The sequence below is a fragment of the Ercella succinigenes genome (assembly GCF_900002895.1).
On sequence record NZ_CDHP01000048.1, the window covers coordinates 1 to 57,671 of the forward strand.

Here is a 57,671-nt window from a genome sequence, read left to right on the forward strand (position 1 = left end):
TGCTTTGCCGGAAGCCTATCGCAAACGACTGAGAACCAGTAACAGCATAGAACGACTCAACGAAGAGCTACGTCGTAGGGAACGCGTTATACGGATATTCCCCAATGATGACAGTCTTATCCGACTGATGGGAGCAGTTCTGATGGAGCACCATGAAAAATGGTTGACCGGCAAAAAGTATTTCATAATGGATCGCTACTTTGATGAGAGAGAAACAGCAAGAAAAGAAGCGTTAGCAGAACGAGCAGCATACCTGCATGTTGTCACCTGATTCATGCAGATACCGGAAGACAATTTACACCAACTTTTTGGACTTGACTTAAAAAAACAGTAAAGATATAATATTATATTAACTTTGACTATGTATATATCGCAACTTTTTTTGTTTTTATGTTAAAATGCATCCTATGATAACTAAAACATTGACCAATGCAATTATTAATATGGGAGTGGGCAGGAAGAATCAGGAAGATGCCTGTCTTGTTTTTGATGAAATTTTGCAAAGTAATGATGTTGAAGCAGTAAAGCATCAGGAGAATGTTTTGAAGCAGGAACAAACTTTGCAAGCTGACTCAAATTCCGCAACACAGACTGAGACTATTGCTGTTAAGCCTGATCAGATAGAACGTAAAGGCCGAGGAGATTTGCCGGTACAGCTCTTTGCCGTTGCTGACGGAATGGGCGGTAAAGGTATAGGGGATATTGCATCTAACACGGTGTTACAATCTTTAAGATATGATATTGAGAAATATTCCTTGTCACCAGATTATGATGAAATAGATTTTGCCGATCTTGCGGATATGGTTAGTGAGAATGCAGATCATGCAGTCCGAAGTCGATTGTCCGCCTTCCAGGGATTACCTGTAGGAACAACATTATCATGGCTAATGATAAAAAATGATGAAGCATACACTTTTAGCATAGGCAACAGCAGAATATATTTGTTCCGTGATGATAAACTGTATCGGATAACTCATGATCATCAACTTCCTGCATCTGAGGGTGGGAGATTAGAATTGTTTTACGGCTATAGAAGGCAGGAAGGACGACTTATTCCCGACAATCTGAATAAACTTTCTTTGAAAAAAGATGATATTTTGATGCTGACAACAGATGGTCTAACCAAATTTGTTCAGGATTCTAAAATAGAAGAGATCATGAATCAGCCGGATGCTTTTGCCGGCAAGGCTCAAAGACTGTTAGATACAGCTACCGAGTCAGGCTGCAACGATAATACAGCACTTGTCGCGATAAAAATTCAAAGCTTTGAGGAATTAAAACCACCTCAGCAAACATCAGATCCGCAAAGTGCTCTTCAAAAAGACAAATCAGCTCTTTCTGTTTTAAGAAAATGGCGGCACGGTAAATAATTTGAAAAATTGTTATAATTATCTGTCTTTTTAAATGCCGCAATGATAAAATTCTATTGTCTGGAGGCGTTTAAAATGAATAAATTGTTATTAGTTATAGATTATCAAGTAGATTTTGTATCCGAAGAAGGAAACCTGACTGCAGGTAAAGCTGCTCAGGATATTGAACAGAAATTGATTGCTAAAGTAAAAGCTTATCAAGAAGCAGGGCAAGATGTTCTGTGTACCTTGGATACACACTCGGCAGAAGATTGGCAAGCACATCCTGAAGGTGGAAACTTTAATCTTCATTGTGAAGAGAACAGTACAGGTTGGCAATTATATGGTGGACTGGCAGATATGGCGCTGGAAACTATTACCAAGTCTTCATATATGCTTGATCAGACCGATATAGACTGGATTGTAAGACAATATGATTCGATAGAACTTGCTGGTGTTACAACGGATATCTGCGTTTTACAAAATGCAATAGGTTTATACAACCATGCGGCAAATATTGGTAAAAAGATTGAATTTACCTGCGATAAACAAGCTGTTGCCTCTTTTGATGCACAGGGTCATAAATATGCTCTGCAGTATATAAAAGAAAAATTAGGATTTATATTAATATGATTTCCAGTAGATTTAACTTAATTTAAATTGATGATATAATAGATTTAAGTAGTTTTATCAAAAGGATACACAAGAGTGTGTCCTTTTGAAATTGAAAGACATGGTAGAGTTTTATTTTGGATCAAGAGTCATAAAGTCTAGGAGGAATTGTTTTTGGAATTGTCTTTATCAAAAACAGGAGAATTTTTTAAGAAGTATAAGCATGCCTGGATCTTAAGCTATTTCTTTGTGTACATGGTATGGTTTTTACTTTTGGAGGAAAAAATAAAACCCAGATATTGGATGCACTCACCAATTGATGATTTCATTCCGTTTGTACCTATATTTATTATTCCCTATGCAATCTGGGTTTTCTATGTTGCCGGATTGGTTGTTTTTTTCCTGTTCACATCAAAAAATGATTATTATAAACTCTGCTCATACCTTTTTATAGGCATGTCTATCTGCCTTACCATTTATATGATTTTCCCAAATGGTCAGAAATTAAGACCGGATTTAAGTACTATGCCGGAAACTATTTGGATTCGTATGATTGCCAGGCTTTATGCATCAGATACACCGACTAATGTAGCCCCAAGTATACACACATATAATTCAATTGGAATTCATATAGCAATACTTATGTCAGAGCGTTTAAGAAAAATCAATTGGCTTAAAACAACTTCTTTTGTTCTGATGGTTCTTATTATTATGTCAACAGTATGTTTAAAACAGCATTCAATTGATGATGTTTTCTTCGCATTGCCATTAAATCTGATAATGTATCTCCTTGTCTATAAAGTAAAATGGCCTGAACTGATAAGAAGAATAAGCTATAACAAAAAAAGAAGTGAAGAAAAATTGTAATTTGAAGAACAAGAACGTATTTTTCAGTCAACGAGCCAAAGAATGACCGAGTTTGAGGTGAATGATGTTAAGATATCACTATACTGAAGGTAATGAATTCGGTATAAGACTAAGACAAGCAAGGAAAGCAGCAGGATTAACCCTGCAAAAATGTGCTGATCTGCTGAACGAAAAATATGGTATGACCATCAACAAAGGAAGTATATCAAAGTACGAAAATGGTGTGCATGAGCCTGGCGCCGGCATGATCCATTGTTTATGCGAAATTTTAGGGGTAAGTCGAAGTTTTTTATTGGGTAAAGAAGAAGTTGTAAAATATGATGCTGTCAAAGAACAGGAGAATATTATACAGTACAGAGTATATGATGAAAGCATGATTCCCAAATATCAGCCGCAAGATTTATTAATTATAAGTACACAGTACAAAAATATAAATGATTATAAAGATGGTATGTTTTGCCTGTTAATTACTCCAGAAAATAAAGCAGTCATTCGCAAACTGACAAAAAATGATCATAACTGGACTTTTGAAGCAGTCAACAAGAATTATTCGCCAATAATAGTACCTATATATGATAAATCTGATGTAAGAAGCCTATCTGGCTTTTCTATCAGAGGAATAGTAGTAGAAATGCGAAGAAAAGAACTCTTCGGAGAAACAGATGAAAATTAGGCGCGAAAAAGTAACTAAAGAAGTAATTGCAGCGAGCGAAAAAGTAACTAAAGTACTAAAGAAGTAATTGCAGCTAAAAGATAATAAAGATAATAATAAAGAAATTCGATTGTCTTCACAGAAATATTGCTTCATGATATAATAGTATGTCAGGCGATAATTATTATTCACAAAATATGAACTTATTGCCGATCAGCTCACATATGGGGGCGTACTGGTTTCGACGGGGTCGTTGAGGCCGGGGAAGCGGGTAGAGGATCCTCGTTGGCCTCTCAAAAAAACGAGGAAAAACAATAATTGCTAATAAAACAGCACTCGTAGCTGCGTAAGTATGCTACCGTCAGGCCATTCGATCTGCTGAATGGATAACTGGCGTCAGATAGCAGACCTCACCTGCGGGCAGGTTAAGCGGGACAACGAATTGAACTAAGCTTTGCATTCAATTTGTATTTATGAAGCTACCGGACTGTGCAGCCTGTCAGTAGGCTAATCAGAAGGGGAATACTCTAATTACTGACTGCACCCGGAGATGCTCTGGCGGATAGGGTTTCGGACAGGGGTTCGACTCCCCTCGCCTCCACCACTGAAAAGGTCTGAAGCTGTAAGGTTTCAGGCTTTTTGCTTTTTCGAGTGCAATACTTTTGCAATAGTTTCGTTTTCGGGAAACAGATTTCGCTATATCGAATTCTTTAGGTAAAAACCAATTGACTTTTCGACATAAATAAGTTAGATTGGATTTAAAGACTATGAGAAAGGGTGTGTCGAAAATGATTTTTAGAGAACAATATATGTCAAAAATTCGTCCATTCATGAATCAGCCTATTATCAAAGTCTTAACGGGCATACGTCGTTCAGGAAAATCTGTCATGTTAGAGCTTATTCAAAAAGAATTGATTCAACAAGACATTAATCAAGAATTTTTCATCTCAATCAATCTTGAAAGTAAGAAAAATCCATTTGATATTACAATTGAAGGAATCTATGAATATGTAAAAACAAAAGCCACTGAAATAAATCAAAAGGTTTATCTTTTTTTTGACGAGATACAAGAACTTGATGGTTGGGAAACGATGATTAACGCAATCATGATTGATTTTGATGCAGACATTTATATAACTGGTTCTAATGCTAAATTATTATCGGGTGAGCTTGCAACTTACTTGGCAGGCAGATATGTAGAAGTGAAAATTTATCCTTTCTCATATAAAGAAATACTTAACTTTTTTCCTCAAGAAAACAAATCAAAGGTATTTCAACTTTATCTCATTAGAGGAGGAATGCCATTTCTCTACCAGTTTCCAATGAATGATCGTAGTGCTATGCAGTATTTGAGTGATATTTATGATTCAATCATATTGAAAGATATTGCTACTCGGAATAAGGTAAGGGACATTGAACTGTTGAAGAGAATGATTCAGTTCTTTATAGCCAATATAGGCAATACATTTTCAGCTTCTAACATATCAAGATATCTAAAAAATGAACTACGAAGCGTTTCAACAGAAACCATTTATAATTATATAGACTACTGCAAAGCGGCCTGTTTTTTACATTTGGTACAAAGAGAAGATTTGATGGGGAAAAAGTTACTGCAGTTTCATGAAAAAATATATATAGCGGATCATGGCATTCGCGAAGCGGTATTTGGAAATAATATGCGCGATATCAATCAAACCCTAGAGAATATTGTATATATGGAATTGCTTGGTAGGGGTTATGATGTGCGTATAGGGAAAAATGGTAGCAACGAAGTAGATTTTGTTGCATTAATCGGAAATTCAAGAATATACATTCAGGTTTCGTATTTGCTCGCTTCAGATGAAACAGTGGAAAGAGAGTTTTCAGTTCTCGAATCGATACCAGATAACTACCCCAAATATGTTGTTTCAATGGATGAAATCGATAGAGGTAGAAATGGTATCAAGCATATGAATATAAGGGACTTTTTATTGATGGAGCAATTTTAAACAAAGGAAATACGTGATTGAAATTTTCTGGTTTTAGATAGGCTTTTAATCAGGTATTGAAATAGAAATATGAAAGAAGGATTGAAATAGCCCATGACTCATAAAAGAGTTGTGGGTTTTCTTGAATTTTGAATTAAGCAAAAGACATCGTTGTATTTTTGGTGGCCGAGTCTATTTCAATCCTTAGCTCAGACATCCTTTAGAAATAATGCATAAAAAGTAATTGATAATAATCCTAATTCGTACTATAATTAAAAGTACGAATTAGGATTACAGTTAAGGAGGAAAGATTTTATGACTAATAAAAATGATGCCATAAGAATTGGTAGGATTACTGCTACTCTTGATGGGGTTTATTGGAAAATAGCTAAATTGGCTGGAGTAAAGGAAAATTTATTTTGGCTTCTTTATGTATTAGATGATGGTGAGTTTCATACACAAAAACAGATAAGTGATGATTGGATGTTTCCAAAGACAACAATTAACACACTTATCAAAGAATGTGAAGAAGATGGATATATTAGACTAGAAGCGGTGCAAGGATGCAAACGTGATTTGCAAATCTGCTTAACAGAAAAAGGGCATGAATATGCAAAAGAGGTGCTGCAACCTATCTATCAAATAGAAAACAAAGCGTTGGAAAGCACATTGAGTAATGCTCCCACTTTTTTGGCAGATCTCGAGTTATTCACTAATGAACTATTTTCAGCTTTAGAAAGGTACAAAGAAGATGGGGAAAAATAAGTCTACTCTTTTAAAAATATTTTCTTTTTTAACTCCATACATAAATCATGTTTTTTTTATGTTAGTCTTCTTGTTTGTACAAGTTTTCGGGATGCTTTATATTCCAACACTGACTGCCGACATTGTCGATAACGGAATTATTCAAGGGGATTTGAATCATATTTGGAAAATCGGTGCATTGATGATTTTGGTTGCAGCACTTGTTGCCAGCGTTTCGATTTTAAGCACATACCTTTCTTCATCTATAGCGGCATCATTGGGTAGAGATATCCGTAATGCTTTATTTCGTAAAGTGCAGCATTTGTCAATAGATGAATTTAATCAATTTGGTACGGCCTCAATGATTACTCGAAACACAAGTGATATCACCCAGATACAGCAAGCGTTTTTATCATCCATTCAAATGTTGTTGCCTGCACCATTCATGGCCATTGCCGGTTTAATATTAGCATTTTCTGTAGATGTGATATTGGCTTTATCCATTATAGGAGCTATGGGAATTGTTATTCTACTGGCAATACTGATTAGTAAAAAGGCGATTCCACTCCTTGCAAAACAGCAAATACTCTTTGATGATATGAACAGCAAGGTACGTGAAAAAATCTCCGGTGTTAGAGTGATACGGGCATTTAACAGAATTGATCATGAAAAGGCACATATGGACGAAACTTTTTCCAATTATAGCAATACCGCGATAAAAATTAATAAGCTATTTGCTACTTTGATGCCTCTTATTACACTTGTAATGAATCTTAGTACATTGCTAATAGTATGGCTGGGTGATATACGAATAACAGCAGGATCCATGCAGTTAGGAGATATCATAGCAATCATAGGGTATGCTTCCATAATACTTACGTCTTTGATTATGGGAATCATGGGAATTATAGGACTTCCAAAAGCTAAAATAAGCAGCGATCGGATTACTGCTGTTCTAAATACAGATGAGGATGTCTCAAAAGAATTCCTGTTAAATGAGCAATGCAATAGCGACACGATCATTGAATTTAATCATGTAACATTTGGCTATGAAGACGCTGAAGAACCTGTATTACAAGATATTAGCTTTAAGGTTAAAAAGGGGCAAACAACAGCAATTATTGGCAGTACCGGCTCTGGTAAAACAACAATTGTTAATCTTATTATGGGTTTTTATAAATCGAATAAAGGTAATGTTCTCTATAAAGGAATAGATGTAAATTATTTATCCGAAGATTTGCTTAGAAAAAAAATAGGATATGTTCCGCAAAAGGCTTTTCTATTTAGCGGTACTATTTCAGACAATCTTAGGTATGGAAAGAAGGATGCAACGGCTGATGAAATGAATCATGCATGTCATATAGCACAAATAAGTGATTTTATTGACGGATTAAAGGATCGATTAGAGACACCTGTGTCACAGGCGGGCAATAATTTTTCCGGTGGACAAAAGCAGAGGTTGTCCATTGCAAGGGCTGTGATTAAAAAGCCTGATCTATATGTATTTGATGATAGCTTTTCAGCCCTAGACTTTAAGACCGACGCAAAACTTAGAGCCTTATTGAGTACTGAAACAAGAGACGCCGCAGTAATAATCGTGGCGCAAAGAGTCAATACAATAATGAGCGCAGATCAAATTATTGTGTTAGATCAGGGAACAATCGTAGGAATTGGTACACATCAAACCTTGCTTGCCGAATGTGAACCTTATCAACAAATCGTTGAATCCCAGTTAGGCAAGGAGGAATTGGCATGAGCAAAAAGCATTCAGCAATGAGCGTTGCGGAAGATAACGTAAAGGATGTTAAGAAAACCACATCCCGTTTATACAAAGATTTAATGGAACAAAAATGGAAACTAGCCCTAACCCTTATAGGCGTGGTGGTTAGTGCACTGTTGGGGATATTCTATCCTTTATTGCTTGCACAAGCTATCAACTTGATAGCAGATGGTATTCGAACCTCCTTATCAACAGCATCAGTATTTACAATCAACATAAACTCAATGGGTAATATTATATTTTCACTTATTGCCATATTTTTAGTTCGTGCATTATTCGGTTATATGCAGCATTATGTCTTAGCGAGTGTCGCACAAAATACTACCTTAATCATGAGACAACGAATCAGTGTGAAGTTAAACAAGTTGCCGCTTCGCTATTATGATACACATAAAAAAGGCGATATACTAAGCCGTGTAACCAGTGATTTGGAGAAAGTAGCAAATACATTACAAGATGGTGTGTCACAACTGCTTTCTTCACTTGTAGGGATGATCGGGGCGCTTGTTGTAATGTTTATGATTAGCCCATTTTTAGCCCTGATTGTTCTCGCAACTGTGTTTTTAAGTTTGGTGATTACCGCATTGTTTTCTAAGAAAACTCAATTTTATCATGCGGAAAATCAACGAGCATTAGGAGCAATGAATGCCCATATTGAGGAAGCATTCACAGGGAATATGGTTATTAAGGCATACAATATGCAAAGTGATACCATTCAAGAAACAGAAAAACAAAATGAAAATTTATGCAGAATGGAAAGAAAAGCACAATTTATTACCTATGTAATAAACCCGATTATCCAATTTATGAACCATTTAGGCTATGTTGTGATCGCGATCGGCGGAGCTGTATTGGTTCTTAGGGGCGGAATTTCGATCGGTTATATACAGGCTTTCCTGCAATATATAAATAAAGTATCAGAATCAGTATCGACTTTAGCTTATGTTTCAAACTCATTGCAAGGAGCGATTGCAGCAGCTGAACGTGTCTATCAAATACAGGATGAGTTAGAAGAAGTGCCTGACAAACATATAGAAAACTACTTATCTGAGGTAAAAGGAGATATACGCTTTGATAATGTGCGATTTGGTTATCAAGAAGATTCAATTTTAATGGATAAAATTAATATCGATGTCAAGGCTGGAAGTAAAATTGCAATTGTAGGTCCTACCGGAGCAGGCAAAACAACGCTTGTAAATTTATTGATGCGGTTTTATGAATTGCATAACGGAAAAATCACTATTGATGGCGTAGACATTACGGATATAAGCCGAAATGAACTGCGCTCTAGAATCGGTATGGTGCTACAGGATACGTGGTTATTTTCCGGAACAATCGCAGAAAACATAGCGTATGGAAAGAAAAATGCCGGTGAAAAAGAAATTGAACAGGCAGCCGAAGCTGCAAGAGTCGACCATTTTATACGTACACTACCCCTTGGCTATCAAACAAAATTAGATGATGAGGTTTCCAATATTTCTGTGGGTCAAAAACAATTATTGACTATCGCGAGAGTCATCCTTGCGAATCCGGATATTCTTATTTTAGATGAGGCTACTTCCAGTGTGGACACGCGCACTGAGGTGGAGATTCAAAAAGCAATGGCTACTCTCATGAAAAATAAAACCAGTTTTATCATTGCGCATAGGCTCTCCACTATTCGAGATGCCGATCACATCCTCGTCATGGATAAGGGTGACATTATTGAACAGGGAACTCATACAGAGTTATTAAGTGAAAATGGATTCTATGCTGACTTGTATCGGAGTCAATTTTCAACGAAAACTGCATATGATGGCGTCCTTAGCACGGTAAATTAATTCGGTTTCAATTGCCTTAGGAACCATGTTAGCAACGGGGGCTGTGCGTTTGTATCAAAAAAAATAGGTGAAAACAATATAATCGAAGCAAGACGAAGTTTTTCGTTAATAACGTTAGTAAGTCTAATAATGGGTGGGATACTCTTACTCGTTAGCATTTTATTCAAAGAACAGATTTTAAAAATGTTAGGTGCTGACGAAACAATATACACTTTGGTTGAAACATATGCAGACACAATATTTTTCATTGTACCTTTTGCCATCCTGGGAATATTATTTCAGATTTTTTTTATAACTGAAGGAAAACCACTATTAGGGATGTCGCTTTCTGTGATTGGTGGTGTAATGAATATCGTATTTGATTATATATTAATAGCTAAACTTAATATGGGGCTTCAAGGAGCTGCATTAGCAACGGGTATAGGGTATTTCTTTTCCTTTATCGTAGGATCAATCTATTTCTCAGTTGCTAGAAAAGGAACTCTGTATTTTGTTAAACCTAAATTTGTATGGAGTACTGTCAATAAATCAATTTCTAACGGTGCTTCGGAAATGGTTACGATGCTTTCGTCTAGTATCATAGTAGTTATGATGAACAATATTATGATTAGATTAGCAGGGGTAGATGGCGTATCAGCAATTACAATCATTTTGTATGCTCAAAGTCTACTATCTTCGGTATACGTTGGATATTCTGTTGGTATTGCACCAATAATTAGTTTTAACTATGGGAAAAATGAAGGTTTGATTGTATGACATATCGAAAGAAAGGGTTGAAATATGGATACTACAACAAAAAATTGGCTAACAAAAGAACAAATTATGGCTGTAGTGCAAAAGCATTTTAAAGGTGCAAAAATAACAAACATCCAAAGATTTAAAGAGGGTACGCTTAATACTGTATACTTAATTGAAGGGACTAATTCCTTAATCAATGGTGTCATTTTAAAAACAGCACCAGCAGCAGATACCGATATGCCAAATCTAGAAAAGGGTGGACTATATACAGAAGTCAATGTATATCAGTTATTGCAAGGCATAGATATTCCTATTCCTAAAATGTATGCTTATGATTTTTCCAGAAAGGATATTCCATATGATTATCTGTTTTTGGAACGAGTTAGAGGAAAGTCTTGGTCTAAACATTTGTTTGATTTTAAACTTATAAGAAAATCAGTTCCAAGGCTTATGAATCAGTTAGGTAAAATTAATGCAGTACTGCATGACGTTGAAGGGGGTTGGTTTGGATATATAAAAGATAATGCTTTTCACCGTTATGGCTTATGGAGTGATGCTTTTACAGCTATGATGCATGATTTGCTTGAAGAAGCAAACCAGCGTGGATATAGCCTTCCTTATAACGAGATTAGAGAGGCCGTAAAAACAAGAAGGGAGTTACTCGATGAGGTTAAAAAGCCTAAATTAGTGAATTTTGACATGTGGACTGGAAATATATATTTGGAAAGAAGTAAAAATAAATTAAACATTTCAGGCATTATTGATTTTGAAAGATTCTTTTTTGGTGATCCGTTAGCTACCTTTCCTTCCTTTGCCCTTACCAATCTAGAGAAAGAACCAGATTTTATATCTGGTTATAGTGAAGTAACTGGCAAACCTTTTAATCTCAGTGATGAGGATAGGTCAAGACTAATTATGTATAGGATCTATTCAGGCCTCATTGAAGTTGTGGGCACGTATCGTTACAATAAATTTATAGGTGTGTTATATAGATTTTATCTAAAATTAGAAATTAAGCATTTCTTGAAAATGTTATCAAAGCTCCCATTAAGATCGTCATGTTTAAAGACCCAAGAAGATAGGAGGTCTTTATAATTGCTAAGAGCGTATGTAATAGTTGGTACCAATAATTAACAGTAATTTATTGACCTAACATTCTTAAAACTTATTAAGGGTTCCTTTCTGCATTTTTGCTACGACAACTATTATGACATATAGGGGTACCAGACAAGAATTATAATAAAAAGCTTTAGAATGCCTGGCAATAGGTCTTTGCAGCCGTATTTGACTATAAGATTGTCTGGCACTTGGTGCCAGACAACGTTATCGATTTAAATCGTCAAATGTGCTGATATAAAAACATTTCAAAGGATTATTCTGATATCCTTGTCTGGTACTAAGTACCAGACAAGAATTATAATAAAAAGTCTGTATAAGCCTGCAAATAAAGCGTTTACAGACGTGAATTAAATTATATAGAGTGTCCTGCTTAAGCGATTTAATCATAAAATTTTCGCAGCATAGCCTGATTAATAGTAGTTTTCAAGTTATTATTATCTGAAATGGTTGGTTTAAGAAAAATGAATGGGGAAAAGTATTATTGAACCTGCTGTTATGTTGTCATGACTATTTTGTTGTTTTTTTGCTTTTTTGCAGATTTTATTTCGTTTCATGTGCAAATTTTGTTCTGCCGTTTAACATTTCATCAGTTTGCAAACCGTTTTAAAGGCAGTGCAACATCATAGAAGTTCTTAAGAGCCTAATTTGCTCTGTGATAAACATACGTCTTGTTACTGGTATCAAAAACATCAATGATTATGGCTTTAATCACTTTGTATTTATCAATCTCGGGACGATGCTTATAATAGTAATACCCAGATTTTGACAGTCTGGAAACTTCAAGTGGATCCTTTTGTGAATACTTTTTTCTTAACGCTTTGACTACTTGATATTTTTCTTGGTTTAATCCCTTGACTGAATTAAGGTGATAAGTTTTTTTGTGTATTCAAGCTCCATACTGATAGAACCATCTGGCGGGTAACATGTCATTTAGGCTGCCGCTGGTTAAATATGAATTGTACTTCATGGTAGCTTGACTATAGGACAACTCGTTTTCAATGATGCCTTTAACTAACTTTAATTTTAATCCGCCACTCCAAAGCCTACTCTTTTTCTTCCGATCTTTCATCGGAAACCTCCTGAATATGCTCATATTATTCTAAAGTACAGCTTTAGGGTATCACTTCAAAATTTTACGATACCAATTATATGTAATTTATAAAGTCGAATAAATGGCGCTTGTTTCAGCATCTACTATTCATCGTTGCATAAGACAACTAAAATCAAATAACACAGCAGATATCCATAAGATTAATGAAAGTATGGATCAAATTGAACAGGGAAAGTGGTTATTATGACTATAGGGGAGCTTAAATAGATTTTATTGTTTTAATATATTCATATTTTTGCTATTATTGTGATGGATAACAGCAATAAGTGGCAAATATTTTACGTATGCGGCTTTTTGTGTCACTAAAGTAAGATATCTTACACAGGCGACATAGCAAATTAATAGAAACCTATCAAGTTTCGCTAATTTGCGAAACTGCTGAGGGTGAAAAAGACAACGATATGAAATACAGAGAATAAATAGGACGGGGTTAATTAGGGAGGAATAACAAATGAAGAACTGCATTCGAAAGAGATGTTTACCGGTCATTTTAGCTTTGCTCTTGGCGACAACAACACTACTGGTATTTGCAGGCTCGACAGTGGCGGCATATACACCGCCAGCTCCCTTAACGGTAGTTTGGGAGGGAACAGATGAACAAAAAGCTAATTCCCATTTATATCAGGATTACATTACCAATGTGAAGATTTCTAAGTCCGGTACGGATTTGCTTAATAATAGTAGTGATGAATCAAAAAGTGGAGGTGCATGGCTTACCGATTATGGTAGAAATCCACAAATAGCCCTGACTGACCTTATAGTTGGACAAACATATGACATTTCTCTATCGGTTTATGGAATTGATTTGTCCTTTCACTATTTAGCTGTTTATATTGATTGGAATCATAATAACATCGCAGGTGAAGAGCCTATTGAACGAATAGCAAGCTGGTCTGGGTATTCTGGTACTGATACGAGCAGTACACAAACGGCAACATTCACAGTGCCGGAAGGTGCGACCAGCGGTATGGCATATATGCGTGTTATGTTGGATGCTGATAGTGACAATCCACCATCGGGAGACTACACTTGTGCTATAGAGCATGGCGAAATTGAAGACTATGTAATCAATGTTCAATCTAGTAACGACGCACCGGCTGCTTCCGATGTATCGATATCCGGCACCCCCACCTACGGCCAACAGCTAGCAGGTAGCTACACCTACAGTGACGCAGATGGTGACTTAGAAGGTGAAACCACATTCCAATGGTATCGCGCAGATAATTCTAGCGGAACTGGTGCGACAGCAATCAGCGGCGCATCGGGAACAACATATAATTTAACCGCAGAAGATATTGGTAAATATATCGGCTTCGAGGTCACACCGGTGGCGGCGGCAGGAATAAGTCCTGGTACTCCGGTCAGTGATTACACGACATCAGCTGTGCAGAAGGCAGACTGTGCTACGGCCACGGGTATCACACCAGCACTGTCAAGCAAAACGGACACCTCCGTGACGCTGAACTCTGTGGCGGGATACGAATATATATGCGTGACTAGCGGCGCGGATGTATTAACTGGTACATGGACGGACAGTAATATGTTCAGCGGCTTAGCAGCCAACACAGCCTATGATTTATATCAGAGGGTGAAGGAAACGTCAACGCACAAAGCGTCTGATATATCGGCAAAGCTTGAGGTGACTACGTATACCACGCCCACGGTTAGTTCTGTAAACGTTCCTCCTAACGGAGTTTATGGAACGGGACAGAACCTTGATTTCACGGTCACTTTTGGCGAAGCTGTTACGGTCAATACAGTCGGAGGAACGCCGATCATTCCCCTAACAATTGGTGCGACATCGGTTAACGCAACCTATGTTAGCGGCTCTGGCACAGCAGCCCTTGTCTTCCGCTATACGGTTGGGTCGGGCATGTTAGACAGCAATGGTATTTCCGTGGGAGGAACAATATCCTTGAATGGCGGCACGATAAAGAGTGCGAATAACATTGACGCTAGCTTAACACTGAACAACGTTGGCAACACGACAAATGTGCTTGTTGATGCGGTTGCTCCTATTGTAACATCGGTTAGTGTTCCCGCAAACGGAACTTACAAAGCTGGAAACAATTTGGACTTCACAGTTAATTTCAGTGAAGTTGTTACGGTCAATACAGGCGGAGGAACACCGCGCATTGCTCTGACTGTTGGTTCAACAACGGTTTATGCAAACTATATGAGTGGCTCTGGCACATCAGCTATTGTCTTCAGATATACGGTCGAGTCGGGCATGTTGGACAGTGATGGTATCTCCGTGGGAGGAATAATATCCTTGAACGGCGGTACGATAAAGGATGCTGCGGGCAATAACGTCATCTTACCGCTGAACAGCGTTGGAAGTACGGCGAGTGTGCTTGTTGATGCGGTTGCTCCTACTGTTACATCGGTTGGCACCCCAACAGATGGAACGTACACATCAGGGCAGAATTTGGACTTTACGGTTAATTTCAGTGAAGTTGTTACGGTCAATACAGGCGGAGGAACACCGTATCTGACACTGATGATCGGTTCATCCACTGTTCATGCTGTATACTTATCCGGCAGTGGAACCGCTGCGCTCACCTTCCGGTATACAGTCGTAATGGGTGACTTGGATACAAATGGCGTGGAACTCTTATCTAATATCGCAATAAATGGCGGAACGATAAAAGATACGGCAGGCAACAGTGCGACGTTGACATTTACCGGCAGCACCTTAATCGGTGTTTTAGTGAAAAAGACGCAGACAATCACGTTTGCAAATCCCGGCGCGCAGAGTTTTGGCACCAGCCCAACGCTATCAGCTACCGCAAGCTCAGGGCTGCCTGTCACGTTTACCAGCTCAACTACTGGCACTGGCACCATAACCAGTAATGGTGCTCTGACGTTTATCACAGCTGGAACAGTGACTATAAACGCCGAACAAGCAGGGAATGACGAGTACCTCCCTGCACCGACGATATCACATTCCTTTACTGTTAACCCTGTTGTTCCCGGTGCGCCGACAAATGTCGTAGCGACAGCAGGCGACACACAGGCAATGATCAGCTTTTCTCCTCCAGCTTTTAACGGCGGTGTGATGATCACCGGATACACCGTGACATGCAATCCCTCGGATGTCGCTCAGGTATCAGGTGCGGGAAGTCCGATTATAGTGACGGGGCTGACCAATGGGCAGGCATATACTTTCACGGTAACGGCGACGAACAGCGCGGGCACGGGTGCGGCATCTACTGCGTCCAACAGCGTGACACCCGCGGCGATTCAGACAATTACGTTTGTAAATCCCGGCGCACAGAATTTCGGCACCAACCCGACACTGACCGCGACAACGGATTCAGGGCTCACGGTATCTTTTTCCAGCGGGGATACTGACGTAGCGACAATCACTTCTGGTGGCAACCTAACATTCCATAAAGCGGGAACAGCAATTATTCACGCCGATCAAGCGGGAAACGCCTCATATCTTCCTGCCGCGAGGGTAACAAGAGCGTTTGCTGTTAACCCTGTTGTTCCCGGCGCACCGACAGGTGTCACAGCGATGGCGGGTGACGGTCAGGCTACCATCAACTTTACACCTCCATCTTTTACCGGTGGCACAATGATCACGGGTTATACAGTCACATCAAACCCAGGGGGCTTCACAGGTGTAAGCTCTGGAAGCCCAATCACAGTGTCGGGACTCACCAATGGACAGTCATATACGTTCACGGTAACGGCGACAAACAGTGCGGGCACGGGTGCCGCATCTGCTGCGTCCAGCAGCGTGACACCAGCTGCTGTGCCGACGATATCGGGCATATCTCCCGCAAGCGGTACTCTGACGGGCGGTATGAGCGTGACCATAATGGGGACTGGTTTTACAGATGCAACGGCAGTTAAATTCGGTAACACAAATGCGGCTTCGTTTACGGTTGATTCGGATACTCAGATTACAGCGACATCTCCTGCACATAGCTCTGGATCTGTGTATGTCACTGTGATCACACCTGGCGGCACAAGCGCAACAAGCGCGAGCAGTCTGTATACATTTGCAGACACCACTGCGCCCACATTAACTGCTGCCAGCGCAAGTGCGGTGACGTTATCCGATGTAACTTTGAATTTCACTTCCAACGAAGCGGGAACGTATTATTACCTTGTTTATGCGGCTGCGGACCCGGCTCCAAGCGCGGCAACAGTCAAAGCGCAGGGTATGGCAGTTGCCAAAGGTACCGGAGCGGCCACAGCATCAACTAATACAATAAGCGTGACCGGATTATCATCTTCCACTGAGTATAAGGCGTATGTAATCGTCGAGGATGTGGCAGGTAACATGTCGGCCGTGGCCGGGATTTCATTTATAACCAAAATTAAGCTATCAGCGCCGACGGGGCTTGCGTGGGATTCGACGGTTCTCGGAAAGGCAAAATGGAATGCGGTGACAAACTCGAGCAGTTACAGCGTAAGGCTGTATAAGAACGGCAACGCGCAGGGTAGCGCAATCAACGTAGCAGCCGGTACACTCTATTATGATTTTACCAGCGCAATCACTACACTGGGTACGGGGACATACATCTTCGAAGTGATGGCAAAGGGTGATGGAAGCAACACCTTCAACAGCAATGTGTCTGTGGTAAGCATTGGATACAGCTATGTAACGCCAACACCGACACCGACACCAACACCGAAGCCGACACCAACACCGGTACCAACACCGAAGCCGACACCAACACCGGTACCAACACCGAAGCCGACACCTACACCGGTACCAACACCGAAGCCGACACCTACACCGAAGCCGACACCTACACCGGTACCAACACCAAAGCCGACACCTACGCCGGTACCAACACCAATACCGACACCTACGCCGGTACCAACACCAATACCGACACCTACGCCGGCACCAACACCAATACCGACACCTACGCCGGTACCAACGCCAATACCGACACCTACGCCGGTACCAACGCCAACACCGACACCTACGCCGGCACCAATACCAATACCGACACCTACGCCGGTACCAACACCGACACCGACACTTACGCCTTCTCAGTCGACTGAGGGCAACACAAGGACGATTACAGGTACGTTGCTTGACTCAAACAGCAACCCAATGGCCGGATACGTGGTGGAACTGCATTCCGATCCGATTATTACAGTAACGGATGCAAATGGACTTTATGCATTCTACGATGTGGATTACACCAGCCATGAGTTGATCGTGAAAACGCCCGCAGGTAACAAAATTGCTGCGTTTGAGTTGGCCTTCTCAGAAGGGGAGGAATTTAGTACGGATATGACGGATAAGGGTGTGAACATTTTTTACACCAGAAGTACGGAAACGGTTAACATCGAGGTTAAGCTGATACCAGGTGAGAGCGGTGCAACGATATCGAAAGTTTCGAGCTCAGATGTGCCGCAGACAAGTGGTACACTTGGAAGCATTGGCTCAGCCCTTTTGTGGGTTGTCGGTAGTGTTGCAGTGTTGATACTGATTACTTTGTTTGTTATCATCTTGCTGAAGAAAAAGAAAGAAAACCAGAAAGAGTCTATATAAATAATTTCGAAGAGGGCAGTGAAAAGCGTAGTATTGCCCTCTTCTTTATGGTGTGCCACTTATAGAACTTTATTTGATTTCTTGGGTATGTAGCGACCACCCTGTGCACTTTTAACTTGGTGTCCGATTTAGCGTGAGATGGACAAGATGGGACAAAACGCAAATGCATGTTATATAAATTTAACCATATTTATATAGGTCTAATAGAAAGTTCAAGAAAATGGTATTCAATATAAGGTTCATTAAGAAATTAGTAATTAGAATTATACGAGGAGAAAATATATGAAAAAGCGGCTTAAAATAGCACTGATTACGATCATATCGCTTGTTATTATTTTGGTTGGTGCTTTTCTAGTATATGCTTCTGATTATTATAGAGCCGACGGTGTGGCGATTGCAGTCCTGCAAAGTGATGCAGTAACAAGAGTCGAAGACAACTTCATTATGTTATCTCCTACCGAACCTGGGAATACTGCTGTAATTTTTTATCCGGGAGCGAAGGTGGAGTATATTTCTTATTTGCCTTTGCTGGAAAAAATTACACAGAGTTCTAACGTAACTTGCATTCTCGTTAAAATGCCGTTCAATATGGCTATTTTCGATGCAAATGCCGCCGATAAGATTATTAGCCGATTTTCTGATATTGATAATTGGTATATAGCAGGTCATTCTATGGGTGGAGCAATGGCCAGCGACTATGCATCAAAGAACCAAGACAAAATAAAGGGACTTATATTGTTAGGTGCATATATATATGGAGATTACCCTGCTGAAAATGCTTTGACGGTTTACGGTTCATTTAATACAAGCGTAGAAGAGAAAATAAGCTATACCGAAAATATTGTCGTTATAGAGGGAGGAAACCATGCCCAGTTCGGCAATTACGGCAAACAAAAGGGTGATCCTGACGCCACGATTTCAAGCGAAGAACAGCAGAATATCGCTGTAGAAGCTGTCCGAGAATTTTTACAGAAAGGAAAGTATTAATTTGTGATATATTATTTTTCAGGCACAGGAAACTCAAAGTGGATTGCTGAGCAGCTTGCGACAAAAACGAATGATGTTGCGGTCAATATGATTGAGTGTTCCGTTCTCCCTTCGATTGACAATCAAACAATCGGTATTGTTTTTCCTATCTATGCTTGGGGAGCACCGGAACCGGTACTGGAGTTTGTAAAAAAACTTGCAGGTAAGCCTGCTTTTACTTTTGGAGTATGTTCTTGCGGGGCTGATGCTGGCTATGCAATGGAAAAATTAAGCAGTATATTTCCTTTGAACAGCTCATATTCTGTTGAAATGCCCAGTAATTATATTATATTAGCGGATGTGGAGAGCGACGAGAGCATAATCGCAAAGATCGCCAAAGCTAAAGAAAATCTTAAAATTATTGCGAATCAGATTATCACAAAGAAATCTATCAATAATGTAAACAAAGGGAAATTGCCTTGGGTTAAGTCCGCCCTTGCCAACTTCGGTTTTAACAAGTTTGCACGCAGTACCAAACCGTTTTATGTCACAGACAAATGTACTTCCTGTGGACTATGCGCTAAAATTTGTCCCGCAAAAACGATTAGAATTATTGATGGTAAACCAAGTTGGAGCAAGAGATGTTATCAATGTACAGCTTGTATCAATCGATGCCCGGTAAAAGCGATTGAATACGGAAAAGGAACTACGACAAGAAGCAGATATCAGTTCAAAGAAAATTAGAAAAGCTGATAGCAACCATATGAAGGAGAAGTATGATGATGGCAGAACTACTGCTTTTAGGCAAGTCTGTATGGTCTTGTCCTTGCAAAATGCTCTACATTCTGTTATTATTGCCTCGATTCATTTATGAGGGAGTAACTGCCTCCACAGGATCTGTTATCGTCATTACAGCGAAAGCTCGGTAGCAGAAATACAGTATGTATTTAGTGAGACTCAATGAAGGCCAAAGTTGGTGCTTCTTTGGGTCTTTTTGCATGAATATATCAACAAAAGCATCAATTGTCCTAAGGAGAATGGATATGAAATCATTTTATCAGATGGAAAAAGATCAAGTCATTCGACAATTTGATGTGAAAATGACAGGACTAACAGAGGATGAAGTCTTAGAAAGTCAAAGCAAATACGGGCGCAATCAACTAGAAGAAAATAAATCGACTCAGCCATTGATTGTCTTTTTCTCTCAATTCAAAGATTTTTTAGTGGTCATCTTAATAGTTGCGGCGATTGTGTCTGCAATGATGGGGAAACTTGAAAGTACATTGGTGATTGTTGCTGTACTTATTTTAAATGCTTTACTGGGTACGATTCAGCATGTCAAGGCAGAACAATCGCTAAAAAGTTTAAAAGCGTTGTCAGCCCCTTCATCAAAAGTCATGCGAGAGGGTCAGATTAGAGAGATTCCATCTTCAGAAGTCGTTGTTGCTGACACTTTAATAATTGAAGCAGGAGATTTCATCGCTGCAGATGGCCGATTGATTGAAAGTTTTAGCCTTCAGGTCAACGAAAGTGCACTGACTGGCGAATCGGTAAGTGTAGAAAAATCAACCGATCTTATAGACAAAGACCAAGTTGCTATTGGCGACCAAGTGAATATGGTCTTCTCTAGCGGGCTTGTCACTTATGGCCGCGGAAAGGCGATTGTGACGGCAGTGGGTAATCAATCTGAGATTGGTAAAATTGCTTCTTTGCTTAAAACTGCTCAAGAAAAAGCCACTCCACTTCAAAAAAATTTGGATGCATTCGGGAAAAAACTAGCTCTGCTGATTATGGTTATTTCCGCCATTGTGTTCGGACTTAGCATGTACAGAGGCGCACCAGTGATGGATTCTTTAATGTTTGCCATCTCTCTAGCGGTTGCAGCAATTCCGGAAGCGCTTAGTTCTATTGTTACCATTGTTTTGGCTTTGGGCACACGTAAGTTAGCATCTCAAAACGCTATTATAAGAAAGTTACACTCTGTTGAGAGCTTAGGAAGCATTTCGATTATTTGCTCAGACAAAACAGGCACTTTGACACAAAACAAAATGAAAGTTCAACATATTTTTACAGATGGTCAGCTTTATGCACTAGAGCAAATTGACACTCAAAACAAGCTGCATCATAAATTGATAATGGCGGGACTTCTTTGTAGTGATGCCATTACCACCAAAGAAAAGGAAATTGGCGATCCGACAGAAATCGCATTGGTCGATTTGGGAGAGCAATTTCATCTCGATGAGCAAGTCGTTCGCGAGATTACGCCACGCCTTTCAGAATTGCCATTTGATAGCGATCGAAAATTAATGACAACACTTCAGCACATTGATGGAAAAGCCATTGTTTTTACCAAAGGAGCGATGGATGTTTTGTTAAACCGTTCAACTCACATTGAAACCTCTGAGGGAGTTCGTCCTCTTCAGCAGGAGGATCGTAAAACTTTTGAAGAAATCAATTACACATTATCCAACCAAGGTCTAAGGGTTCTTGCTTTTGCCTGGAAAGCAGTTGAGGAAGAAACTCTCACGCTTGATCATGAAGACAAAATGACTCTTTTCGGCCTCGTAGCAATGATGGATCCTCCGAGAGCAGAATCAAAAGCTGCTGTCGAAAGCTGTATAAAAGCAGGGATTCGTCCAATTATGATTACCGGAGATCACAAGGTAACTGCTTCCGCCATTGCTCGTCAAATTGGTATCTTACAAGAGGGGGAGATGGCCATTGAAGGTGCAGAAATCGAAGCGTTAACCGATGAAGCGCTCATTGCTTTGGTACCTTCAGTGTCCGTTTATGCCAGGGTTTCACCAGAGCATAAGATACGAATTGTAAGTGCTTGGCAAGCACTGGGTCATATTGTCGCAATGACCGGTGACGGTGTCAATGATGCACCTGCCTTGAAGCGCGCAGATATTGGTATTGCTATGGGCATTACCGGGACAGAAGTTGCTAAAGATGCTTCCAGTATGGTGCTCACTGATGATGATTTCTCAACAATTGTCAAAGCCATAAACAATGGGCGAAGCATTTATGGCAACATAAAAAATGCAGTAAAATTCCTGCTTTCAGGAAATACCGCAGGTATTTTGACCGTTGTATACGCTTCAATCGCTGGCTTACAGGCGCCATTTGCACCTGTCCATTTGCTCTTTATCAACCTCTTAACCGATAGTTTGCCTGCAATTGCCATCGGCATTGAGCCAGCTCATGGGGAACTGATGAGGCAAAAACCTAGAGATGCAAGCAAACCCATTCTTGATAAAGCCTTTGCCTTCAAGGTCATCTACGAAGGCGCAATAATCGCAATTGTTACCACAATCGCTTATTACATCGGTTTCAACATCGATGGACACGGCGATGCCATGACTATGGCGTTTGCAACGCTCAGTTTGTCACGTCTTGTTCACGGTCTAAACTGCAGAACGGATGCTCCTTTGACTCTCAAAACCTTATTCATGAATCCTTTTAGCTACTTAGCACTTATTTTAGGAACTCTTCTACTAAGTACAGTGCTGTTGGTAAAACCTCTACATGGTATCTTTGAAATTAGCCTTTTAACACCTGGTCAATATGTGACTATCGGACTTTTGTCTCTTGTTCCTCTTGTGGTAGTTCAAATTTTTAAACGCATTAAATGGCATTTTTATTCAAACAAGTAGCCAGACATAGCATAATACAAAAACCGCAAGGCTAATAAATGTTACACGTATTTTTCCTTAAATATTCTCTATTTTGAAATTTACTGTTGACAATAGTTTCTGTCTCATTTTTTGCAATTAATCTCAAAGATATCACTCGTTGAAACACGTCGTTCAAACGACTATAATGAAATTATAATTTTTCATGAGAAAAGGTTGTTTGAAGATGGAATACATATCTGTTATAGATGCTTCAGAAAGATGGGGTGTTTCTCCCAGACAGGTGCAACGGCTTTTAGCCGCCAAGAGGATACCGCACGCTAAAAAATACGGAAGAACGTGGATGATACCTAGGGATGCAAAAAAGCCCTCCGATCCCCGTAGAGAAAAAAAGCCGCAGGAGCAATCGCTATCCTCCAGACTTGTCTATATGATGGAAGCCACTTCTATACCTATGCCCACCCATAATCCCGACGCTATTTTGGACATGGTGAAAGATGAAAAGGTTCGGCTTCAATATGAAGCCGAGCTTGCCTATCTACGGGGCGATTTTGAGCAAACCATGTACTGCTATTATAAAACCCAAGGAGACGAAGGGGCAAGGCTGCGGGCATCCCTGACAGCTGTGGCGGCAGCTATCAGTCTAGGAGATTACCCTGCGTATATGAATGTTGAAGCATATCTCAAAAGTTATGTGAAAAAAGGCTGTAGCAGTGATACTTCCGCTATGGCGGAGCTTGCTCTGGCCAGTGTCGCCGTCAGCGTGGTTGCCCCCAAGATGGTTCCCAAGTGGCTTTCCGAAGGAGATTTCAGTGCATTCCCTCCACAGACGAATTTGCCGTACATGCTCTATTTGAGGGCGAAATACTTTATGTGTATCGGTAAATATGAAATCGCGTTGGCTATAGCCCAGACTGCACTGGCTTTTAGCTCATCGGAGCGAGGGATAAGTTTTCCCGACATTTATCTGTGGATCGTATGTGCTCACGCTTGTTATTGTCTTGGGCGAGGTAATGAGGCCAAGTGTTGGCTGTTGGAAGTCATGGGTATTGCTCTTCCTCATGGCTTTATCACGCCCTTTGCGGAAACTGTTTCTATTTTCGGCGGCCTTGTTGAGCAGTGTTTGGAAGAAGCCTTTCCCCATTGTTGTGACACCATCAACAGACAGTGGGAGAGGACGGTTAAAAACTGGATTACTTTTCACAACCATTTTACCAAGAATAACATAACACTGATACTTTCCCTTCGTGAATACCATCTGGCACAGCTTGTAGCTCGGCGTGTTCCTTATGAAAAAATAGCAAAACAGTTTAATATTTCCGTCGGCAGACTCAAGAATATCATGTTGGAAATATACGAAAAATTATACATTTCCAGCCGGAACGAGCTTGCCCAATATGTTATAGTAACGGATCAAGAAGATTATATAAACAGAAACTGACATTTTATTAGGTCGTTCAAACGACTACAAAAAAAGCTGCCATGCATTTATAAAATGGCTTTAATAGGCAGTTTTACGGAAAATTATTACTGAGACAGATGACAATATATGTATGAAACACCTCCAAAAACGTGACTTTTTGAGGGTGAAAAATCACTCCATAAGAAGGAAATTACCCCCTATGATAGTAATGTAAAGCTATTATAGGGGATTTTTATTCCTATTGAAGAAGGGAGTCTTAGAGAATGAACTTTGAACAAAAGCAGCCGTACAAGGTATATCAGGCGGGAGGTCGCAAATTTCCCGTTTACCTTGAATACGATAAGCAGCTTGATCAGAGCTACCCAGCCTACCCCAACTTTAAGGAACACCCTGAGTATACCGAAGAAGGACGACCCTTCGCCACAGCGGAGCAGGAGAACTGTCTTCATTGTAAACCAACAGCTCTGGGGAAGCCATTATCCGGTGACTGTGGAGGTTGCGGTTGGTTTTACCGGGAGCAGACACCCTGCGACCCTATTGGAATCTGTATGAGCGATGCACGTCGACGAGAAAATGAATCAGTAAAGGAGGAGAAAACATAATGAAAACAAAAAGATTTTTAAGCCTGCTGCTGTGTGCGGTACTTATTTTGACAATGTTACCGTGGGTGATAATGGCAGAAGAAAATGGAGATTTTGCTGGGGGAAGTGGGGATGAAGCTGACCCATGGGAGATTGCCAACTGGCACCACTTGAATAACGTCAGGAAGTACGGGGTAGAAGGTGATGAAAATTATCAGACCGGTAGCTATTTTAAACTGATTGCTGACCTGAATGAGGCTACTGACGGTTATGAGGATTACGCTAGTAGTTCAGCCAATGCCGGTTCCGGCTGGGAGCCTATTGGAGTATATGTTAATTGGAATTCCACAGAAAATATTCACTTCACCGGCACCTTCGACGGAGACGGGCATACCATCAGCGGCCTTTTCATCAACAGACCGGATAAAAATGGCGGCTTGTTCGGTTACACCAATAATGCTGCCATAAAAAATCTGAGGCTGGTGGACTTTGACGTGACCGGCAATAATAATATCGGCGGACTGGTGGGGTATAATGACGGCTCCATCGAAAACTCCTATGCCACGGGCGATGTGACCGGCAATAATAATGTCGGCGGTTTGGTGGGGTATGACATTGGCGGTACCATCACTAACTCCTACGCCACAGGCAACGTCGAGGGCAATAATAATGTCGGCGGTCTGGTGGGGGAGATCCTCCATGGAGGCATCACTAACTCCTACGCCACGGGCAGCGTCAATGGCAATAGTGTTGTCGGCGGTCTGGTGGGGTATAACCAGGGAGGCATCACCAACTCCTATGCCACGGGCAGCGTCAATGGCAATACTGTTGTCGGCGGACTGGTGGGGTATGACATTGGCGGTACCATCACTAACTCCTACGCCACGGGCAGCGTCGAAGGCAATGATAGGGTCGGTGGACTGGTGGGGTTTAATGGAGGCACCATCACCAACTCCTACGCCACGGGCGGAGTCGAGGGCAGTGTCGAGGGCAGTGGCGCTGTCGGTGGACTGGTGGGGTTTAATAGTAATGGAGGCACCATCACCAACTCCTACGCCAAGGGCAGTATCGAGGGCGGTGGTGTTGTCGGTGGACTGGTGGGGTGGTACTTTAACGGTCCCATTACCAACTGCTTTTATGATTATGAGGCTACTGGTCTTGGGGAAACTGGTGTTGGCAACGGCAGCAGTGTTGGTGTTACGGGCAAAACCACCGCCGAGATGAAGCAGCAGGGAACCTTTACGGGTTGGAGTTTTGATACCATCTGGCGTATAGAAGAGAATAAAACCTACCCTTATCTCGCATGGGAACCCAGGCTGGCCACTATAACACTAAGCATCGGCAGCTTAAGCCCAGCCTTTAATTCTGAAACTTTAAGCTATACAGCCAGCGTGGCAAACAGCATCGGCAGCATTACTGTGACCGCAACCCCAACTGCCGACCATGTAGGTGCTGACATTACGGTAAACGGTTCAGCTGTAGCCAGCGGTACGGCTTCCTCGGACATTGCTCTTGAGGTGGGCGCGAATACAATTACAGTTATCGTCACAGCTCAAGATACTAATACCACTGAAATCTATACAATTACCATTACCCGGGAACCGAGCAGCGATGCCGCACTAGCCGGTCTTAACATCAGCACTGGCACACTCTCTCCCGTTTTTGAGAGTGGTACCTATACTTACACCGCAACGGTTGGTAACAGCGTGACCAGCCTGCCCTTCACACCCACGGCAAGGGATGCAAACGCAACAATTACGGTAAACGGTTCAGCTGTAGCCAGCGGCACGGCTTCCTCGGACATTGACCTTAAGGTGGGCGCGAATACAATTACAGTTATCGTCACAGCTCAAGATACTAATACCACTGAAATCTATACAATTACCATTACTCGGGAACCGAGCAGCGATGCCGTGATACCCGATCCTCCGAAACCTGACAGTGATGCCTTGATACCCGATCCCCCGAAACCTGGCAGCGATACCGTGATACCCGATACCCCGAAACCTGGCAGCGATACCGTGATACCCGATCCCCCAAAACCTGGCAGTGATGCAGTGATACCCGATCCCTCGAAACCTAGCAATGATGCAGTGATATCCGATCCTCCGAAATCTGGCAGTGATGCCGTAATATCCGATCCCCCGAAATTTGACAGTGATGCTGCGATATCTTATCCCCAGAAAGGTGATGTAAAACGGATAATCAAAGAATACACCGTAACCTTTGTAGATCATGATGGAACACCATTAAAGGAAGAGATCATTAAACATGGGCAGGCTGCAACAGCACCGACAGGTCTGATAAGAGAAGGATATACCTTTAGCGGTTGGAGTGCGGATTACAGTAATGTAACTGATAATGTAATTATTGAAGCCTTGTACAATATTAATCAATATACTGTTTCTTTTGAAAGCAACGGCGGGAGTACTATAGATTCAATTAAAGCAGATTTTGATTCACTCATAACTGCACCAACAGCACCGATAAAAACAAATCACGATTTTGCTGGTTGGTATAAAGATTCAGGATTAACGACAATATGGGACTTCAACTCCGATAGAATACCATCAACGGATATAACGTTATACGGAAAATGGATAATCACAGAATACTCCGTACCTATAGATGATAATGGTCATACTGTAACAGCACCGGCAGAAACGATAAAAGAGGGGAATAGAAGTAGTAACCTATTATGGGTAGGTTTTATATCAGGAAGCATCCTCTTAATGGCATTGTTTTTGATTATAAAAAAAAGATCAGTTCAATAAAAGAGGACTATATATTCATAGTTGAAATCCAAATTGAGCTTATCAATGGCGATTTTTAACATTATACTGAACACTGACGTCTGTAAAAAACACCTTGGAACTTTTCATCTGTTTTAAGCGTCTAAGGCAAAGATTAAACAGATGGAGGATCATAAAATGAAAAAAATCTTACAAACGATCTCAGTGATCATGCTCTCTCTTATGCTGGCGCTTTCGGCTGCCAGCTGTGCAGGTCGAGGTGATGACAAGAAGCCTGGCGGTAATCTGGAGGGTTCACTCGAAGATATTCTCAAGCAGATATATGAAAAAGCAGAGCTTAGTGATGATTTCCGTGAATATACTCTTGATAGTTTATTATTGGATGAGATCGATGAAGAGAACGAAGAATATCATCTTGGTAAAAACGGCATAGTCTATAAAGAGGCTATTGTTTCAGAACCGATGATGATGCCTTCGGCTTATGCGCTATGTTTGATAAGAGCTAATGAGGATCAGGACATTGAAGCACTGAAAACTGAAATCAAAGATAGTGCTAATCCAAACAAATGGGTCTGTGTTGGGATTGATGAAAAGAATGTACTGGTCGACAATATAGGCGATGTTGTTATTCTGGTTATGAGTGATGATAATGCCCAGGCAATTATGGATGCGTTCAAGACGCTGGTTGCATAAATGGTATTTTCCAGTATAAGCTTTCTTTTTTTCTTCCTGCCGACAGTACTAATTATTTACTATTTAGTACCGGCAAGAGTTAGAAACCTGGTTTTACTTTTGGCTAGTCTTCTATTCTACGCATGGGGAGAGCCGGTCTATGTGATTATTATGCTTTTCTCATGCTTGTCTGGCTATATCCATGGCCTGCTAATTGAGAACAAGGTAGCCGGGCGGCATACTAAACTGCTGCTCGGTTCCTCTATTATTATAAGTCTGGGATTGCTTTTGTTTTTCAAGTACAGTGATTTTTTGATCATAAATTTCAATTTTTTTACAGGAAACCGTTTGGAACTTCTACACATAGTCCTGCCTATAGGTATCAGTTTTTATACTTTTCAGATTATTTCCTATACGATTGATGTATATCGCGGCCAGATCAATGCCCAGAAGAATCTGATTGATTTTGCCGCCTATATTACATTTTTCCCGCAGCTGATTGCCGGGCCAATAGTTAGATACAGTGATATATCTACTCAACTTACAAATCGATTAAGTTATCATAAATCTTCAGGATCTGCATATTCCGAAGCTTTACCAAAAACAAAGCTTGTAAAATTGCTCACATCTTCTATTTCTGAGGGCATCATGCGTTTTACAATCGGGCTTGCAAAAAAGGTATTGCTTGCAAACAGCTTTGGTGAGTTGGTAAAACTATTAGAGAACAGCGCTTCATCTGTTTTATCAATATGGCTGCTGAGTGTTGCTTTTACAATGCAGATTTACTTCGATTTTTCAGGCTATAGTGATATGGCAATTGGACTAGGCCGCATGTTCGGCTTCCAGTTTCCAGAAAATTTCCGATACCCGCTTACAGCAACCAGCATCTCAGACTTCTGGAGACGCTGGCATATATCGCTTGGCAGCTGGTTCAGGGACTATGTTTATTTCCCGCTAGGAGGCTCACGCTGCAACAAAATAAGATTGCTAAGAAATCTGCTCATCGTATGGTCATTGACCGGATTATGGCATGGTGCTGCGTGGAATTTTATTATATGGGGTCTCTATTTTGCTATCCTTCTTACAATCGAAAAACTCATTAACTTCGACAGATTAAAACTGCCAGAATTATTAAAAAGAATCATTACCATTATGCTCATTCTGATAAGTTTTATCATATTTTACTCAGGAAGCCTGGTACAGGCAGCGGCGCTAATCAGAGATATGCTTCCTGGCTCAACCCTTGCACCTTACGATCAAATAAGCCTGTATTATCTGCGCAGTTATTTGTTCACATTAATGGTCGGCATTACTGCAGCTACTCCTATACCGGCAAAAGTTATCAGATTTTTGCTAAGTCCACATGCTGCAAATCATAATAATAGCCGAATTGTTCTACCGCAACTGGTTAAATTGCTAGCCCCCGTGTTTATGCTGGCGCTTCTTGTACTTTCTACTGCGGGAATTGTAGATAGCTCGTTCAATCCGTTCATTTATTTCAGATTTTAAAACATAGCTATATCTCTCAATCCTGCTTTTATAAAGGAATGATATAAAATGGGTAAAAATGAATCAAAGATATTAACAATCGTACATTTTACAGTGATAGGACTATTTAGCATGTTCATTTTGAGCATGTCAGTCCTGCATATCTTCTTTGAAGATCATGACTATTCATTTTCTGAGAGAAGATCACTTGCAGAGATGCCGAAAATTGATCTTGATTCAATAGAAAACATAGATTTTTCTGAAACTATCGAGAAATATCTGCTTGATCATTTTCCATTTAGAGATAATTTCAGATCAATCAAAGCCGGTTCCGATTTATTCTTGTTGCGCAGATTGGACATTAATGGCATTTATGCTCATCGGGACAGTCTTTTTAAGACTGAATATCCTTTGAGAGAGAATAAAATCGAACAGGCTGCTGAGCTTATTGAGCTATTAAGCAGCAATATGCTGGCAGACCTAAATTGCTTTTATGCGGTTATTCCTGACAAAAGTTTCTACCTGGCAGAAACTATAAAACACCCTCAAATCGACCAGATTAGAATAGAGGAGTTGATGAATAATACGATAAAAACCAGCACAAGACTGACACTTTCACCAGAGTTATCTGCAGAGCATTATTACAAAACAGATCTTCACTGGGATCAATCTATGCTGCCGGAAATCGCGTCTTTTTTAGCAGACAAAATGCTCAGAGACAGCATCGGAGATCTGCCACATTATGAGACACATCAATATAGTCCATTTTATGGTTCATGGCACGGACGTTGGGTGATTGGTCATGAGCCTGATACATTAACCTGGCTCAGCAATGAGATCATAGAAACAGCCGAGGTATATGATCATTATGATGGCAGAAGTAAAGATATTTATGAGATTGAGGCACTTAATAGACCTGATGCCTACGATATATATTTAAATGGTGCCAAACCACTGCTTACTATCAGCTCTAATCGAGATGATTCTGAAAACTCAAATAAGCTATACCTATTCAGAGATTCATTTGGTAGCAGTCTTGCACCACTTATGCTTGCTTATTACGACGAAATCATCTTAATAGATTTAAGGTATGTGTCGGCTGCTTCGCTGGAAAATTTTATTGATTTTACGCCAGGTGCCGACGTTCTTTTTCTCTTAAGCTCTATGACACTCAATAACAGCGATATGCTTAAACGCTGATCATAGAAGGGCGAATATAGAATTGCTGTAGTAGAGAAATTCGGTTATGGATGGAGTGATACCTCAAATAGTTCAAGGGATATAGATACTATACTTGAGGAAACTCGTAAAGCCCTTGAACTTTCTGGGGAGAAAGCCCCTTTTGTACTTTTTCCTCATTCTATGTCAGGACTAGAAGCGATATACTGGGCACAAAAATACCCGGATGAAGTAAAAGCTATTATAGGATTAGATCCATGTACCCCTGAAGCAATTGATATTCTACCTAGGGTTGAGAAAGCACAGTTATACTCTATGTATTTAATATCAAGAATAGGTTTATCAAGGTTTATGCCTGAATCTGATGTAGAAGAAAATTTTCCGCTTATGAGATCAAGTGATTTGACGGAAAAAGACAAGTTACAGTATATGGCAGTATTTTTTAAAAGTTCCGTTACAGGAGATATGTTAAGAGAAATAGAATTCCTAAAAGAAAATGCACAAACAGTAAAAAACAAAGAAACTCCTTTCGATATACCTATGTATTTTTTTATTTCCGATGATCAAGAGTCGATAGCATCAGGCTGGGAAAAAGCCTTAACAGGATACTTATCAAATCTTAGTATCGGAAAATCTCAAAAACTTGAAACTAGCCATTATGTTCATCATGAGAAAGCAGATATAATTGCTTTTGAATCCAAAGAATTCTTAAAACAGATAAAATGAATATTTTTGATAAAGGCAAGCGATTATCAGAAAAGTTATTTTTCCCCTTTTTAACATCCATGTCAGATTTTACATATACGATGATATAATGAAAAAAAAGAAAAGAAGGAGGAACCCATGGAGAAAGACTTTTCTCGAGCAGGAAGGTTTGCCCTGTGGCGCAGGGTGTTTCTTTTGCTAGGTATTTCCCTGTTTTTGTTGACTTTTTTTTACGCATCCACCGCCCCTATGGTACATATGAAAGCGGTCGATATTTCTTTTCTCCAGAAACTGGAGTTATCCAATGAGGTGGTTACCGAGAGAAATCGTTATCTGGCTGATTTGCCGCCTGGTGAATATCTGAAAATACTGGCTGATGGATCTCTTCTGGTCTGGGAAGGTGACAAAACAGAACTGGATTTGGTGGCTCAGGGAAGCACTCCCCCAGGATGGGAACAGAGAGTCTTTGAGAGAGACGGGCTTGTCCAACCTGGATTTTACTTTAGAGCCACTGAAGAGCCCGTGGCCACATTGCTGAAAAATTGGGAAAACCGGAGCCAGAAGTTGTATGTGCCCTTGAATTCCTTGGAGGATGATCCCGTACGAGTCGTATCTCTTTTATATGAACCATTTCCTCTGGAAACAATTTCCTTTGGAGGATCAGCTCGTTTCCATCCACCAGTTTCAATGATACACACGACCAGAGGGATTTCCTGGATTTTTCTTCTGTTGGGCTTTTTGTTGTATTTGATTTTGCCACGAGATCGGGATCGGGATTCGGGGCTTGTGATGCCCCTTTGGAAAACCAGAATGAACGATTTTGCTATAGTGCTACTATTTACAACCTTTTTTGGAATGCCTCTTTTGATTACTGGCAGTGTTGGTAATGCCTTGAGGGAAGGTATTCTCTTGACAATCCCCCTGTGGGGGATGTCTCTTTTTGCCGTGTGTTTGGCTGTGGTTAACGCTTGGTATGAAAGTTTCTCCCTGCATCTGGAAGATGACGGTGTTCAGATGGTCTCTTACCGAGGGCAGGTGGATCTATTCTGGCGAGACATAAGGGGAGTTGGCTACGTCGAAAAGCGAATGAAGCCAATCTTTCGATTGTTAATGTGGCTGGTCTTCTTGTTTTCAAGAGGCTCTACCAGTTTGGTTATGGGAAGCCAGCTTACTTTTACCCGGGGAGCAATGGCTCAGGGCTTAAGATTTACTAAAAATACCGGAGAAACCGTTGATTTGTGGCTTCTTGACGGTGGAGCTCAGGCTCTGATTGGTCAGCATGAAAAGCTGATTTCTTCGTTGGAGGGTGCTGGAATTTCTTTCAATCAAGAACCCGCCCTGGAAACCTCTATAGGAAGCATCGGAGGGAAAAGGCTTTGGCCTAGAAAGAAGATGGTGATACCTCTTTTGTGCGGTACAATCATTGTTGCTCTGACTCTTTCAATCCAAATATTACTGATGTTGGGAGAATCTACCAGAACCGTTTCTTTTACCGGTACACCTTCCCAGAGCGATGAAAGTTTCGTCCTACCAGGCCCCGACGAAAGTATTGTTCTGGGGAATCTGACCGTTGACGTCCTGGTTCCAACCTGGACTACCCTGTGGGGGGAAGAAGGGGTTGAACGAACCGATGCACTTTCGTCTGGTCCGGAAGACACATTTTATGCAGCCGGAATGACATCTTCTGGCGGCATCCGCGCGGCTGGACTTGTTCTTCACGTGGACGCACAGGGGCGTGTTTTGGAAGAAGTCATTTTATCTATGACGGGACGGGAGGTTTTTCTTGCTGACATTGTGGCAACGGCCAACGGCGCCGTGGTAACCGGAACAGCCGGCACCTATCTGGGCAGAAACGGTTTTCTCACCGGAATTTCTTCTGGAGGAGATATTTCATGGCATCAGGATTTGGAAGGAGAATCCAGTAGCAGTGGTGGAGCTTTAACTGTGAACACAGATAACAATCTGGTCTGGGCCGGACATCTGGATTCTGAAAGTTTTATCAGGCTTCTTACTCCTGACGGTTTGGAGTTGGACGTCTTTGGGGTCGGGGAGGGTGATCGCCAAGGAGCTGTTTCCTCTTTAGTTCCTGCTCCCAAGGGGATTTGGGCCGTGGGTTCTATACCAGACTCCTCAGGAGAATTTACGGATCCCATGGTGGCTTTGTTCGGGGAAGATGGCAAACTGGAGTTTTTCTGGAACGAGGGTGGCCCTCGGGATGATATTCTTTTGGGGTCGGTCAGTTGTCCAGCCGGTCTTTTTGCCACAGGTGCATCAAGAATACAGGAGCACTGGGATCGACACTTGATATATCTCTTGATGGGAGAAGAAGGCGTCATCTGGCAAAAAAACTTCCGAGCTCCCGACCACCATCTTACCGGGGTGGCAGCAGCTGTTCTTCCTCAAGGTGACTTTCTTATGCTTGTACAAGTGGGGAATGACCATATGTCTCACTATTTCACATTTCTTCTCAGGACAGATCCACATGGTGAACCTATTTCGGCTCATCGACTCTACCTAGATGGAAGCGTGCGGGGAACAGCTCTGCTTGTAGCGGCTGATGGATCTGTGGTGGTGGGTGGCACAACCGGCCCTCTGCCTGACCGGGGTTCTGCCTCAATGGTTCTCATGGGTGTGTCCGCTGCTGACCTGACACCATAAATCACTTTGATTAAACGGTGTAACAGTCGGTAAGAAGGTAATGGAAATTTTCTTGTTCGGCATACACAAGTTAAAGACCAGGAGGTTTGTTAATGAAGATTGCAATTATCGTACATTCTCAGACAGGAAATACATTTTCTGTAGGTCAGAAAATTTTTGAACGTTTACAAAATGATGGACATGAGGTTAGTTTAGTACGAATTCAGAATGTTGGTGATTCTAATGGAAAAAACAAAGCTTCCTCTCTCGTATTAGACTGTACTCCTGAAGTTAAAGGAGTAGATGCTGTTATTTTCGGCGGTTGGGTTGAGGCTTTCAACCTATGCCCTGGGTTTAGAATATACCTCCAACAATTGGATACAATTAAAGAGTCAAGAATTTTATGCTTTGTGACCCAACATTTTCCTTATAAATGGATGGGTGGAAGTAATGCTCTTAATCAAATCAGAAAAAAGCTTAATGCAAAGGGAAACGATATTGAGAGTCTTGGCGTTATCAATTGGACCAATAAAAAAAGAGAGCAGCAAATTGAGGCTTTGGTATCTGAAACAAGTGATTATTTTAAAGGGACACCAAGTGCCAGACAAGGTTCCAAGTAACTTTGGCTGTAATGCCTTATTGCCAGTTGGTTTAAGGCTTTTGATCTTAAGACTAGAGTGTCCCCAAGGCGGTTATCTTTTGTATCGTCTCATATGGTATACTGTGCCTAATAATTTTTGGGAGTTTTTATGGAAGTTAATGATTTACTGCCAATCGTTGTTCCTGGGATAATTATACAGTTGCTTGTTATGGCATATTATATTAAACACTGTTGGGAAAACGATTCATTATCTCAAAAGCAAAAGGTTGTTTATATTATTGCTATCGCAATTTTTAATTTGCTGGCAGCAGCGGCTTATTTGTTCTTTACTCGCCCCAAATCAAAGAACATAAATGAAGACTATGTGGATATGGAAGTTGATAACCATATTCGTCAGGGTATTTTTGTTTTGCTGATTACCGCTTTTGAGATATTAGCGCTGCGAATAATTTCTCAGAATATTCACAACCAGTACTATTCACTTATTATCGCCTTGCTTGGCCTATGTTTTGCTATTATTTTAATCAACGGTTTACTTGTGAAAAAGCAACATGTGTTGCTGTACTTCTTGTTGCCTGCATTACAGATTTTACTTGTGGTACCGATAGAATTTATTGACAGCAGTTACAATGGACAGTTCATCGTGATGATTGTTTTAGCAGGGATTATTAATGGCTTTCCACTGCGGTTTATTAAATTCTATTCGTTTGGCGCTTTTGTTATTTATTTAACTTCCAATATCATTAAAGCTTTAAAGGTCTACGGTACAGATTCCGAAGAAATTGTTACGTATGTCTATGTCAATATGCTTATATTTTTGTTAGTATTCATAGCATTTTATACACTAAAAAAACAACTCTTGGTGAATAAGAGACTGGAAAATGCACTATCAACGCTGAAAGAACAATCTTTGCAGCTTGAGCAAATGAGTGCTATAAAAGAGCGAACTCGTATCGCTGGAGAAATACACGACAATGTTGGACATAGGCTGACTAGTGCCATGATTTCTATTGAAGCTGGAGAAAAGTTACTGAGTATAAATAGCAAAGAAGCGCTTGAAAAGTTTTCTCTGGCAAAAAAGCAGGTAAAACGCGGTCTGGATGATATCCGCAGCTCAGTTAAAGCCATTCAAAAAGGTGGTGAAAAAACGTTTGCAGCAGCTCTTGAAGAACTGATTGAAGATATTTACCAGAATACAGGTCTTACTATATCGCATATTGTGGAACTCAGATTTGAATTGCTGCCTATTCAGAAGAATGTACTTTTGGCAGCCATAAAGGAATGTGCAACCAATAGCTTAAAGCACGGAAAAAGTACAAAGTGTGATCTGCTTTTGCAGGAGTACAAAGGCAGTGTAAACATGACCTTCAGCGATGATGGCAAGGGTACGAATGATTTTAGCTATGGATTTGGATTGCAAAACATGGCATTACGCATACAAAGCCTCGGCGGCACAATGACGACTCATAGTACGCAAGGCGAAGGCTTTACCGTTAGTATATCCATGCCGGCGGGAACCCACACAGAAGGAGAACTTGTATGAGCATCCGTGTATTGTTGACAGACGATCAAACGCTGATTCGTGACGGCCTGCGTGCACTGCTTCATAATCAAGAAGACATTACCGTGATCGGTGAAGCTGGAAATGGACAAGAGGCGCTTGAGCTGACAAAAAAACTTAATCCCGATATTGTTTTGATGGATATTCGTATGCCCAAAATGGATGGGGTGGAGGCAACACGGCTTATTAAACAGGAATGTCCGCAGACAATCGTAATTGTACTGACTACTTTTGATGACGATGAATACATTATCAATGCTATGACATATGGTGCATCTGGTTATCTGCTCAAAGATATCGGCAGTGAAAAGCTGATTGGTGCAATACGCGACAGCCTGAACGGCAATATTATTCTGCCTGGACGTGTAGCTGCAAAAATCACTTCGCATCTGACACCAAGATCAGCAGCCCCTGAAGTTACACTTGATGACTTTACTGGGCGTGAAATCGAAATCATACGCCTGCTGACAAATGGGAAAAGTAACAAGGAAATATCCGATGAGTTGTATTTATCGGTTGGCACAGTCAAAAACTATATCAGCCAGATATATTTGAAAATAAATGTTAGTGACCGCACGAACGCATTGCTATTTTTCAAAAAACTTGGACTTTAAGTGACACTATATTTCCATCTTTAAGATAATACTTTTGAGAAGCTTAAAGCTTCTCTTTTTTTGTTCAATATGGCTCGGCATATGATCATGTACATGACTAGGTATATGACCCGGGTCACTTATCATATGACTCCTTGCTGTCTTAAAATGAGGTCAATAAAAGCAAGGAGGACAACCCAATGAATGAATATGTTGAAATTTTACTAGTGCTCTCACCGCTGATTGCGATACAGTTTGGACTTGCAATCTATTGCGCGGTCAAGATTTTTAGAGAAGGCGTTCAGAATTTAAACCGCTGGGCATGGCTTGCTATTTGCATATTTTTTAATCTGATCGGGCCAATAATCTTTCTGATTGTTGGAAGAAAGAAGGTATATTGATGATTACTGTAAAGAATTTACACAAAAGCTTCAAAACCTTCCATGCACTTAAAGGCATTGACCTTTATGTCAAAAAAGGTGAAATATATGGCTTTATCGGACGCAATGGTGCTGGCAAATCAACCACGATGAACATACTTACCGGTCTTTCACGGGCAAGCAGTGGTGAATGTATTGTAAATGGCAAGGATATAAGAAGTATAAAGCATCCTAGTGAACTGCATATCGGTTATTTGCCGGAAGAGCCTAGATTTTATCCATGGCTGAGTGCACGTGAAACTCTGGAATATCTCGGCAACAGTGCAGTACATTCTGTGGAGAAAACAAGAGTAGATGAAGTTCTCAGCTGGGTAGGTCTTGAAGATGCATCAAAACGACGTGTTGGTGGTTTTTCAAGGGGAATGAAACAAAGGCTTGGTATTGCGGCGGCACTTATACATGATCCTAAACTTTTGATACTGGATGAGCCTTCATCTGCACTTGATCCGCAAGGTCGCAGTGATGTAATCAGGCTTATTAAGGAATTAAAGCAAATGGGCAAAACGGTTATTTTCTCAACACATATATTAAGTGATGTGGAACGTGTGTGCGATACAGTTGGTATGATTGTTTCCGGCAAGATGCTGCTGGAAAAACCGCTCAACGAGCTTCAACAAAATGCTGCTGCATCCGTTTTTGATATCGATTTGCAGACTTCAATAGATCAGGAATTGATCAGTAAATTAAAACAGGCAGAAGTTGTTACAAATGCTACTGTGAAAAATGAAATGTTATCTGTGACTGTTAAAGACGCAGTTGAGGGTTCAAAAGAGTTGATGCGGTTTTTGTCAGGGCAGAATATTGCAGTTCATGCTCTACAGCTTCGCAGAAACGAACTTGAAGATATTTTCTTAGGGGAGGCAGGCGCAAAATGAAACAAGACATTATAAAAGAGATTCGGTTTGGATTTCGCAACAGTAGGTTTTTGATATTATTTATCGGTTTTTTATTCTTTGCAGTACTGACACCGGTTATGATGAAAGTGATACTGCCTATGATACTGCAAAACCAGTTTCCCGGTATGACAGAACAAACAATCTCGGAGATGGTGGACATGACACAAATTGGTTCTATCCGCAGCTATATGGGAGATGTGTTTGAAATTGGTACCATCATAGTTGCATTTACACTTTGCGGCCTGATGGCTCAGGAATTTAAAGACAATACTCTTGTGTTGCCTCTTTGTGCAGGTAGGCAGTTTGGTGGAATTGTAAGTGCGAAAATACTCGTCTTTGGAACAGTTCTTGTTTTATCTCCTGTACTGTCAATCATTGTGAATTATATTTATTCAGGTTTGCTTTTCGCATTCGATATTGGCATAGTACCTGTCATACGTGGTGGACTGCTGCAAGGTGTCTATATGTTATTTTTGCTCGCTTGTCTAATTATGTGGGGTACCATTATTAAGAAACCTATTGCCGCAGGCTTTGCTTCATTAGTGACTGTTTACGTACTTCATTTTGCCGGTAATGCTTTTTCCATAAGCTCCTATCTGCCATCAGGTCTGCTGGAAGAAGCACAGCAACTTGCGGTAATCCCAGCCAATTCATTGATTCAGACGCTTTGTTTGACCTTTGGCATTATCATACTGTTTACTGCTGTCACACTACTCAGACTCAAACACATGGAGTGGAATGAGAGGTAAAAGAATGAAAAAGACCTTTCTTGCCTTGACACAAATGATAAAGCTGTAGCAGAGGAAACTTTAGCATGTTTGTGGAAGGAAAAAACAATCATTTTAGCTATGAATATGTATATGAAGCTAAACTGGAAGATAAAACTCTTGGAATAATTACCTGCTACCCAACAAAAGTATTGCTTGGATTATGAATTCTTATCCAAATCAACAATTAGTTTTGAGTCCGGTATGCAGTCCATGTGTGATATTATACTGTTAGGGTTGATGGATAAACAAACGATAAATTCATGACTAAAGTACAAAAAAAGTATATTTGTTTTACGAAGGGAGTATTCTTTATGAAAACGATCGAATTTGCTATAAAAATGGAGAACGATGCGGCAGAATATTATCGTGAGCAGGCAATAGCTTTTAAAGAATATCCAATTGCTCGCGCCTTTGAGATGCTCGTTAAAGCGGAGTTAAAACATCAAGAGTTATTACAAAATTATAAAAACAAGATCAATGAGGGATCTGAATTGACCAATTTGTCTGAAAAAGACAATATATTTAGCAGTCTAGCTGATTTTAAAAATGATATTGCTCAAATTCCAATACAACTCGACGTTTATCAGAAAGCACTTGATCTGGAGGAGCAAAGTATAAAGCTGTATTCAGATTTAATGGCTAAAATAGAAGAAGATTCTGAGAGAAAATTATTTCAATTTCTTATTAATGAAGAAAAGAGGCATTATGCCCTTTTTGAAGAATTGGTTAAATTAGTGAACAGACCGGTAGATTGGGTTGAAGATGCTGAATTTGGTAATAGAGAAGAATATTGAACATAAAACTTAAAAATCCTAGATAAAGCACCTTCTGAGAAAACATTTTATCAGGAGGTGTTTTTCAAGGGAGAAAAAAAGTTTTTTGAATAAGAAAATACTAATGAATATACCTTCAACTGTAGAAGAAACTGAACTATAAGTAATATAGGGGGAATATAATCATGATCATACTATGGACAATTATTGCAATTATCACAATTTTCATGATAATCGGGAGCATTTTACATGCAACGTATTTTAATAATAAATTGGATCAAATAAATCCTTATGGTCAACTTGTTAATGTAGAAGATGGCAAAATGCATGTTTATTCAATGGGTAATGGAGATAAAACCATTGTATTACTGCCTGGTATGGGAGTAGGTCTTCCATCGGCAGATTTTGCACCTCTAATGCGGAAACTTAGTGAAAAAAACAAAGTAGTTGTCGTTGAATATTTTGGGGTAGGATTTAGTAGTCAAACAGCAAGCCCTCGGACAAGTGAAAATTATGTTGAAGAGATAAGAACTGCACTAAAAGAAGCAGGATTTAAAGCACCTTATGTTTTGATGCCGCATTCAATATCAAGTATATTTAGCGAACATTATGCGGCAAAATATCCAGAAGAAATAGAAAAAATAATATGTCTTGATGGCACCTCTACAGCATTTTATGAAAAAATGCCAAGCTTTTTCAAAGTAATACTTCCGATTATAAAATTCCAGCAAGCTACAGGTTTTCTTTCCCTTATAGCTGTTTTAACTGCAAATAAAAAACGATTAATTTCTAAGGGATACACTGAAAAAGAAATTAAAGATATGATTGCTTTTGCAGGGTTTTCAATGACTGACACTGTTTTGGAACAAATGAAGAATTCATCAGAGTTTATCAAACAGACCATGGAATTTCCATTTCCTCAAACTGTGCCATATTTTAAAATTATTTCCCGACAAACATACGAAACTCCAAATAAACAGCTAAAAATGACTCCACAGGAATATCAGCATAAACATCTTGAACGAATAGGCAGCCACGCTGAATATGAAATATTAGAAGGCAATCACTTTATTTATGCTGATAATATTGATCGGATTGCAGAGATAGCTAATAATTAATTTAGAATAATCCTCAATAAAAAGCATTCACAGACAAGCGCTAAATCTCCTTGCCATAGTATTCTGAAATAAAGGAGGTGCCTAAAATGCACGCATGGGAACAAATTCAAAAAACCATAGAATTTATTGAGGAACACTTGAACGAGGAAATAAAAATTGAAAAATTGGCAAAAATAGCCGTACTATCACCTTTTTATTATCAACGTCTTTTTAGTCGTCTGGTAAAAAAACCGGTTGCAGAATATGTTAAGCTTCGTCGTATGGCAAAAGCTGCAGATTATTTAATGCAAAAAGATAAACGTATTTTAGATGTAGCACTTGAACTTGGTTTTTCCTCTCATGAGCACTTTACTCGTACTTTTAAGGATACTTTTGGTATGACGCCAGAGGAACATCGCAAAAATCCAAAAACCATGAACCGTATGACAAAACCTGAACTTTTATTAAATTATATTTTGATAGACGAAGGTGTTCCATTGATTACAGACGGTATTGTCATCGAAATAAACAGGCAGGTGTTAATAAAGCCTATTAATTTCATCGGATTTGATAGAAAAATGCCTGTAAATCTGTTAGCTGGACTTGGAATTGAGTCAGGCGTAGATCCGCTTGATGCTTTATGGAGAACCTTCCATAATGAAAAAGAAAACATATCAGAAGTTTTCACTGATAACAAAAAGATTGGAGTATCTTATCCTTGCGAAGAAGAAGGAAAATTTTATTATTTTGCAGGTGCAGCGGTACAAGAACAAACGGTTTTGGAGGAGTTTACTAATTGGGAATTGCCGTCCGGAGATTATATTGTCTGTTCTTTTGAAGCAGAGAACTTTGAAGCTCTTGTAATGGATGCACTTTATAAGGCACAGCAGTATCTTTACGGTATATGGATACCAAAACATCAGCTTGAGGTAGAACCATTTTGTGCTGAACTCTATAAAAACCATTTGCCGGAAACTACTAATATGGAGATTTGGCTCAAAGTAGTAGAGTAATTTCTAATATTTAGATATATTCTAATAAGATAAAATTTTTACATTTGATTTTCATGCCATACAGGAATAACTATTTCAAATGTAGTTTTGTCATTATTGCTTGTGACTGATATATGACCATCATGCAGTTCAATAATCCTTTTGGCAAGGGTGAGCCCTATGCCGTTTCCTTTTGATGTGTGGGAGGTATCTCCCTGATAAAATTTATCAAAAATATGTGCAATAGTTTCAGCACTCATTTCTATGCCCCGATCGGTTATTGTTATTGCAATATCGGTCGGGGTTTGAATAATATCAATGTCTATGGAAGACTTTTCATAAGAAAATTTAATAGCATTATCAAGCATATTAGTCCATACCTGATTTAGAAGTTCCTTATTTCCATAAAAGTTGATTTCATCACAGTCAAAGTTGATTTCAAGTTGCTTTTCTGTCCATTTTTTTTGCAAAAGCACAATGACCCGTCGGATTTGTTCACTGCCGTTATATAGTGTTTTGTCAGTAGCGATTGTCTGATTTTCAATTTTTGATAAATTTAATACATTAGTAGCTAGGTCGGCAAGTCTTTCGGATTCATTGATAATTATATCCAGATATTCATTTCTTTCTTTCAAGGTTAGGTCACTGTATTTAAGAATTTTGGCAAATCCTCTCATAGATACTATGGGTGTTTTAAACTCATGAGAAAAATTATTTACGAAGTCTGCCCGCAAAATTTCAAGACTACCAAGTTCTTCTGCCATATGATTGAAACTGGCATTTAATTTTTGTATTTCATCTGGCCCTTGCAAATTAATTCTGACACTGAAATCCCCTCTGGCTAATTTATCTATTGCTGCCATAATTTTACGAAGTGGAGCAAGGGGAAAACGACTAAAAAAAACAGACAGGATTGTGCCAACAATCAAGCTTGCTATAGCAAACATAAAAAGTGGCATTTTGCCTCTAAATTCAGGAATTTCAACACCAAAGTGGCTCAGTAAAATTAATACAAGAAACAACATAAATATTGTTATAAGCATAATAATAAAGTTAAGAAAAGCGAATCTCAGAGCCATATGAAGTTTGCGGAATCTTTTAGGCCGTTTAATCACTTTTTTTCACCGCCTTATAACCAATGCCTCGAACCGCAACAATTTCAAATTCGGGATACAATTCAAACCGCTTGCGCAAGCGGTTAATATGAACATTAACAGTTGTATCTACTGTTTCAGATTCCATTCCCCATATTTCGTCCATAAGTTGAATTCGGGTAAATATCTGATCAGGATAAGATAAAAGTTTGTAGAGGAGGTAAAACTCTTTTTGTGGCAAGGTCTGGCTGTTGCCCTCACGAGTAACAGTAAGAGAATTATAATCAAGAGTGACTTGTCCGATCTGTAATTTGTGTTCACTTGCAATTTTGGCCCGGCGCAATAGTGCTTTAATGCGTAATAACATCTCTTCTTCATTAACTGGTTTTGTCATGTAATCATCAGTGCCTAAAATAAATCCTTTGCATTTGTCCTCTGGCAGCTGCTTTGCCGTAACCATAAGTATCGGTGTATTGTCTTTGCCGCTGCGGAGTAGTTCGGTAAACTCATACCCATCCATTTCTGGCATCATAATATCAAGAACAATCAGATCAACATGCTGAGTATCCATAAGATTTAATGCCTCCATTCCGTTTGTGGCATAGAAAACCTCATATCCTGCATGTTTCAATACTGCCTGCATAAGCTTAGATGTATTTTTGTCATCTTCTACCAATAATATTTGGAACATTAGGCATCGACCTCCCTACATATACTTATATTATTATGCCACGAAATTAACTCAAAATAAACTTTATTAGACTGTTCAGTTTATTTTCAGTTTTTGATTTGAGAGTAAACTCAGCTTCGTTGAAAGAGTCTTATATAAATTATTTTGCAAAAGGAGAAATCATAAATGCTTCAAATTAAAAAAATATCTAAGAAATACGTTACCGGGTCACTGGTACAGGAGGCACTTGATAATGTCAGTTTTAACCTGCGTGACAGCGAATTTGTAGCTGTTTTAGGTCAAAGTGGTTCTGGTAAAACTACGCTCATGAATATTATTGGTGGTCTTGACCACTATGATTCGGGTGATATTATCATAAACAATATTTCAACAAAGAAATATACCGATAGGGATTGGGATTCTTATCGTAATCATACTATTGGTTTTGTGTTTCAGAGTTATAATTTAATTCCTCACCAGTCAATACTGACAAATGTAGAACTGGCACTTACAATTTCAGGCGTTTCTAATAGTGAAAGGAAAAAACGTGCAAAAAAAGTTCTGGAGGATGTAGGACTTGGTGATCAGCTCCATAAAAAACCAAATCAGATGTCTGGTGGGCAAATGCAACGTGTTGCCATTGCCAGAGCCCTTGTAAATGATCCGGATATTTTGCTTGCTGATGAGCCTACCGGCGCACTTGATTCTGAAACCAGTGTGCAGGTAATGAATCTTTTACAAGAAGTTGCTAAAGACAGACTTGTTGTAATGGTAACGCATAATTCAGAACTAGCGGATCAATATGCTAATCGTATTATAAAATTGCATGATGGCAGGATCATTGATGATTCAAATCCGTATAAAGTCGATGACTCAAAAATGAAAGAAATTAAGCATAAAAATATGGGTAAAGCTTCTATGTCTTTTAGAACTGCTCTTTCATTAAGCTTTAACAATCTTCGTACCAAGAAAGGGCGTACAATTTTAACTTCATTTGCTGGTTCAATTGGCATTATAGGGATTGCACTGATTTTAGCGCTTTCTAACGGTGTTAATATTTATATCGAAAGCATACAGAGAGATACAATGACTTCATACCCTATAAGTATAGAAGCGCAATCACTTGATCTAAATAGTATGCTCGCTGCGGGACGACAGACATCAAATTCTGAAGTCAGTCATGAACTTGACGCAATATACTCAAATTCCTCAGATTTAGAACTGGCACAGAGTGCAGCTGCCAGCATAAAAGAGAATAACCTTACTGACTTTAAGAAATATCTGGATAATCCAGATAATGAAATCCACCAGTATGTTGGGGAAAATGGAATTATATACTCATATGATGTGAAATTCAATGCCTATGCCTATGATCCGGAGGGACAAATAATAAATACTGACGGTAGTGATTTTACAGGCAATAACAGTGCTTCTTCTGTAACTGAAACACAGATGTCAGCAAATGGTGGTAATCCCTTAAATAATTCAGCATCCAATGGTGGGATGATGGGCAATATGGATATGAGCGGTTCTGACTCATCAAACTTGTCAGAGATTCTTCCCGGTTCTGACGGGGATTTGATCAGCGGTGCTGTAACCGATAATTATGATATTATACATGGTGACTGGCCGCAAGCCTATGATGAAGTAATTCTGGTACTTGATCATAATAATGAAATTTCCACTTCTGCTCTTTATGAGCTTGGTTTTTTACCTTCCAGTGAATACAAGGAAATTTTAGAAAAGATAGAAAATGGAGAAGAAATAGAATACGTATCTCATCAATGGAATTATGAAGATATTTTAGAACAAAGCTATTATATGTTGTCTGTTTCTGACTTATATAAAGAAAACAGCAGTGGAGTATATGAGTATGTTGGTGATGACAATTTAGAAGTAGAAGAATTATTAGAAAACAGTGTGAAGTTAAAAGTGGTTGGTGTTGCTCGTTTGGCCGATGATGATTCATATGCTTCTATTTCTGGGAATATTGGATATACAAGAGCACTGACGGATTATCTTATTGAGCAAACAAACAGCAGTGCTGTAGTTAAAGCCCAGGAGGAAATGTCAGATATTAATGTTCTTAGCGGAACTGCTTTTGACTCTGAAAACGGCGATTCATACGATGACAACATGAGCAGTTTTGGCGTTGTTGCTCTGGACTCTCCTAATGCTATAAGTATTTATGCCGATAGCTTTGAGGATAAAGATGCAATTTCCGCCAGTATTGAGGATTACAATAGTACTGTCGGTGCAGAAAATCAAATTAGTTATACAGATCTTGTCGGCTTGCTTATATCTTCCATAACAACAATAATCAACGTTATTACGTATATACTGGTAGCTTTTGTAGCTATATCTTTAATAGTTTCATCTATAATGATAGGAATTATTACCTTTGTTTCAGTAATTGAAAGGACAAAAGAAATTGGTATACTCCGTGCCATTGGTGCTTCAAAAAGAAATATATCACAGATTTTTAATGCGGAAACTCTCATTATAGGTTTAATATCTGGGTTGTTGGGAATAGGTATAACCTTGCTGCTCCTTGTTCCGGTAAATGCGATTATTCATGTTGTTCTGGGTACTGCGGCTGTAAATGCAGCACTGCCTTTTGCCAGCGCAATAGTATTAATCTTGCTGAGTGTGATATTAAGTATAGTTGCAGGTTTGATTCCTTCTGGAAAAGCTGCCAAAAAAGATCCTGTTATTGCACTGCGCAGTGAATGAGATTTCAGATATATGGTTAAATAGTATGAGAAAATTTATTGGAAAGGTAATATATGATGCATGTTTAAAATACTTAAGCAATTAAAGCGAAGCGAGTGGATCCAGGTTATTGCTTGCTTGGGACTTATAATAATTCAAGTCTGGCTTGACCTTAAATTGCCAGATTATATGGCAGAGATCACCAGACTGGTACAGACTGAAGGCAGCACGATATCAGATATATTGACTGTTGGTGGATATATGCTGATTTGTGCCTTCGGTAGCCTGGCAACAGCTTTTATTGTAGGATTTCTGGCTGCAAGACTAGCAGCAGTGTTATCCTGCAGACTTAGAGAAAGGGTTTATGACAAAGTAGAAGCGTTTTCGATGGAAGAAATTGGGCATTTTTCAACTTCCAGTCTGATCACACGTTCTACGAATGATATAACACAGGTACAGATGATTGTTGCTATGGGACTTCAGGTTATGTTAAAAGCTCCTATTCTGGCAACATGGGCCGTTATTAAAATAGCAGGCAAAAACTGGCAATGGTCTGCTGCTACAGGCAGTGCACTCTTTTTGCTGATTATTATGGTAGTGGTGATGATAGTTTTTGCTCTGCCCAAATTTAGAATTGTACAAAAACAGACCGATAATCTAAACAGGGTGACGCGAGAAAACATTACCGGAGTTCGTGTGGTGCGTGCCTATAATGCGGAAGATTATCAGGAAAAAAAGTTTGAACAGGCAAATACTGAGCTAACGAATACCAATCTTTTTACCAATCGTATCATGGCAATCATGATGCCAGGCATGTCATTTATTATGAGCGGCTTATCACTTGCCATATACTGGATAGGAGCCTATCTGATAAATGGTGCGGGTATGATGTCAAGGCTAAATTTGTTTTCGGATATGGTAGTTTATTCATCTTATGCGATGCAGATTGTTATGGCATTTATGATGCTGGTAATGATTTTTATAATGCTGCCTCGTGCTTCCGTTTCAGCTAAACGTATTAATGAGGTGCTTGATACAAAGCCGCAAATTACAGATGGTTTGCTGAACACTAAAACATGGTCGATGGGTGAAGTAGAGTTCAAAAATGTCAGCTTCAAGTATCCGGGAGCTGCCGAGCATGTATTAAATGATATTTCATTTAAAGCTAATTCCGGAGAAACTGTTGCATTTATCGGTTCTACAGGTAGCGGGAAAAGTACCCTGATCAATTTGATTCCACGATTTTACGATGTGTCGGATGGGCAGATTTTAATTAACGGCATTGATATTCGTGATTATAAGCAAAAAGATTTGCATAATAAAATAGGCTATGTACCACAGCGTGCTGTTATTTTTTCGGGAGATGTGAATTCTAATGTAGCTTTCGGTGAAAATGGAAAACAAAAACCAGTTCAGGAAGATATAATGACTGCGGTCGAAATTGCACAGGCAAAAGATTTCATTGAAGAACTGCCTGATAAATATGGCTCCTCTGTTTCACAAGGAGGAACAAATCTTTCTGGTGGGCAGAAGCAGCGCATAGCTATCGCCAGAGCAATTTGCAGAAAGCCGGAGATATTTATATTTGACGATTCTTTTTCTGCTCTTGACTATAAAACAGACAATCAGCTGAGACAGCAATTAACAGAGCAAACATCTGGCGCGACAACATTTATTGTTGCACAGCGTATCGGTACAATTAGAAATGCTGATCAGATTGTTGTGCTGGACGAGGGTAAAGTTGCTGGCATAGGTAAGCATAACGACTTACTTAAATCCTGTAATGTTTATCGCGAAATTGCTTATTCACAGTTATCTAAGGAGGAGTTGAAAGATGAGTAGAGGACCTGGTTTTGGAAGACCGTCAATGGAATCTTTTGCCGCCATCAATGAGAAAAATGAAAATCACAATTTTTCTGCTACCTGGGGAAAACTGATTAAATATTGTCAATCTTATTTTGCCGCCATTATAATCGCACTTGCATTTGCAATAGGCGGAACAGTCTTTACAATTCTTGGCCCTGATAAGCTTGGAGAAATGACTGACTTAATTTCTGCAGGGTTAATGGGCAATATAGATTTGGTAAAAATAGGAAGTATAGGACTTGTTCTGGTTTGTTTTTATTTATTTAGTATTGCGCTTTCCTATGCACAGGGATTTATAATGGCAACAGTTACGCAAAGAGTGTCAAAACGTATGCGAGCTGATATTTCAAAAAAAATCAATCTTTTACCATTGAAATATTTTGATAAAACAAGTTATGGAGATATTTTATCCCGTGTTACCAATGATGTAGATATGATTGGACAGACATTAAATCAAAGTATCGGTAGTCTTGTATCGGCTATAGCTTTGATAACAGGCTCAATTGTGATGATGTTCATTACTAATTGGATTATGGCACTTTCCGCAATATTTGCTTCGGTTATCGGCTTTGCTTTTATGATGCTAATTATTTCGCGTTCTCAAAAGTACTTTGTTGAACAGCAAAAATTCCTTGGCGAAATAAATGGACATGTAGAGGAAGTATATGCAGGGCATAATGTGGTAAAAGCCTATAATGCTGAGAAAGAATTAAATAACAAATTTTCAGCAATAAACCAGAAATTATATTCATGCACCTGGAAATCACAGTTTATGTCAGGGCTTATGATGCCGCTGATGAGTTTTATTGGAAATCTTGGTTATGTTGTTGTTTGTGCAGTAGGCGCTATGCTTGTAATTAACGGGAATATTACTTTTGGCGTGATTGTTGCATTTATGGTTTATATTCGCCTGTTTACTCAACCTCTTACTCAAATTGCCCAGTCTGCCACAAGTCTGCAATCAACTGGTGCAGCAAGCTTTCGCGTATTTGAATTTTTAGAAGAAGAAGAGCAGGAAAACGAAAACTACAAGCAAGATATCATGGAAACAGCACTCGGCAATATCGAGTTTAAGAATGTCAGATTTGGTTACGAAGAAAATCGTACAATTATTAATGATTTTTCACTAGAGATCAAAGCAGGGCAAAAGATAGCTATTGTTGGTTCCACTGGAGCCGGTAAAACAACTATGGTTAATCTTCTTATGCGCTTTTATGAAACAGATAGCGGTGAAATCAGGATTGATGGCAAACCTATTAAATCTTTGACCCGCGAAAATGTACATAATCTTTTCTGTATGGTTCTACAAGATACCTGGCTTTTTGAAGGGACCATTCGTGAGAACATAGTTTACAATAAAAAGAATGTAACGGATGAAGAAGTTGTGGCAGCTTGTAAAGCTGCTGGGATACACCATTTTGTCAAAACTTTGCCCGATGGATACGATACCATCTTAAATGAAGAAGCAGGAATATCAGCAGGACAGAGACAACTTATAACTATTGCCCGAGCCATGATAGACAATGCACCCATGCTTATTCTAGATGAGGCAACCAGCTCAGTTGACACTCGGACCGAAGTTTTGATTCAGCAAGCGATGGATAAGCTGATGGCGGGTCGCACATCTATTGTTATTGCACATAGACTGTCGACTATAAAAAATGCAGATTTAATCCTTGTCATGCAAGATGGCGATATAATTGAAAAAGGAAACCATGAACAACTTATCACTGCTAATGGTACCTATGCAGAACTTTATAATAGTCAGTTTGAGAAAGTTTCTTGAGATTTTTTTCATAAAATGATATTATTATTTAAGCTCTAAAAGGGAGTAGCTATGGGGAACCAAGATAAGATCAACATGCTGGAGTAATCCTGGTCTTATCTCTTTAGTAGACGTTAAAGAAGCGAGACTTTTAGATTGTCAGGCGAACTGTCTGACAATCTAAAGGTCTTTTTTGTATCTGGGAGGGTAATATGATAGACATGCTTCAGGAAATACCAAAAGCGTTTTTTTTGATTTTTATAGCCGAAATGGGTGACAAAACGCAGATTTTGGCTATGGCTTTTGCAACTCGTTTTCCTATTAGGAAAGTTTTGCTGGGTATAGGCATAGGGTCATTTTTAAACCACGGTTTGGCAGTGCTTTTAGGAACTTATCTCTCAAAAATGATTCCAATTAATATTATTCAGATGTGTGCGGGAGCTGCTTTTGTAGGCTTTGCTCTTTGGACTCTAAAGTCTGATGATGAAGAAGAAACAGAGACAAAAAATCAATTTGGCCCTGTAGCAACTGTTGCTTTAGCATTCTTTTTGGGAGAGCTTGGTGACAAAACTCAGCTGACAGCAATTACCTTAGCCGCAGATGCTACATATCCACTTATGATATTGACAGGTACAGTTTTAGGTATGATTGCTACGGGAGCATTAGGTATTATTGTAGGTAAAAAACTAGGTGACAAAATTCCTGAATTAGGCATTAAACTGCTTGCCGCTTCAATTTTCATGCTTTTTGGTCTGCAAAAACTTTGGCAAACCGTGCCTGAGCAATATGTAAACTCTTATATAATTGTACCTTTCATTGGTTTGTTAGCATTTGTCGTATTTCTAATGGTTAGAAACCTTTTTGTAAAAAGGCGTATGGGTATACAGTCAGAATTTATGGCAAAATCAAAAATGCTTCATGACTATTATCAACATATACAAGACGATCTTGATAATATATGTATGGGTTCAGAATACTGCAATGCCTGTCAGGGTCATAAATGTGCTATCGGTCATGCAAAGAAAGTTATTGAAAAGTCTTTGGAAGAGCCAGAGTGGCAGGGAAAAACGACTAATTTAGAATTTTCTTATAAAGGGAAACCATATTTTTACGAAGATATACTTGATAGTCTGGTTGATACTATTTGGTTGATTGATAATATTAAAGATGAAGAAAAATTAAACAATGCTCATATAATTAGAAATCAATTGGAAACTATTCTTCTTAACAAAACAATATCAAATGTTGATAATGTTATTTCATACATAGATGAAATAACAAAAGAAGATTATGAGCTAGGAAAAAAGATTGAAAATATGTATAAGATGAGAAAGCCTGTTGAAGATCGAATCATTAACATAGGTAACAAGGTCAGTAATATTTATTTAATAGCAGTACAAGATGGATATCTTCTGATAGACACAGGCTATAAAGAACAATACAAGCACTTTGAAAAAGAATTGATAAAAAACCAGATTTCTTTTGATGATATTGCCTATATCCTTATTACACATGCGCATGATGATCATGTAGGATTTCTCAATCAGTTGTTAGATAAAACGAAAGCAAAAGTTATACTTCATCCTGAAGCTGTTGAACGCTTGAAATATGGACAAAACGACTTTAATGGTGGTTGCAGTGGTTTAATGGCATGGAGTTTTTGCCAATTTATGAAATTGTTCGGTAAAGGAGAACATCGTTTTGATCCTGTTGATTCTCCAGAACGCTATATAATTGTAAATCAGGAGAATAAATCGGAGATAGAGCGGATGCTTTCAGGTAAAATTATCGAGTTGCCAGGGCATACACATGATTCTATAGGTTTATTGTTTGAACACAAAATTTTGTTTTGTGGTGATGCGGCTGCGAACGGCATACCAAACATAAAACATGTCATTATCTGGATAGAAAATATGGACGATTATAAAACATCATGGGAAACAATGATAAATCTTGATTTTGAAATGGTATATCCATCACATGGCAACCCTTTTGCAAAAGAAAAATTAAGTAAATATCAGCGAAAACTTTCGAAAATAAAACTTTACCCACTTGGCTAGTTAAAATTAGTTTAAATATATTGCTTATTTAAAATGAAAAAATTATAATACAGATAATAACGATACTCTTTTTGCGGGTAGCGTGTGGTTTTGATCAGCGACACTATCCTAATGCAGAGAGGATCGTTTTTTTGTGCTAAAAATATTTTTCAAGCTTTATTTTTGTTTTGGAAAATATTATTTAAGTATAGATTTATGAAGTGAGAGGAAATACTATGAAAACGAAATTATGTCTTAAATTATTTGCCTTTGTTTTAAGTTTAGCAGTTATTTTTGGAATGACCTCATCTATCAGCAAGTCAATTGAAGTATATGCAGATAATGATCAAAGTTTACCAATTGTAAAAGACATAAATTTAGGCATAAACGGTATCCAAACCCCCAAAATCCCTGAAAGTCTTTTATCTTTTTGGGAAGGCAGTTATTTATATTTTGGCCAATATGAGCAAGATGATGATACTAATAACGGTAAAGAACCAATTTTGTGGAATATATTATCAAATAGCAATGATAGTAACGAAGATGGTCAGTCAGACAGTTTGCTGCTTTTGTCAAATAAGGTATTGGATCGTGTTTTATTTAATGAAAGCACTACCGATGGAAATCTATGGCATGACAGTAATATACGTAAATGGCTAAATTCTGCTCCCTACAGTCAAAATGCTTATAGCTATACTGCAGGAGGTTTTTATGATAATGCATTTTTATCTTTGGAGCAGGCAGCAATTAATAGTACCTCGAAAACAGAACACCTGGTAAATGATGGATTAGGCTGGTTAGGGGGCAGTAGTCTGACTGGTGATAAAATATTCTTGTTAAGTGCAAAAGAAGCTATAACCCCTGGATATGGTTTTTATCAGGTGAATAATACTTTAACTAATAATAATACAGTAAAGCCATCAGCAGCTACGCTATATGCCAGCAATAAAGGCGTGTACGTAGGAAATGAACCCTCTACAGTTTTTTGGTGGCTGCGTTCGCCAGATAGAGATTCAGATCATCTTATAGGTAATGTAAATGGAGATGGCAGGATCACATATCAGTTTGTGAATACTCAACCCATTGGTGTGCGCCCTGCTTTGAATTTAAATAGCTCTTCTATATTATTTACATCTGCTGTTGCTAGTGAGAAAGCTTCTTTTGAGCTGATTAGCGATGATAATGTGGCTGCTAATACCTGGAAATTAACAATAAAGGGAACAGACAATACTCTTTTAGCGGAAAAAACAGCAGGGAATACTAATCTTGCTATTGGCTATCAGTCTGAAACATTAACTGTTAGTCATGATCCCGCAACAATATTAACAAATGCTGATCAAGTATCCGCAATGATTACAGATAACGAGGGTACAGTTTTATATTATGGCGGTATAAATACTGATACTTCAGCGACATCTTCTCAGATTGTAATTCCCGCTGGTCTTGCCGAAGGAGCATATAATTTATATGTATTTGCAGAAATTGTAAATGGCGGCAGCCTTACAGATTATGCCTCGGCATTGGGTGATCCTATTTCAATCACAGTAAAACAGCCATACTCTGTCACAATTACAAATCCCAGTGACAGCAATATGACAAGACTGGCAAACTCAGGTTCTGAGCATCAGGAAAACCTTATTGAGCCTATGGAAAATGTTATATATATTGCGGATGATGGTTATTATTTCCCGGAAAGTTATAGCGTTGATAGCAGTACTGGAATAAGCGTTACCAGAAATAGTGACAGTCAGATTACAGTGTCTGGAATGCCATCTGCAAACGCTAATATTGTTCTTATTGTTGCCAGCAAAAGGGTAGTACAACCAGATCCGGAGCCTAGTTATGAAATTATTTCTGGAGCTGGTTCGGTACACAAAGTAAACACTGACGGTGCAATTTCAATTAAAAGTTCTGGAAACTTGGCTGACTTAGTAGGAATATATGTAAATGGTGTTTTAGTAGATCCAGATAACTATACTTTGGAATCTGGCAGTGTAATAGTAACTTTGAAAGCAAGTTATCTGAATACATTGGGAAAAGGCATACATACCTTAAGATTCCTGTTTAATGATGGAATGTCAGAAACATTTTTTGAAATTGCAGGTGTGACTTCTGAGCCAACAGAACCAAATGATAGCGGTTCAACAGATAATGATAATTTAACAACAGAAGATAATAGCAGCTCATCTGGAAGTAATAATACATCAGCAGAAAGCTCGGCAGAATCAACAAGTGAGCAGAATGATATCCCCAAAACAGGTGAGAATAATAGTCTTTTACCACTAATTATAATGGCCTCATTAATCCTGACAGCGATAATTTTGAGAAATCTGGCTGCAAAGAAAAATTTTATCAGGTAAAGAAATAAAAACAGATTTAGATTATAATAACTTCTAACGTTAAAAGTCAGGCAGCACTTGTTCTGCCTGACTTGGTTAGAGGTGAATATGAAAACAGTTTTCGATTTAAGAGATAATCCAGAAAAAGAAATTTATGGTATGATTGAAACTTTCTATGCTGAAGATCTAAAGATTATCAGTCTGAAAGAGCAGTCTATAAATGCCTGTACAGGTTGCTGGAGTTGTTGGCTTAAAACCCCTGGCAACTGTGTAATCAAGGATTCTATGACAGATATTTATCCAGCATACGTAAACAGTGATACTGTAATTTTGATAATGGATACGGCTCAAGGCTTCATAAACCATAAAGCTAAAGCTTTTTTAGACAGAACTATTCCACATTATCATCCGTATATAGAATTAGTTGATGGAGAATGCCACCATGTTGCCAGATATGAAAAATATCCAGACATGGTTTTCTTTTACGATGCAATGGGATTAAGTGTTTCGGAAGAACAGGTTATTGAAGATTATCTGTATCGTACAGCTTATCACTTTAAGTCAAAAGCTTATCGTATCACAAAAGAAAAAAACAATAATATTCAGTTAAAGCTATTGGAATCAAGAAAACCTAAGAATAAAAGTATACCTTTTGGCAAAACTGAATCAATGGATAAATTAGTTATTTATAATGGATCTCCACGCAAAAGTGGCAGCAACTCGACAATTATTCTACTTAAGATTGCTGAAGCTCTTAGGGATAAGGTTGAAATTCGTGATTTGAAAGAAAAAAGCAAATGGCAAGAGTGGTCTGGAAGTTTTGAAAAAGAAAAAAATATTATGCTTTTTATGCCTTTGTACGTTCATGCGATGCCTTCCCATGTTATGGAATTTATTGAAACCCTTAATGTGTCTGATGGAAGTATAAGCTTTTTTGTACAATCAGGGTTTCCTGAAAGCAGCCAATCTTATTATCTTGAAGCATATTTTGAACAATTGGCTCTACGATTGGGAAGAACTTATCTTGGAACAGTTATTAATGGTGGTTTGGAAAGCTTACATGACAGACCTTTACAAGCTCAGGGAAAAATGATTGCCCCAATGACAAAAACCATGACTAATCTCGTAGTAAACGGTGAATTTAATTCTGCAGATATTGAGCAATTAGCAAGACCGGTTCGATTTGGAAAAATTATAGAAGTTCTATTTAAACTATTAGGGAAAAAACTGATAAATTCCTTTTGGGATCAAAAACTTAAATCGAACGGTGCATATGAGAATCGTTTTGCTCGACCATATTAAAGGAGTCAGACATGAAAAAGTGGCCGGTGGCAGTACTAATTATAATAGGAATTATATTTGCGCAATTTCCTGTTTTGGCAGCAGAAAGACAAACCCCATCTGGTGTTCCTTTTGATCAGTTAGGATCATTTGTCGACGATTATGTATCGGAGTATATTGGTAAAACTTCTCCTGGTCTGACGGTTGTTGTGGTCAAGGATGGACATATTTTGTTTTCAAAAGGATATGGTTTTGCTGATATTGATAATAAAATTGCAGTTGATCCCGCAAAGACTATTTTTGAATATGGGTCGGTCAGCAAGCTGTTCGTATACACTTCTATTATGCAGTTAGTAGAAGATGGTAAGCTTAGTCTTGAAGAAGATATCCGATCTTATCTTCCAGAAGGTTTTTTAAGAAAAATTCGCTATGATGATCCTATAACCTTGCTGCATGTAATGAGTCATACAACGGGATTTGAGGATTATTTGTTTGATGTGGTCGTTACATCAGGTATTCACAAGAGTTTTGAAGAGATATTGCGTACCGGTCAGCCTGAACAAGTATATAAACCAGGCTCTGTAAGTGCTTACTCGAATTATGCCGTAGCTTTGGCGGCTTATATTGTTGAGAATATGGTCGGACAGGATTTCTATACATATGTCACAGACAATATCTTTTTACCTTCGAGTATGACAAGTACATCGATGCATCCTGAGCTGGAAGATAAACCATGGCTTTGGCAAAATAAAGCAAAAGGTTATTATCTATCTAATAGTGATGATTTCTTAGAAGGAGACTGGAGTTATATACCGTTATATCCTATAGGTGCTGCTAATGGTACTGCTGAGGATCTGGCACGTTTTGCTATAGCTTTAATGCCTGAACAAAACCAAGCAGGTCTTTTGCTGGATAAGCGCGAAACTTTGGATAAAATGCTTTCGCAAAGTCATGCTATGGGGCCTGGACTTACAGGATTTGCTCATGGATTTATTGAATTTGATGGGCGATATACAGGATATGGTCATGGTGGTAATACAGCCTTCTTTACAGCACAGATGAATATTGTTCCAGAGGAAAACTTAGGTGTCATAGTTTTGTCTAATGTCGCTAATGAAATGAATCTTACTCAAGGCCTTACTCAGGCTTTACTGGGGAAAAATCAGTTATATTATCCAGATTACGAAAATTTGCCAGAAGTATATGATGTAGAAGGAACTTATACTTCGGCACGCAGACCACATAATGGTTTTCTAAAACTGTATGGCTTTCTTTCTTTTCTGGAGGTTAATGCAGTTGCAACAGATGTTATTGAGCTGAGTCTTGCCGGACAAAAGGCTACATATCAGCAAATAGAACCATATGTATATCAGCAAAAGCAAGCAGAAGGAGCTATTTTCGAATATAATTTTAATAAGATATATTTTGAGATGGAAGATGGCAAAGTGCAAAGGATGTCAGGAGACTTCTTACCTCTGCCTGCTGGACATACAAAACCATGGCTCATTGCTGACGCTGCGGTGACAATAATTTCTGCTGTGTTTTTTATGACTGCATCTATTGTAATACTGCTTTGCTTTTTATATAGGAAAAGAAAAAAAATAGAAATATCTGTTATGGAGAAACGTTCAAGGAAGTTTTATAATCTGTTTATTTTGTCTGGAACGTCACTTCTGATCAATAATGGAGTGTTGGTAATAAGAATGCTGGCAAATAACTACAGGTCATTTGGTGAAGTTAGACCTCAGATAATACTAAATATTCTACTTGTGTTTTCTGGGATTTTGATGGGAATTATGGCAACTGTTTTTGGGAAAAACAAAGTATCAGCCAAAAAGAAGATATTTTTTATTCTTTCAG

41 protein-coding genes, 1 other RNA gene and 1 pseudogene (1 of these 43 running past the window's edge) are annotated in these 57,671 nt (G+C 39.1%); 40 read left to right on the forward strand and 3 right to left on the reverse strand.

Annotation, left to right across the window (positions count from 1 at the left end):
• From AC0KSB_RS11045 to AC0KSB_RS11100, 12 genes and pseudogenes are all read left to right on the forward strand, one after another.
• The coding region (locus tag AC0KSB_RS11045) for a transposase (protein ID WP_472307022.1) at nt 1-271 on the forward strand (271 nt) is incomplete at its 5' end.
• Between the two features lie 136 nt (nt 272-407).
• Nucleotides 408-1,370 (forward strand): PP2C family protein-serine/threonine phosphatase, encoded by a 963-nt coding sequence (locus tag AC0KSB_RS11050; protein WP_472309232.1) that lies wholly within the window; start codon nt 408-410, stop codon nt 1,368-1,370.
• Nucleotides 1,371-1,445: 75 nt separating this feature from the next.
• Complete coding sequence (locus AC0KSB_RS11055; protein ID WP_472309234.1) at nt 1,446-1,982, forward strand: cysteine hydrolase family protein; 537 nt, start codon at nt 1,446-1,448, stop codon at nt 1,980-1,982.
• A gap of 153 nt (nt 1,983-2,135) precedes the next feature.
• On the forward strand, nt 2,136-2,828 hold the full coding sequence (locus AC0KSB_RS11060; protein WP_472309236.1) for a phosphatase PAP2 family protein: 693 nt from the start codon (nt 2,136-2,138) through the stop codon (nt 2,826-2,828).
• A gap of 64 nt (nt 2,829-2,892) precedes the next feature.
• Nucleotides 2,893-3,501, forward strand: coding sequence for a S24 family peptidase (locus AC0KSB_RS11065; RefSeq protein WP_472309238.1), 609 nt, complete (start codon nt 2,893-2,895; stop codon nt 3,499-3,501).
• A gap of 205 nt (nt 3,502-3,706) precedes the next feature.
• Nucleotides 3,707-4,084: a transfer-messenger RNA gene (gene ssrA / locus AC0KSB_RS11070) on the forward strand.
• 184 nt (nt 4,085-4,268) lie between these two features.
• The gene (locus tag AC0KSB_RS11075) at nt 4,269-5,468 is read left to right on the forward strand and encodes an ATP-binding protein (protein WP_472309240.1); all 1,200 of its coding nucleotides are present in this window, start codon (nt 4,269-4,271) and stop codon (nt 5,466-5,468) included.
• A gap of 294 nt (nt 5,469-5,762) precedes the next feature.
• Complete coding sequence (locus AC0KSB_RS11080; RefSeq protein WP_472309242.1) at nt 5,763-6,212, forward strand: MarR family winged helix-turn-helix transcriptional regulator; 450 nt, start codon at nt 5,763-5,765, stop codon at nt 6,210-6,212.
• A 58-nt stretch (nt 6,213-6,270) separates the two neighbouring features.
• Nucleotides 6,271-7,947 (forward strand): ABC transporter ATP-binding protein, encoded by a 1,677-nt coding sequence (locus tag AC0KSB_RS11085; RefSeq protein ID WP_472309344.1) that lies wholly within the window; start codon nt 6,271-6,273, stop codon nt 7,945-7,947.
• Nucleotides 7,944-9,791 carry an ABC transporter ATP-binding protein gene (locus AC0KSB_RS11090; protein WP_472309244.1) on the forward strand — a complete coding sequence of 616 codons (1,848 nt, stop codon included), beginning with the start codon at nt 7,944-7,946 and terminating at the stop codon, nt 9,789-9,791. The genes AC0KSB_RS11085 and AC0KSB_RS11090 overlap by 4 nt, the downstream gene beginning before the upstream one ends.
• Before the next feature lie 42 nt (nt 9,792-9,833).
• A pseudogene (locus AC0KSB_RS11095) lies at nt 9,834-10,547 on the forward strand (MATE family efflux transporter); the annotation flags it as partial.
• Between the two features lie 24 nt (nt 10,548-10,571).
• A complete protein-coding gene (locus tag AC0KSB_RS11100; protein WP_472309246.1) occupies nt 10,572-11,624 on the forward strand; it encodes a phosphotransferase family protein in 1,053 nt (350 codons plus the stop codon).
• Nucleotides 11,625-12,534: 910 nt separating this feature from the next.
• On the opposite strand, the gene AC0KSB_RS11105 is transcribed toward AC0KSB_RS11100, so the two are convergent.
• Nucleotides 12,535-12,717, reverse strand: coding sequence for a hypothetical protein (locus tag AC0KSB_RS11105; RefSeq protein WP_472309248.1), 183 nt, complete (start codon nt 12,715-12,717; stop codon nt 12,535-12,537).
• A gap of 493 nt (nt 12,718-13,210) precedes the next feature.
• On the opposite strand from AC0KSB_RS11105, the gene AC0KSB_RS11110 reads away from it, so the two are divergent.
• The 21 genes from AC0KSB_RS11110 to AC0KSB_RS11210 all read left to right on the forward strand — a co-directional run bounded on the left by AC0KSB_RS11110 (nt 13,211) and on the right by AC0KSB_RS11210 (nt 42,066).
• Complete coding sequence (locus tag AC0KSB_RS11110; RefSeq protein ID WP_472309250.1) at nt 13,211-18,283, forward strand: beta strand repeat-containing protein; 5,073 nt, start codon at nt 13,211-13,213, stop codon at nt 18,281-18,283.
• 282 nt (nt 18,284-18,565) lie between these two features.
• The gene (locus AC0KSB_RS11115; RefSeq protein WP_472309252.1) at nt 18,566-19,270 is read left to right on the forward strand and encodes an alpha/beta fold hydrolase; all 705 of its coding nucleotides are present in this window, start codon (nt 18,566-18,568) and stop codon (nt 19,268-19,270) included.
• A 3-nt stretch (nt 19,271-19,273) separates the two neighbouring features.
• Complete coding sequence (locus AC0KSB_RS11120) at nt 19,274-19,993, forward strand: EFR1 family ferrodoxin (RefSeq protein WP_472309254.1); 720 nt, start codon at nt 19,274-19,276, stop codon at nt 19,991-19,993.
• A gap of 299 nt (nt 19,994-20,292) precedes the next feature.
• Nucleotides 20,293-22,905, forward strand: coding sequence for a cation-translocating P-type ATPase (locus tag AC0KSB_RS11125; RefSeq protein WP_472309256.1), 2,613 nt, complete (start codon nt 20,293-20,295; stop codon nt 22,903-22,905).
• Between the two features lie 205 nt (nt 22,906-23,110).
• Nucleotides 23,111-24,325 (forward strand): helix-turn-helix domain-containing protein, encoded by a 1,215-nt coding sequence (locus AC0KSB_RS11130; protein WP_472309346.1) that lies wholly within the window; start codon nt 23,111-23,113, stop codon nt 24,323-24,325.
• 245 nt (nt 24,326-24,570) lie between these two features.
• A complete protein-coding gene (locus tag AC0KSB_RS11135) occupies nt 24,571-24,909 on the forward strand; it encodes a hypothetical protein (protein WP_472309258.1) in 339 nt (112 codons plus the stop codon).
• Nucleotides 24,909-27,662 (forward strand): cadherin-like beta sandwich domain-containing protein, encoded by a 2,754-nt coding sequence (locus AC0KSB_RS11140; RefSeq protein WP_472309260.1) that lies wholly within the window; start codon nt 24,909-24,911, stop codon nt 27,660-27,662. The genes AC0KSB_RS11135 and AC0KSB_RS11140 overlap by 1 nt, the downstream gene beginning before the upstream one ends.
• Before the next feature lie 156 nt (nt 27,663-27,818).
• Nucleotides 27,819-28,334, forward strand: a complete 516-nt coding sequence (locus AC0KSB_RS11145; RefSeq protein ID WP_472309262.1) for a hypothetical protein — start codon at nt 27,819-27,821, stop codon at nt 28,332-28,334.
• On the forward strand, nt 28,335-29,822 hold the full coding sequence (locus tag AC0KSB_RS11150) for an MBOAT family O-acyltransferase (RefSeq protein ID WP_472309264.1): 1,488 nt from the start codon (nt 28,335-28,337) through the stop codon (nt 29,820-29,822). It begins immediately after the preceding gene.
• A gap of 48 nt (nt 29,823-29,870) precedes the next feature.
• Nucleotides 29,871-31,001, forward strand: coding sequence for a hypothetical protein (locus AC0KSB_RS11155; RefSeq protein ID WP_472309266.1), 1,131 nt, complete (start codon nt 29,871-29,873; stop codon nt 30,999-31,001).
• Between the two features lie 21 nt (nt 31,002-31,022).
• Entirely contained in the window at nt 31,023-31,706 is a 684-nt protein-coding gene (locus tag AC0KSB_RS11160) for an alpha/beta fold hydrolase (RefSeq protein WP_472309348.1), read from the forward strand.
• A gap of 117 nt (nt 31,707-31,823) precedes the next feature.
• Nucleotides 31,824-34,343: a hypothetical protein gene (locus AC0KSB_RS11165; RefSeq protein ID WP_472309268.1), complete on the forward strand. Its 2,520-nt coding sequence runs from the start codon at nt 31,824-31,826 to the stop codon at nt 34,341-34,343.
• Between the two features lie 92 nt (nt 34,344-34,435).
• Nucleotides 34,436-34,942: a flavodoxin family protein gene (locus tag AC0KSB_RS11170; RefSeq protein WP_472309270.1), complete on the forward strand. Its 507-nt coding sequence runs from the start codon at nt 34,436-34,438 to the stop codon at nt 34,940-34,942.
• A 129-nt stretch (nt 34,943-35,071) separates the two neighbouring features.
• A complete protein-coding gene (locus AC0KSB_RS11175) occupies nt 35,072-36,466 on the forward strand; it encodes a sensor histidine kinase (RefSeq protein ID WP_472309272.1) in 1,395 nt (464 codons plus the stop codon).
• Entirely contained in the window at nt 36,463-37,098 is a 636-nt protein-coding gene (locus tag AC0KSB_RS11180) for a response regulator transcription factor (protein WP_472309274.1), read from the forward strand. Before AC0KSB_RS11175 ends, AC0KSB_RS11180 begins: the two co-directional genes overlap by 4 nt.
• 179 nt (nt 37,099-37,277) lie before the next feature.
• Nucleotides 37,278-37,478, forward strand: coding sequence for a PLD nuclease N-terminal domain-containing protein (locus AC0KSB_RS11185; RefSeq protein WP_472309276.1), 201 nt, complete (start codon nt 37,278-37,280; stop codon nt 37,476-37,478).
• Nucleotides 37,478-38,392, forward strand: a complete 915-nt coding sequence (locus AC0KSB_RS11190) for an ABC transporter ATP-binding protein (protein WP_472309278.1) — start codon at nt 37,478-37,480, stop codon at nt 38,390-38,392. The genes AC0KSB_RS11185 and AC0KSB_RS11190 overlap by 1 nt, the downstream gene beginning before the upstream one ends.
• Nucleotides 38,389-39,162: a hypothetical protein gene (locus tag AC0KSB_RS11195; RefSeq protein WP_472309280.1), complete on the forward strand. Its 774-nt coding sequence runs from the start codon at nt 38,389-38,391 to the stop codon at nt 39,160-39,162. The genes AC0KSB_RS11190 and AC0KSB_RS11195 overlap by 4 nt, the downstream gene beginning before the upstream one ends.
• Before the next feature lie 332 nt (nt 39,163-39,494).
• Nucleotides 39,495-39,977, forward strand: a complete 483-nt coding sequence (locus tag AC0KSB_RS11200) for a ferritin-like domain-containing protein (protein WP_472309282.1) — start codon at nt 39,495-39,497, stop codon at nt 39,975-39,977.
• Nucleotides 39,978-40,141: 164 nt separating this feature from the next.
• Nucleotides 40,142-41,074 (forward strand): alpha/beta hydrolase, encoded by a 933-nt coding sequence (locus tag AC0KSB_RS11205; protein WP_472309284.1) that lies wholly within the window; start codon nt 40,142-40,144, stop codon nt 41,072-41,074.
• A gap of 86 nt (nt 41,075-41,160) precedes the next feature.
• Nucleotides 41,161-42,066: an AraC family transcriptional regulator gene (locus AC0KSB_RS11210; RefSeq protein WP_472309286.1), complete on the forward strand. Its 906-nt coding sequence runs from the start codon at nt 41,161-41,163 to the stop codon at nt 42,064-42,066.
• A gap of 38 nt (nt 42,067-42,104) precedes the next feature.
• Here the strand turns inward: AC0KSB_RS11210 and AC0KSB_RS11215 are convergent, their stop codons facing one another.
• Nucleotides 42,105-43,160, reverse strand: coding sequence for a HAMP domain-containing sensor histidine kinase (locus AC0KSB_RS11215; RefSeq protein ID WP_472309288.1), 1,056 nt, complete (start codon nt 43,158-43,160; stop codon nt 42,105-42,107).
• Nucleotides 43,153-43,830: a response regulator transcription factor gene (locus AC0KSB_RS11220; RefSeq protein WP_472309290.1), complete on the reverse strand. Its 678-nt coding sequence runs from the start codon at nt 43,828-43,830 to the stop codon at nt 43,153-43,155. The genes AC0KSB_RS11215 and AC0KSB_RS11220 overlap by 8 nt, the downstream gene beginning before the upstream one ends.
• 165 nt (nt 43,831-43,995) lie before the next feature.
• Here AC0KSB_RS11220 and AC0KSB_RS11225 point away from each other — a divergent pair, with 165 nt between their 5' ends.
• From AC0KSB_RS11225 to AC0KSB_RS11255, 7 genes are all read left to right on the forward strand, one after another.
• Nucleotides 43,996-46,542 (forward strand): ABC transporter ATP-binding protein/permease, encoded by a 2,547-nt coding sequence (locus AC0KSB_RS11225; RefSeq protein ID WP_472309292.1) that lies wholly within the window; start codon nt 43,996-43,998, stop codon nt 46,540-46,542.
• 60 nt (nt 46,543-46,602) lie between these two features.
• On the forward strand, nt 46,603-48,363 hold the full coding sequence (locus tag AC0KSB_RS11230) for an ABC transporter ATP-binding protein (RefSeq protein WP_472309294.1): 1,761 nt from the start codon (nt 46,603-46,605) through the stop codon (nt 48,361-48,363).
• 25 nt (nt 48,364-48,388) lie between these two features.
• Nucleotides 48,389-50,173 (forward strand): ABC transporter ATP-binding protein, encoded by a 1,785-nt coding sequence (locus tag AC0KSB_RS11235; protein WP_472309350.1) that lies wholly within the window; start codon nt 48,389-48,391, stop codon nt 50,171-50,173.
• 191 nt (nt 50,174-50,364) lie between these two features.
• Nucleotides 50,365-52,212, forward strand: a complete 1,848-nt coding sequence (locus AC0KSB_RS11240; protein WP_472309296.1) for a TMEM165/GDT1 family protein — start codon at nt 50,365-50,367, stop codon at nt 52,210-52,212.
• A 215-nt stretch (nt 52,213-52,427) separates the two neighbouring features.
• Nucleotides 52,428-54,551 carry a DUF6273 domain-containing protein gene (locus AC0KSB_RS11245; RefSeq protein ID WP_472309298.1) on the forward strand — a complete coding sequence of 708 codons (2,124 nt, stop codon included), beginning with the start codon at nt 52,428-52,430 and terminating at the stop codon, nt 54,549-54,551.
• An 87-nt stretch (nt 54,552-54,638) separates the two neighbouring features.
• Nucleotides 54,639-55,832, forward strand: a complete 1,194-nt coding sequence (locus AC0KSB_RS11250) for a hypothetical protein (protein ID WP_472309300.1) — start codon at nt 54,639-54,641, stop codon at nt 55,830-55,832.
• 11 nt (nt 55,833-55,843) lie between these two features.
• On the forward strand, nt 55,844-57,671 hold the 5' portion of the coding sequence (locus tag AC0KSB_RS11255) for a serine hydrolase domain-containing protein (protein WP_472309302.1). The gene runs 65 nt beyond the window's last position; only the first 1,828 of its 1,893 coding nucleotides appear in the window; it begins with the start codon at nt 55,844-55,846; its stop codon lies off the right edge, out of view.

What these genes read in the sequence shown, in the direction of transcription:
- AC0KSB_RS11050 (WP_472309232.1), top strand. Translation starts at nt 408, where the DNA reads ATGATAACTAAAACATTGACCAATGCAATTATTAATATGGGAGTGGGC.
- AC0KSB_RS11055 (WP_472309234.1), top strand. Translation starts at nt 1,446, where the DNA reads ATGAATAAATTGTTATTAGTTATAGATTATCAAGTAGATTTTGTATCC.
- AC0KSB_RS11065 (WP_472309238.1), top strand. Translation starts at nt 2,893, where the DNA reads ATGTTAAGATATCACTATACTGAAGGTAATGAATTCGGTATAAGACTA.
- AC0KSB_RS11075 (WP_472309240.1), top strand. Translation starts at nt 4,269, where the DNA reads ATGATTTTTAGAGAACAATATATGTCAAAAATTCGTCCATTCATGAAT.
- AC0KSB_RS11080 (WP_472309242.1), top strand. Translation starts at nt 5,763, where the DNA reads ATGACTAATAAAAATGATGCCATAAGAATTGGTAGGATTACTGCTACT.
- AC0KSB_RS11085 (WP_472309344.1), top strand. Translation starts at nt 6,271, where the DNA reads ATGTTAGTCTTCTTGTTTGTACAAGTTTTCGGGATGCTTTATATTCCA.
- AC0KSB_RS11090 (WP_472309244.1), top strand. Translation starts at nt 7,944, where the DNA reads ATGAGCAAAAAGCATTCAGCAATGAGCGTTGCGGAAGATAACGTAAAG.
- AC0KSB_RS11100 (WP_472309246.1), top strand. Translation starts at nt 10,572, where the DNA reads ATGGATACTACAACAAAAAATTGGCTAACAAAAGAACAAATTATGGCT.
- AC0KSB_RS11105 (WP_472309248.1), bottom strand. Translation starts at nt 12,717, where the DNA reads ATGAAAGATCGGAAGAAAAAGAGTAGGCTTTGGAGTGGCGGATTAAAA.
- AC0KSB_RS11110 (WP_472309250.1), top strand. Translation starts at nt 13,211, where the DNA reads ATGAAGAACTGCATTCGAAAGAGATGTTTACCGGTCATTTTAGCTTTG.
- AC0KSB_RS11115 (WP_472309252.1), top strand. Translation starts at nt 18,566, where the DNA reads ATGAAAAAGCGGCTTAAAATAGCACTGATTACGATCATATCGCTTGTT.
- AC0KSB_RS11125 (WP_472309256.1), top strand. Translation starts at nt 20,293, where the DNA reads ATGAAATCATTTTATCAGATGGAAAAAGATCAAGTCATTCGACAATTT.
- AC0KSB_RS11130 (WP_472309346.1), top strand. Translation starts at nt 23,111, where the DNA reads ATGGAATACATATCTGTTATAGATGCTTCAGAAAGATGGGGTGTTTCT.
- AC0KSB_RS11135 (WP_472309258.1), top strand. Translation starts at nt 24,571, where the DNA reads ATGAACTTTGAACAAAAGCAGCCGTACAAGGTATATCAGGCGGGAGGT.
- AC0KSB_RS11140 (WP_472309260.1), top strand. Translation starts at nt 24,909, where the DNA reads ATGAAAACAAAAAGATTTTTAAGCCTGCTGCTGTGTGCGGTACTTATT.
- AC0KSB_RS11145 (WP_472309262.1), top strand. Translation starts at nt 27,819, where the DNA reads ATGAAAAAAATCTTACAAACGATCTCAGTGATCATGCTCTCTCTTATG.
- AC0KSB_RS11150 (WP_472309264.1), top strand. Translation starts at nt 28,335, where the DNA reads ATGGTATTTTCCAGTATAAGCTTTCTTTTTTTCTTCCTGCCGACAGTA.
- AC0KSB_RS11155 (WP_472309266.1), top strand. Translation starts at nt 29,871, where the DNA reads ATGGGTAAAAATGAATCAAAGATATTAACAATCGTACATTTTACAGTG.
- AC0KSB_RS11165 (WP_472309268.1), top strand. Translation starts at nt 31,824, where the DNA reads ATGGAGAAAGACTTTTCTCGAGCAGGAAGGTTTGCCCTGTGGCGCAGG.
- AC0KSB_RS11170 (WP_472309270.1), top strand. Translation starts at nt 34,436, where the DNA reads ATGAAGATTGCAATTATCGTACATTCTCAGACAGGAAATACATTTTCT.
- AC0KSB_RS11175 (WP_472309272.1), top strand. Translation starts at nt 35,072, where the DNA reads ATGGAAGTTAATGATTTACTGCCAATCGTTGTTCCTGGGATAATTATA.
- AC0KSB_RS11180 (WP_472309274.1), top strand. Translation starts at nt 36,463, where the DNA reads ATGAGCATCCGTGTATTGTTGACAGACGATCAAACGCTGATTCGTGAC.
- AC0KSB_RS11185 (WP_472309276.1), top strand. Translation starts at nt 37,278, where the DNA reads ATGAATGAATATGTTGAAATTTTACTAGTGCTCTCACCGCTGATTGCG.
- AC0KSB_RS11190 (WP_472309278.1), top strand. Translation starts at nt 37,478, where the DNA reads ATGATTACTGTAAAGAATTTACACAAAAGCTTCAAAACCTTCCATGCA.
- AC0KSB_RS11195 (WP_472309280.1), top strand. Translation starts at nt 38,389, where the DNA reads ATGAAACAAGACATTATAAAAGAGATTCGGTTTGGATTTCGCAACAGT.
- AC0KSB_RS11200 (WP_472309282.1), top strand. Translation starts at nt 39,495, where the DNA reads ATGAAAACGATCGAATTTGCTATAAAAATGGAGAACGATGCGGCAGAA.
- AC0KSB_RS11205 (WP_472309284.1), top strand. Translation starts at nt 40,142, where the DNA reads ATGATCATACTATGGACAATTATTGCAATTATCACAATTTTCATGATA.
- AC0KSB_RS11210 (WP_472309286.1), top strand. Translation starts at nt 41,161, where the DNA reads ATGCACGCATGGGAACAAATTCAAAAAACCATAGAATTTATTGAGGAA.
- AC0KSB_RS11220 (WP_472309290.1), bottom strand. Translation starts at nt 43,830, where the DNA reads ATGTTCCAAATATTATTGGTAGAAGATGACAAAAATACATCTAAGCTT.
- AC0KSB_RS11225 (WP_472309292.1), top strand. Translation starts at nt 43,996, where the DNA reads ATGCTTCAAATTAAAAAAATATCTAAGAAATACGTTACCGGGTCACTG.
- AC0KSB_RS11230 (WP_472309294.1), top strand. Translation starts at nt 46,603, where the DNA reads ATGTTTAAAATACTTAAGCAATTAAAGCGAAGCGAGTGGATCCAGGTT.
- AC0KSB_RS11235 (WP_472309350.1), top strand. Translation starts at nt 48,389, where the DNA reads ATGGAATCTTTTGCCGCCATCAATGAGAAAAATGAAAATCACAATTTT.
- AC0KSB_RS11240 (WP_472309296.1), top strand. Translation starts at nt 50,365, where the DNA reads ATGATAGACATGCTTCAGGAAATACCAAAAGCGTTTTTTTTGATTTTT.
- AC0KSB_RS11245 (WP_472309298.1), top strand. Translation starts at nt 52,428, where the DNA reads ATGAAAACGAAATTATGTCTTAAATTATTTGCCTTTGTTTTAAGTTTA.
- AC0KSB_RS11250 (WP_472309300.1), top strand. Translation starts at nt 54,639, where the DNA reads ATGAAAACAGTTTTCGATTTAAGAGATAATCCAGAAAAAGAAATTTAT.